Raw genomic sequence first — 48105 nt, 5'->3', positions numbered from 1 at the left:
TTTTTTACAAAAGCTATTTTATACACTCTTTAGGAGGGAGCTAGATGATTATCAGCTCTTTACATGACCCAAGTTTTTTCTGATGAACTTGAAGAAGATGAGTCATGTAAAGACCATATCATTATCCACAAGTCACAGGTATTTCCATTTTAAACTTGGTGATTCCGCTCAGGAGTCCAGGCGCGCTTTTAGCGCACAGCGCGCACGTAGTGCGCTGTGTCCCCCGCCTGCGTGGGGACGATGAGGGAGCAGGGATGACGGGTTTAAGTTTTTAGTTTTTACCACTTCTGGGTAATAGATATGGTAAAGACATAACTCCTTGTTCTGCGTCATTAGAAAATAACTCACGGCGTCATGGCTACCGGAGTATAGGCGAAGGGTAATTCAGAGGAATCTTTGAAAGTCACAATTTCCCAAGCGCTTTTAGTTACGAGCAATTGTTTTAATAACTTGCTATTCAACGTATGACCAGATTTAACGCCGCTGAAAGAACCAATTAAACTACGGCCTAATAAATAAAGATCGCCAATCACATCAAGAATTTTATGTTTAACAAATTCATCTGGATAACGCAATCCATCTTGATTTAAAATTTTGTATTCATCCAACACTAAAGCGTTGTCTAAGCTAGCACCCAAGGCTAAATTATTTTTTCGGATAAATTCATAATCGGATAAAAAACCAAACGTACGCGCCCGCGATATTTCTTTTACATAGGATGTGCTCGAAAAATCAAGCGTCGCATTTTTATTATTTTCGTTAAATAAAGGATGATCGAAAGCAATATCGAAACTAATTTTAAACCCGTTATAGGGTTCGACCATGACACTTTTATCCCTCTCTTCGATTTTGACTTTTTGTTTGATGCGGATAAATTCTTTGGGTGCGTTTTGTTCTTCGATACCGGCAGACTGAATTAAAAATACAAAAGGACCCGCGCTGCCATCCATGATGGGTAATTCAGGTGAGGTTAGATCAACATATAAATTGTCAACGCCAACGCCCGCTAATGCCGACAATAAATGTTCGACCGTGGCAACACGCACATCCCCTTTCGTTAAACACGTCGATAAACTAGTATCACCAATGTAATTAACCTGAGCTGGAATTTGAACCACCGGGTCTAAATCGGTCCGGCAAAAAATAATGCCGGTGTTGGGGGGGGCGGGACGCAATATTAGATAAACTTTTTCTCCAGTGTGAACACCAACACCCGTAGCTCTCACGACATTTTTTAGAGTTCTCTGTTTAATCATTGTGTTATCAATCCTTTACTGGAAAACAGGAGGCGTATTTTAGCACATCCTTGCTAGTAACGGTTAATATATTTTAGTGTTAATCATCTCCACTGAATTCCCGCGCTGAGGAACTCAGCTGCCCGACATAATCGATGGTTCAGTCATTGAATGACGGCTCAATCTTCCTCCTGGCGACGTAAAAACGCGGGAATATCTAAATATTCAAAATCCCGGTCGCGTTGCTCTTCGAGATCTACCGTGCGTTTAGAGGGCTCTTGATTTCGCATATAAGTCGGCCGATCCAATTGATGATAATAATCCAATGTGCCATCGTTTTTCGTGTTTTTTACAGGTTTTAAGGGGACACCGGCGCCGCTACTACCAGCGTGCGAACCCAATCCGGTCACCACCACCGTTACGCGCAGTTCATCGCTCATATCGGGATCGATAACAGTACCGATGACAACCGTCGCTGTTTCAGAAGCAAATGCCTTCACAGCTTCGCCAACCTGTTCGAATTCGCCAATCGATAAATCCATCCCAGCACTGATATTGACTAACACGCCTCGAGCACCCGTGAAATCCACGTCTTCCAACAGAGGGCTTGCGATAGCAGCTTCCGCGGCTTCACGAGCTCTGGTTTCGCCGCTGCTAACGCCAGTTCCCATCATAGCCATCCCCATTTCTGACATGACGGTGCGTACATCGGCAAAATCGACGTTTATCAATCCAGGACGAGTAATTAAATCAGCAATCCCTTGAACGGCGCCTAATAAGACATTGTTCGCTGCTTTAAAAGCATTTAAAAGGGTTATGTTTTTGCCCAGCACATTCAGTAATTTATTATTCGGGATGGTAATTAATGAGTCCACATAGTTACCTAGCGCTTTGATCCCTTCTTCCGCCACATCCATCCGTTTTTTACCTTCAAATACGAATGGCTTCGTCACAACAGCGACTGTCAAAATACCCAACTCTTTGGCCACTTCCGCGAAAATCGGTGCAGCACCAGTTCCCGTGCCCCCGCCCATTCCCGCGGTTAGGAAAACCATGTCTGTTCCTTCGAGAATTTCACGAATGCAATCGCGTGCCTCTTCAGCCGCTTGACGACCGACGCTTGGATCGGCACCCGCCCCAAGCCCTTTGGTGATTTCATCACCGAGCTGTAAAACGACTCGTGCCTTAGACCGCCCTAAGGCTTGAGAATCGGTATTCGCACAAACAAACTCTACACCATCGATATTCTCAGCGATCATATGCTCGATAGCGTTTCCCCCACCACCACCGATACCGATGACTTTTATTTGGGCATTTTGCGGTGAGGTTTCACCCAATTCAAACATGTTATTGCCTCCTAATGCCAATCAAAAATTTCCTTGGAACCAACTTTTCATCCGTTGCCATAAGCTCATGCCGTGTTGCAAATCAAAAACAGGCCGATTATTGAGCTGACTTTGATAGCCATGAATGAGTAATCCCACTGCCGTAGCATAAATAGGATTGTCACGAACATCCGCCAAACCATTGACATACTGAGGCAGCCCTAACCGCACCGGCATTTGGAAAATGCGCTCAGCCAATTCAATACAACCAGTTATATGCGAAGCACCACCCGTCAGCACAATGCCGGCAGCAATTAAATCTTCAAATCCACTACGACGCAATTCGGCCAGCACAAGCTCAAATAATTCTTCATAACGCGATGCAACCACCTGAGCCAATGCCCGTTTTTCCACCTGTTTAGGCAGGCGCTTAGCCACGCTGGGGACTTGAATGGCTTCTTCAGGGTTGACCTCCTCTGGCAATACGGAGGCGTATTTAATTTTAATTTGTTCGGCATATTGAGTCGGCGTACGTAAGGCTACCGCCACGTCATTTGTGACGTGATCGCCGGCGATGGGGATAACGTGGGTATGGCGGATGGCTCCTTCAGTGAAGATAGCAATGTCCGTTGTCCCTCCTCCTATGTCCACCATACAGACACCCAATTCTTTTTCATCGTCTGTTAAAACGGCATGGCTGGAGGCCAATTGCTCTAATACGATATCGCCCACTTGCAGTCCGCAACGGCGGACACACTTGTTAATATTTTGAGCGGCGCTCACCGCACCAGTCACAATATGCACCTTGGCTTCCAAGCGTACGCCCGACATGCCGACCGGCTCCCGAACGCCTTCTTGATTATCGATGATAAATTCTTGTGGCAGAATATGCAGTATTTTTTGATCGGCGGGAATGGCCACCGCTTTAGCGGCGTCAATAACGCGGTCCACATCCGATTGGTTCACTTCGCAGTCGCGAATGGCCACAATCCCGTGAGAATTTAGGCTGCGAATATGGTTGCCCGCGATCCCAGTATAAGCAGAATGAATATCACATCCTGCCATTAATTCTGCTTCTTCAACCGCTCTCTGAATCGATTGGACTGTTGATTCAATATTAACCACAACACCGCGCTTTAAACCGCGTGACGGATGCGTGCCAAAACCAATAACTTGAATCTGGTTATCTTGGGCAACTTCTCCGACAAGAGCCGCGATTTTACTCGTACCGATATCTAAGGCAACAATGAGATTTTTATCTGGATTTTTCGGCATAGCCGCCAAAATCTCCCTGTGAAAACACTGACATTGACTATTAAATCATTAGTATAAGCGATATACTTCAAAATCACTATTAAAAAATAAATGTTGTTTCATATGATTAGTCAGATTTCCATGGATATTTACAATATATTACTTAGATACTAGTTAATTATATTTAAATATCAAAGTAGTTTAAGAGATTAGATGGAAAAAGCATTTAAAAAAATTATTCGAGGCTACCGTGATTTTCGAAAAAATACGCAACCGGCAATAATGCAAAAATGCGATCCGGGCGATTTATTTGTTTTCCGAAATGTGGCCAACATTGTTCCACCTTACAAAGCCGACGAAAGTCATCATAGCATGAGCGCGGGGCTCGAATTTAGCATTTGCTATTTAAACGTAAAACACCTTATCATTTTAGGACACAGTCAGTACGGCGGCATAAACTTTACTCAACAGTGAAAACTTAAAACAAAACGATTTTATACCCTCTGGGTTCTCTGATTAAAACAAATTCTTCAATGGTTCAAGATGCTAATCAATTTACTAAAGAGGGTTTAACGCACTCTTATCAAAATTGCCTAACCTTTACTTGGATTAAAGAACGCATTCAACAAAAAAATTGTCTATCCATTTATGGTTTTTTGATATTAAAGAAGAGGAGATCTTTGCTTATTCATTTAAAAATAAAAAATATCAGAAAATTAATTCTTCCATTGAATGGCCAACCCATTCGAATATCGAAGATCAACATGTTCAATTCGATTAATGTTCGCGCCAATAATTTTAGGGTAAAGATGCACGAATTGTTCAAATCGGTGATCGATGTTTTCACGGCCTAAAAAAATTTGAGTATGCCCATTTAAAATCAGAGACCAAGCGCCCCGTTTTGTTAATGATAAAGCCGTGACGACGGCGTGAAAATGGATGAGCAACTGACTAAATTGTTGAAACCGGTTTAATACATTTTCTTCGCTATTATTAGGCCCGCTGAGTTGTGGAATATTTTGAGGAATGGTTGCAAGCGGCGGGGAAAAAATTTCACCCTTTTGCATGATTAATTCATTTTGATTCCAGCGGGCAATCGGTCGCTGTTCTTCTACCTGAATTTCTAATTCATTGGGCCATATTCGTCGCACCGACACATCGTGCACCCATGGCAGCGACATTAATGCTGTTTGCAACGTCGAGGCGTTAAAAGAAAAAAAACCACCCTGAATGTGATGGACAACAATGTCTTTTAATTCAGCCATTTTGATATGATCGCTACTCACTGTAATTTTAATTTGACGAAAAGGCAGTGTCTTTGGATTATGCAAAGTTATAATTCCCGCTAAAAGGCTTACAAAAGCAAGCAACAGTAATGCAGTCGGAATTAATTTTTTTATATTTTTTAAATTTCGGTGGGTTTTTCTTTTTACATTATACCTCTTCATCAGGATCGTCCAATAATATGCACTTCTTTAACAAGTTGAATGCCATGCATTTGATTAACGTGCTGAGCCACATAATGGATTAAAGCTTCAATATCGGCAGCACTGGCATTACCTTTATTTAAAATAAAATTAGCGTGCTTTTCTGAAACTTCAGCGTTTCCAATGGATTTGCCCTTTAAACCAGCCGATTCAATTAACCGTGCGGCGTAATCACCCGGCGGGTTACGAAATACCGAGCCACAGCTATATTTTCCGATGGGCTGTGATAGATTGCGTTTTTTAAGTAGCATATTAATAGCAGTTTTTACTTTGTCCGTATCGCCGCGATTAAAAAAAAATAACCAGCAATAAAAAATTGATTTTCTAATCCTTCCACTTGACGGTAGTGAATTTTAAATTCACCCGGCGTACGCTTTAATATTTCGCCCTGATGACCAATGGTTTCCACACCAATTACATTGCGCCACGTTTCACTGCCGAAAGCGCCCGCATTCATCGCTAAAGCACCGCCGACAGTTCCTGGAATGCCGGCGAAAAAAGCACCGTCCTCTAAGCCTTGGCTCACACAAAATTTTGCTAATTTAGCGCAAGTGACGCCGGCTTCTGCTCGGATGATGGTTTTGCCATTCCCAGATAAAAAATCCTGTGTTCCGCTTTGCTCTGCGAAAACTAATTGACTATTAATAACAGAGAGTTCTTTCAGTCGGTTTAATGTTAGAATAACGGCTCCTTTAATTCCACCGTCTCGAATTAATACATTACTCCCTAAACCAAGCCAGGTTAAAGGTTCATCGGAAGGCAATTGAGTCAGAAAATCTTGTAAATCAGATAAATCGGCCGGACGATAAAGTCGTTCTGCTTTTCCGCCCACGCGCCAAGAAGTGTAACGCGCTAATGGTTGATCACAGAATAATTCGCCACGCAAACGAGTAAAATTCTCTTTATCCATGAGTCTGCACCAAGGCAGTAACGACACTGCCTATATTTCCGGCCCCTTGTAAAATAATAATGTCATTGGGTTGGCTTAATTTTTGCAATGTTTCAGGCAAATTTTGCAGTAACGGCACAAAAGTTGTTTTTTGCACCATCCCATTGCACATCATTTTAATTAGCGCCATTCCATCAGCACCAGGGATTGGCATCTCGCCAGCACTATAAACTTCAAGCAAAATCAACCAATCAGTTTCTGCTAAAACAGAAACGAATTCCGTCATTAAATCCCGAGTGCGGCTATAACGGTGTGGCTGAAATACCAATACCATTCGCCGTTCTGGCCACGCGGCCCGTGCTGCGGCTAAAGTAGCTTTGATCTCGTTGGGGTGATGGCCATAATCCTCGATAATTAACGCATTTCCCTTAGGCAAAATCATTTCGCCACGAATAGTAAATCGACGATCCACACCAGGAAAGCCTGCCAATGATTTAAGTAATGTAGGTTCATTCATTTGAACCACATCAGCGATTGCCGTTACTGCCGTCGCATTTAAAGCATTATGCTGCCCGGGCATACTTAATTTAATGTTTAAAGGCGCCTTACGGTAAGGGGAATGGATTTGAAAATGGCTTTGGATACCTTGTTGACAGTAATCAACCACACGATACTGAGCATCAGAAGAAAAACCATAGGTGATTACCCGGCGAGACAACGCCGGTGCTATTTCGCGAAGTATAAGATCATCCAAACACAAAACCACAAGGCCATCTCGCGCTGTTTGTTCTAAGAATTGTATGTACGTTTGTTTTAAACGATTAAAATCGCCATCATATGTACTTAAGTGATCCGCATCGATATTAGTCACAACGGCAATATCGGGATGCATAAATAAAAACGAAGCGTCACTTTCATCCGCTTCAGCAATAAAATAATAGCCGTTACCAACCCGTGCTGGCGTTTGAGAATTGTTTAATACACCCCCGACCATAAACGTAGGGTCTAAATTCGCCTCAACGAACGCATGGCTTAACATCCCCGACGTGGTGGTTTTTCCATGGGCGCCGGCAACGGCAATGGATTGATACTCTTTCATTAAGTTAGCGAGCATTTGGCCGCGTTTTAGAAGCGGTATTTTCGCTTGCTTTGCTGCCATCAATTCAGGATTTGTCGCCCCGATGGCACTCGAGTAAACGGCACAATCCGCCTGAGTGATGGCCATATCTTCGTGATTGAATATAATTTCAGCGCCTAATCGTTGTAATCGTTCGGTATTCTTATTGGGAGAAACATCCGATCCTGTCACACGACAGCCTTTTTTTAATAAAATTTCGGCGAGCGCACTGACACCAATACCGCCAATCCCTAAACAGTGAACATGATTAATGATTTTTTTATCGAGCTGCATAAAATTTCTTACATTGAGCAATGACACGCTGAACGGCTTCGGGCTTTGCTAATTTTCGCGCATTTTCGGCCATGGTTAACAGCCGGTCGCGATTCTGCGCAAATTGTTCAAACAAACGCATCAAATCCGTTTCCGTTAATAATCCCACTGAAATAATAATAGCAGCTCCTGCTTGTTCCAAAAAGCGGGCGTTATGGAATTGATGGTTGTCCACGGCATGAGGGTAAGGGATAAAAATACTCGCCACCCCAACTGAGGCGATTTCGCAAACAGTCAAAGCGCCTGCCCGGCAAACAACTAAGTCAGCCCAACTATAGGCATCTGCCATGCCGCTAATAAAATCATCGACCTTAGCTTCTATCTTTATCTTTTCGTACTCTTTTTTGATGAATTCAAAATCTCGTTCTCCGGTTTGATGCCAAACAGCAATTTCTTCAGAGCAGGGATAACTACTCAATGCGGCCAGCATTTTTTGATTAATAGACTGAGCCCCTTGACTGCCGCCTAAAACTAAAATACGTAACGGCCCGCGACGACCAGCCAAACGAATTTGTGGCAATGGCATCTTAACCAGTTCCGCACGAACCGGATTGCCCGTTGTAACTACTTTACGATTTTGAGGGAATGTGTCGGGAAAACCTTGCAAGATAGATTTAGCCATTTTCGCCAATACACGATTCGTTAGACCGGGAATCGAGTTTTGTTCATGAATGATTAAAGGTGTGCGAGTTATCCAAGCCGCTAGCCCCCCGGGACCCGCCACATAACCGCCCATACCTAAGATGACATCGGGTTTAAACTGACAAATAATTTGGTAAGCTTGAAAAACCGCCCTTACTAAACGCAAAGGCATAAGAAGCTGTTGCAGTCCTCTTTTCCCACGAAAAGCTTTAATTTGAATGAGGTGCAAAGGAAAGCTATCAGGAACTAGCTTTTCTTCAAGCCCTCCTTTCACACCCAGCCATTGGACGTCAACCTCCTGTTCACGCAACCCTCGCGCTACCACGAGTGCCGGAAAAATATGGCCGCCAGTGCCGCCGGCTATAATTAATATTCGATTCATAACAGGATGATAGCACTCTCGGGCCTTTAGGGTAAGGCTAAACAGCTGCTAAGATTTTCTTATCTCAGAAGGAATAAATGCGCTGTATTTTTCATCTTCTATAATCTTTTCCAATGTTTTGTCATGCAAAGCCCACATCTCCTTTTTAAAAAATGTGACTTTTTCTCCTTTTAGAAAATTTAAAACTTTATCGACAGCATTAATTTTGTCGGTTTTAGATACTCCATTTAACAAAAAAATATTCCCTCGAATTAGAAACTCTTTTTTTTCAATAGGTTTTCACTTTTTCTTCTAACCCTATTTTTGATATTTTTTCATATAATTTCTGTTTATTTATAAATACTCGATTGCAATGAATTACACATTTCAAAACTTCAGCTAAGGATTCCTAAATCACCCTCTAATAACTTGTCAATTGTTAAATACGTTATTCATGTAAGCCTGCCTCTTGAAGCTCTTCCACAAAAACCCTAATATGAAGGGGAGCAATAAACTCATATAAGCTATAACCGCCCATAAAATAAATCGAGTTAACACAAGATATTGGATAATTTTTAAAAATCTCTTTCCCGTCGGAGCAGAAGCCTTTAATTGCCTAATTCTCCCGCAAATTACTAAAATTGTTCTAATTTAAACAAATCTCATGCCTGAAATAGATTTTACGAACAGACAAACATTTAATTCAAAAAGATGCTTTGGGAAACTGACTTTAGGGTCGAAGGTGGAATGTTCTGGGTAGCGGTCTTTTTGCGGCGGTCTACTTAAAACCATCACCTTATCATAGAAAGAAACTGGATGTATTGAACATAATATCCCAGGTGCGTGTAGGTGACATCTTCTTGGGATTGATCGCGATTAATCCGCCCTCTGTGCTCCTCCGAATAAAGCCCAGCTTCGTAGAGCCCTTCTAATGGAAGGATGGGGTAATGGTTAATTATTTTTTCTTGGAAGTCAGCAATAACGGTGGCAATGCTATAGAGCGTCAAAAAATAAACATATTTATTAAATTTCATAAGACTTTCACGTTAGCGCTCATTAAAATATTCGGCCATCTCATCTGAAACAGAAATTAATTTAATGGCAATCGTAGTTTCGTCATGCATTCCATTCCACCCATATTCATAGCCATCATTGATGTCTTTCTTGATTGCTGAGCTGGATTCTAAAAATGGCAAGTTATCACGTTCTGCAAATTTATCTGCCAGTTCTTTATCTACTACTCACGCGTAATAAGTTATGCCGCTTTTTAGATAATCGGTAAATCCTTTTACTATAGAAATGACAGGATGCCTAGATAAAGATTGTAAACCGTTGAGTGCTAAATGGGACTCAAAATAACGGCGAACCAGAGAGTTAGAAATTGCTTTAGGAGAAAAATCAATACGAAATTCCTTAAAGCTCTCTGCTTTTTTAAAAAGGTTATTTAATTTGGATTTATTTTCACCGCGAAGATAAATTTTAATCAATTTTACTTGTCTTTGAACATCATTTTTATATTCATCGATTAGCATTAATAATGCCTCATTGGGTGTAATAGATAATATTTTTCAGTACCTGCAAACGAAAAAATAAATACTCCTTGTGTATTATAAGTTTTAATTCTCAGTTTCATAAGCGATCCGCAAGATAACACTGATCGCTAAGCAATTCATTAACAAACTGCTACCACCATAACTGATAAAAGGCAGCGTTAATCCTTTGGTTGGCAAAACGCCAGCCGTAACGCTGATATTGATAATCACTTGTAATCCTAACCAGAGCGCAATTCCATACGCAAGATAAGCGGAATAAAGTTGATTACTATTTTCAGCACGTCGGCCAATTAAAATAATACGACCGATTAATAAAACAAATAAACTCATCAACAAAATTTCTCCGATTAATCCTAACTCTTCGGCAAGCACAGCAAAAAGAAAATCCGTGTGTGCTTCGGGCAAATAAAACAATTTTTGCACGCTATTTCCCAAACCAACGCCGAAAACTCCACCACGTCCAAAAGCAATGAGTGATTGCGTTAATTGATAGCCCGACCCAAATTGATGTGCCCATGGATTGAGGAAACTCGTTAATCGTTGTAAACGGTAAGGAGACAATATAGCTAATAAAATTAAGGAGCCCGCGACTAAAATGAATAACACAAAAAAGGGCCATAACCGTACTCCCGCTAAAAATAGCAATCCCAGGCAAGTCATTGTAATCACTACCGCGGCACCAAAATCGGGTTCTAACAGTAACAGCCCCGATAAAATTCCTACGAGCAACATGGGCTTTAAAAATCCTTTCAATTCTTTTTGCACTTCACTTTGATAACGCTGCAAAAAACTAGCGAGGTATAGAATAGTTATAAATTTTACGACTTCAGAAACTTGTAAAGAGATAAACCCCAGTTGAATCCACCGCCGACTACCGTTGACAGTTTTGCCAATGACAGGGGCCAAAATCAGTATTAATAATAAAAAACCTACCAAGAACAAATAACCGCTATATGTTTTCCAAACTTTAATAGGAACCCGACTCGCCACCCACGCAAACGTTAAACCTAAGCTTAAATAAATGAGATGGCGAATAAAATAATGAAAAGGATACCCAAACTGACGATCAGAAATCACCATCGAAGCAGAAGCAACCATTAATAACCCTAACGCCAATAACGACAAAGTACAGATGACAATCCAAGCATCGTATGACCAAAAAATAGTTGATTTTTTTCGCATTAAAGTGCTTCCACCGTTTCTATAAAAACATCACCGCGGTGTTCGTAGTTGGTAAACATATCAAAACTCGCGCAAGCGGGGGACAATAAAATAATATCGCCGGCTTTGGCTGCTTGAGTGGATTGTTTGACCGCTTCTCTCATTGAATCAGCGTGTTTAATAAGGGTTATTTCTTTTAAGGTTTTTTCTAACAGCGGAGCATCCTCGCCGATTAAAATCACTTGTTTAACGTAACGTTTAACGACGTCTTTTAACAGAGAAAAATCGGCGCCCTTGCCTTGTCCGCCAGCGATAAGGATTAATTGCCCTTTTACCGCTTGCCCTAAGCTTTCAATAGCAGCGAGGGTAGCGCCAACGTTTGTGCCTTTTGAATCATTATAATAATCAATTTCCTTATACTTGCGTACCCATTGACAACGGTGGGGGATGCCGGAAAATTCATGTAATACATGAAGCATATTTTCTATGGGGATTTTAGCTGCTGTTCCCAATGCTAATGCAGCAAGTGCATTTTGGAGATGATGACGAGTGTTTAATTTTAATTCTTGGACGGGCATTAAAATCTTACCCCGATAGGCAATAGACGTTTTTTGATTATGTTCTGCCAACGAAAAATCAGCAGCGTTATTTAACCCGAAAGACAAAGGTTTTTTATTAAACGGAAGATGGCGCCAAATTTCTGGTTCGTCCGTGTTCACAATAGGAATAAAACAATCAGTATAAATGCGTTGTTTAGCTCGGAGATAATCTTGCAAAGTTGCATAGCGATTCATATGGTCTTCGCTAATATTTAATATGGTTGCCGCTTGAGATCGTAAAGAAAAAGTTGTTTCAAGTTGGAAGCTCGATAATTCCAGTACGTAATAACCCGGGTCAGGTGTAATTTGTTCTAAGACCGGCTCGCCAATATTACCGCAAACTGAAACGTTTCGGCCGGCGGCTTTCATCATTAATCCCACTACCGTCGCCACGGTGGTTTTGCCATTGGAGCCGGTAATAGCAATAATTGGTTTATTCACATTACGTGCGAATAATTCAATATCGCTAATAATCGATTTGCCTTGCGCTGCTTGTTTGGCAATTAACGGCTCTTGCAGCGAAACACCAGGACTTAAAATAATTTCTTGCGCTTTGTTCAACAATTTTTCCGAAAATTGGCCGCGGATCAATTCGACGCGAGGGTAAGTTTTGATAAAATTTTCCCACTCTGGGGGTTTTTCACGACTGTCCATCACCGCAAACGGCTGGTTCTTTACTGCTAAAAACTGCGCACAAGATAATCCCGTTTTACCTAAACCAACGATAACCGTTAATGATTCGCTACTCATAAGCGTGGCCTGTTTTCCAATGGGGAATTAAAATGATTGATAGGATTATAGGAACTAAATCCGAAGAGAACAACAAGTCGTAAAAAGGGTGTGATTAAGGCTGGTGCTCTATTTACCAAGACCACCCTTTCTACCCTCTCCCGCAAGGGGGAGTAGACAAATTACTAAATCAAAAAAGAGTTCGGATCAAATTTCTCTTCGTCAGTATTTGTTTTGGCTTTTTTGGCGTCCCTCTTCCCCCAAGAATCGTCGACTTTCTGTTCCTGAGTATCAAAAAAACAGGGAGAGTAGGAGCAGCATAGCGGTTATTTTTCTTCAAGGCACTGCTACTGGACAGCATGGGCGTCGAGTCTAGGCTACATTTTTTAGGGGATAAAGCGTATTTCGTACCCTCTTGATCCAGGCATACATCAACATCGATTCCAGAAAAAAGCCCAGGCGAGGGCTCATAAGAGGCATTCATTTTTTCCTTTAACTCCCCTAAATCCATTTCTTCTATTTCTAACGTTTTTAGCTGCTACACTGTTTGAAGAACTTCCAAGGATGGTTATAAAACTTAGTATATATTTCAGACCGTAATCGGATTAGAAATTGCATGAAAGATCGATGTTCGTCAACAAATGACTTCTACTCCTTTGTAGGCGTAGCGTTTAACCAGTCTTGCCAAATTAATTTAATTGATGTGGTCAACCTGGCTGATTTTTGAAGTTCGTCCATCATCATTCTAAAATTATCTGAAATACCTTCCTTAATTGTTTTATAGCCCTCAGACGTAATAATAATTTTTTCATTTTCCCGTGTTTTTTAAAAGTAGATAGCATATTGATTAGCAAGATAAGGAAACGTTGATAATTAGTTTTTAAAATTAAATCAAATCCATGCTGAATGGCCATTTGTTCGGCTTTACGAATTTTGCTGCCGAATGAAAAGAGCGTAAGTTTAATTCCTTGATGACTTTTTTTGATCGTATTCGTCAAATCTCTTTAATTGCTTTAATACACCAGCCGCAGAAGATGCTACGTTAAAATACAGGAGACTATCAGTTTTGCTTTGGCTCGCTACCTCATTTCTCATCAAATTTTCTCGCTTATGAAATCACTTTTGTTTTTAGATGGTTGCTCTCCTTGAGGTTGATCTGACTTCTCTTTTTGCTCTTGACAGGGGAAAAATTGTAAGGCGAATAGCCTGCGCTGGATTGGAAATAATGGGGATATGAAAAATAGGGGCCGTATTCCCCCCCATGTTCCGCTGCTGTAGTTCAAATACAGCTCTTTGCGGCTGTGCCTTCAAAGATTGATTTTCATAAGGTTCTGATTTCTACTTTCTAAATCATTAACTCGTTGCGAAAGTTCTCGATTTTGGAGTCCCAAGTCGCTGAGCTTCTCATACCCGATCGCTATATCCCCTTCTACTACTCTTAAATTATTTTCAGCTATTTCAATTTTGAGATTTACTATTGCGGAGTTGGAATATGCTTTTGCATTCTTAAAAGAATTTTTGACTGCTTCCATTACCCCCTTCAATTTATCCTGCGAATTATTTCCAATAATCGGGGCATCAGGAGTTGCTTGTTTCTCTTCAAAATAAGGTTGGCTCCGAGAATGACTTCGATTATTCCAGACATTAGAGCTGCTTGAACTACTTGAACTGCTAGGATGACTACTGAATTGACAACTACTAAACTGTACTCTTCTCCATTTAGGTGGGCATAAACATTCCTTTTATTAAATAAGGTCAGGACTGACTGTATAAAAAATATGCATCCGACTCTTAAAAAGATTAGTAAAAGTAATCCCTTCTATTTCGAGTAGCGGAGACTCCTTTTTTTTTGGGCAATTTCTATAATTTTCATTACTACATGCTAATACACTGCCGATTGACAAAAAAAAGTTCTGAAAGAAACACAAAGCCTCTTCATTTTGATTTAAATAATTACTGAAATGTTCATTCATAACCATGAATGATAATCTTAAATGCGTGATTGAAGAGTTTTTAACATTAACTCCATCTTTTATTAAATTCATTTTGGTATCGACAATCCCAGAAATTACATCCTTCATCTTCAATTTATACCGCCACCGCAGCTCCATATATTGGTTTAACGAATTGTTATTCATTTCCATGAATCAAATAAAGAAAGACTTACACCCTTGATTTTGTATCATTGCAAAAGTGTGCTCAATTACTCTCTTTTCTATTGCCAATTTGTCTCATCATTCTTCTCCAAATACCCAATCTAGAAAATTTAACCTAAGTGTGCCGGATGAAGGTTAAATTAACCTTAATGCGAAGAGGTATTTTTCCAAGGCTTTAGGAGTAGAATAATTTTTTGATTTTAAAATATTTTTTAACACACCTTTCAGAAAGCTGGGCTTGCTTTTTCACCATTATCTGAGTTTTAGCGTTGCCAAGCCGCATAAGACGAGGATAAAAGTGATGATCCAAAATCTTACGATGACTTTTGGTTCAGGCCAGCCTTTGAGTTCAAAATGGTGGTGCAGGGGAGCCATGCGGAAAATGCGTTTGCCACCAGATAATTTAAAATAACCCACTTGGAGAATGACGGATAACGTCTCGGCAACGAAGATGCCGCCTATTAAGAAATAAACCAATTCTTCTCTCACGACAACGGCAGTGACACCCAACGCTGCACCCAAGCCCAAAGAACCGACATCACCCATAAATACTTGAGCGGGATACGTATTATACCAAAGAAATCCTAGTCCCGCCCCCACTAAGGCGCTGCAAAAAACTACGACTTCACCCGTTCCGGGAATGTAAGGAATTGCCAAATATTGGGCAAAGAAATGATTACCCGTTGTATAAGCAAAAACACCCAAAGCGGCGCCAATCATCACCGTCGGCATGAGTGCCAAACCATCCAATCCATCGGTTAAATTCACGGCGTTGCTGCTGCCCACGATAACAAAATACACCAGCACAATATAAAACAATCCTAAATTCGGCAGTACATTTTTCAAAAAAGGAATAACCAGTGCTGTCTCTGCACCGGCCGTGGCAGAGAAATATAAATAAACCGCCGCCAAAACGCCAATGATGGATTCCAATAAATATTTTGAGCGGGCCGACAGGCCTTTGCTATTTTTTCTAATGATCTTTCTATAGTCATCCATCCAGCCAATGGCGCTGAAAGCCACTGTTGCCAATAAAATTACCCATATAAAACGATTCGACAAATCACCCCACAAAAGCACACTAATCACAATCGCAACAATAATCAGCACGCCACCCATCGTAGCGGTGCCCGATTTTTTTAAATGCGTTTGTGGACCATCGTTTCGCACCATTTGCCCGACTTGCAAGGAAACTAAATATTTAATTAAACGCGGGCTCAAGGATAAAACGAAAATTAAAGCCGTTAAAGCGCTAACGATGGATCGGAAAGTCAGATAATTAAAAACACGAAAAGCATGAAAATGCTGACTTAAAAAATTGGTCAGCCATAGAAGCATTGAATTATTCCTCTAATAAAGCGTGGGCAATGTTGCCCATTCTCATAGAAAGCGACCCTTTAACTAACACAACGGCATTGGCATTGAGATCGTTTTTTAAAGCAGTTAATAATTTTTCTTGATTATCAAAATGATGGGCATTTTTACCAAAGGCGTTGGCAGTGTGTTTGGTTAAAGTGCCATAGCAATACAGTTGTTTCACGCCTGCTTCAAAAGCGCGTTTTCCAATTTCTTGGTGAAATTGCTCAGCACCTTCGCCTAACTCCAACATATCACCCAATACCAAAACGGAATGCCCGGGTCGTTTTGTCAACACCGCAATAGCGGCGGATACTGAGAGAGGGTTGGCGTTATAGGTGTCATCAATAATGATCGCATCGCGATAACCTTTTTGTTCGACGAGTCGCCTTTTAACAGCAACCACGCTTTCCAATCCTGCTTTGATAGCGTCCGTGGACAATTGTTGAGCGTAGGCCGCCGCGCCCGCCGCGAGTGCGTTAGCGACATTATGTACACCAATTAAGGACAATTGAATTTCAAGTTGGCCAGTGGGCAAAACGAGTTGGAACGCGGGCCGTCCATCTGAATTTAGAGTGATATTTTTAGCCATGACATCCGCCGGCTGGTTTATTCCAAAACCAATAACCCGTCTCGAATCGGCTAAACGTCGCCAAAATTCAGCAAAATGATCGTCGTTATTAATAACCGCGGTTCCATCCGATAACAATCCTTCAAAAATTTCACCTTTGGCTTTGGCCACACCTTCGAGGCTATGAAAACCTTCCAAATGGACGGGTCCAGCGTTGGTGATAATGGCTACACAGGGTTTGGCGAGCCCTGTCAAATAAGCAATTTCACCCGGATGATTAGCGCCCAGTTCGAGCACAGCGTAATGGTGATCAGGACGCAATCGTAATAATGTTAACGGCACACCAATATTATTGTTAAAACTTTTTTCGCTCGCCAATACATTGCTGCATTGACGAAAGACGCTCACCAAGAGCGTACGTGTTGTCGTCTTGCCACAGCTACCCGTCACTACAATTGCCGGAATGGGGATTTGCTCACGTTGATAACGAGCTAATCGCCCCAGGGCTTCTAAGGTATCACTGACACAAATCAGGGGCAAAGTGGTTTTTACTACCCGATTCACAACGGCTCCCACAGCGCCTTGTTCTTCCGCTTTAGCAATAAAATCATTCGCATCGAAATTGGGGCCGCGCAAAGCAATAAAAAGGCTATCGGGTTGAACCGTGCGAGTGTCCGTACTCACGTTCTCAAACACCGTATCTTCCCCTGTCAAATCGGCATTAACAATTTTTGCAGCTTCAGATAATTTCATCATAACGCTTTTTTAGCTTCCTCGACGTCATTAAAAGGCAGCACCTGATCTCCCATGGTTTGCGTAGTTTCATGCCCTTTGCCAGCAATCAGAACGATATCATTAACCGCCGCCATTTGCACGGCATAGCGGATCGCTTCGGCACGATCCAATTTTACAAGCACTGCATTTTTATTTTTAAAACCCGCTTGTATATTTTGAATAATGGTTAAAGGCGATTCTGTACGTGGATTATCGTTCGTTAAAATAATTTGATCGGCATGTTGCTCGGCAACGGCAGCCATTTGTGGTCGTTTGCCGCGGTCACGATCGCCCCCACAACCAAAAACACAAATTAATCGGCCCTGACAATGTTCGCGTAAAGTAGTTAACGCTTTTTCCAGTGCATCGGGGGTATGGGCGTAATCGACAATAATCTGGGGTTGACGCTGACTATCCACCACCTGCATTCGCCCAGGTACATTACGCAATTGAGATAATTCCGGCAGCGCTTTGTCGAAGGGAATTTCACACAGACACAACACGCTTAAAACCGCTAACAAATTGCTGATATTAAACCGACCGAGCAAAGGCATGGTGAAAGTGCCTTTCCCCCAAGGAGTTTGAACCTCCACCGAAAATCCTTGTGCTAAAGATTGAATAGCGCTGGCAATCACGGAAGAAACCCGGTCGTCTTTCACTCCGTTAGCGGAATAACCCACTAAAGTTAATTGATGATGATAATGAGCGATGATGCGTTTTCCTAAAGCGTCATCACAATTCACTACGCCAGCATGCAATCCCGGCTGCTGGAATAATAATTCTTTCGCACACGCGTAATTTTCCATGTCACCGTGGTAATCCAAATGGTCGCGCGATAATTGGGTAAATACAGCGATGTCAAACTGCACGCCTTCCACCCGCCGCTGATGCAGGGCGTGCGAGGAAACTTCCATTGCAATTGCCTTTACACCTTGTTTTCGCATTTCATCAAAGGCTTGTTGCAATTGGATGGGTTCGGGGGTGGTGTGAGAGGTTTTGTGTAAATTCCCCAAAAAGCCGTAACCCAAGGTTCCTATAACGCCACAACGGATTCCTTGAGATTGCAAGGCTTGCGCAATGAATTGGGCGCAGGAAGTTTTCCCATTGGTGCCCGTGATACCGATGATTTCCATTTTACGTGAAGGATCGTCATAAAATCGGGCGGCAATTTCGCCAATACGATGCTGTAAATCTTCAAAGGGAATTAAGGGGACTTTGGTTTGAATCGAAGGGTTATATTGATTAGCCTCATAAAACACGGCCGCCGCTTTTTTATCCAGCGCTTCTTTAATATAATCCCGCCCATCCACCTCCAATCCTGGATAAGCGATAAAAAGATCACCGGGCTGTATTTTCCGGCTATCTGTTTGAAGGGCTTTGATTAATACATCGGCCGTTAGCGCCTTATTTTTAGCGTCTAATAACTGACTCAGGTATTTTCCATTCATCTAAAGGATTATACCTGCTTAGTTCGATAGCAAAAGCTAATGACGAAAATCTATTTTTGGTAGTAGAACAGCTCGGGCAAATCTTCTCCCCGCGTCGGCAGCGACTTCTCCTCTTCTTCCGGTTGTCGACAGTGTTTCCAAATGGAATAATCCGTCCCTCCTGCAAATACAAACCCACCCACAATAGTATTTGCCTATCAAAAAGCCGGGAGCGCTCTACTGGCACTACTAGCATTAACGCGCAACAGGCAACGGCCACACCACAATCGCAACCCAGTATGCTCCCCCGTAAAAAATGGCCGATATAATCAACACAATTATTAGCCGTACTCATACTCATTCCAGTCTCCTTTGTTTTATAAAGTCTTAAAAACCCATAATAACCTTACCAATCATCTTTTGGTAAGCGCTTTACAGAAGTCGAAAAACAACTGGAAAGAAACCCCAATGACAGAATATTACAAAAATTTATCGCTACTTTTTCTATCTACCAAGGAGAAAACATTATTTTATTTTTTAAAAAACCGATTATTCTTCGTTGCTAGAGGCGCATCCTGCTTTTCCTTGCATTAAAGACGGTTTTTATTATTGGAGCGATAAACAAGTTTATAAAGTCGCGCGCGTTGTGGAAGTAGGAGAGCAAATAAAACTGGCTATGCACTATTAGCCTTATTATAGCAAACCCAATGATAAAACGCGAGGATGGCACGCTTTCCATTTATGACACACATCCCCAGATTGAAACATTACTAAGCAGTCAGGGGTATGGATTTTCTTTTTTTGCTCAAGATCAAGATGCCATTATCCACGTTCATGATGAATTTTTTAGTTACTTAATTACTCTGCCTCGAAAAACGCTACGTTTGATGGCTCCTGAATTTTGCGATTATATGGCTGAATACAGGGGAAGACCGGACGACAGTGCCGATAATTCATTGAGGGCGTCGGTTTAAACGTCTACGAATTATCCGGTCGCACATCTAATATGCGCAAAGCGCCACTCATGACTTTTGAAAATAAAGGAGCGGCTACAATTCCGCCGAAATGCTGGCCTTGCGGATCGCGAATTACGACGGCGGCAACTAAGCGTGGATTATTCGCTGGCGCGATACCGACGAATGAAGCTACGTAGCGGTATTTGAAATAACCATTCGGTCCGGCAATATAAGCGGTCCCTGTTTTTCCTGCCACACTATAACCATAGACTTGTGCACGCGTACCCGTTCCTCCCTTTTGAACAACGGTTTCAAGCATTTTTATTACGGTTTTTGCGACGTTTTCTGGCAAAAACCGAACGCCTTGTGTGGACTTGTTTACTTTAACAAATGTAACCGGTTTTCTTATGCCGCCGGCGGCTAAAACTGCGTAACCTTGAGCGAGTTGCAACGTGGTTACCGCAAGACCGTATCCATAAGCCAAAGTGGCAACGACGCTCGGAACCCATGTTTCATAAGGGATCAAAGCACCGTTAGATTCACCAGGGAATCCGCTTGTGGTTCTTTCGCCAAAACCAAATGCCTGTAATAAAGTGTAATAATGCTGGGGGGTCAAAGATAACAAAATCTTAGCTGCGGCGATATTACTTGATTTTTGCAGTAATTGCGTCAGCGTGACAACGCCGTAATTTAAATCATCGTGAATGTGATAACCGCCGATTTTCATCCATCCGGGGTTGGCATCAATTTGGGTATCAGGTTTGTATCGGCCGCTTTCCAAAGCGAGCGCGATCGTGAAAGGCTTATTGACGGAGCCTGGTTCAAACATATCCGTCACCGCTCGGTTACGATACCGTCCGTCGTGATCAGTCGGGCGGTTATTTGGGTTGTAACTTGGTTGGTTTACCATCGCTAAAATTTCACCCGTTTTTACATCGAGCACGACTACAGAACCCGATTGTGCGTGATAAGTGGAAACCGTTTCCTCCAACGCTTTATACGCCAAATATTGAATTCGATGATCTATACTTAAATTTAAATCATGTCCTTGGGCGGGTTTTTGCAACACGGCCACATCAGCAATCACATAGCCTAGACGGTCTTTTAACACTTCCATTTTACCCGGCGTTCCCCCAAGCCATCGATTATAGGCGAGCTCTAGCCCTTCCTGTCCTTGATCATCGATATTCGTCAACCCAACCACATGAGCAGTCACTTCACCTTCCGGATAATACCGCCGATATTCACGCTGAAAAAAAACTCCCGAAATATTTAGCCCACGAATTTGTTTTGCTACGAAAGGAGGATTACCGCGCTTTAAATAAACGAACTGACGATCCACCGTTTTTTTGGCTCGCTTTTTAATAAACGAAAGAGGGAGATGTAAAAGGTGAGCAAGCTGTTTTAATTGAATCGGCGTCGCTTGAAATAATTGCGGATTTATCCATACGGAATCCACCGGCGTACTAATGCCTAACGGTACCCCCAATCGGTCGGTAATCATACCGCGATAAGCCGGAATATTGACGACACGAAGAATCCTCGCCTTACTTTGCCTTAGTAGAAAAGATCGATCCAAGACGTTTAAGTCGATCAATCGCCATAATAATCCGGCCACCGCGACACTCAGTAAAAACCATAACGCGTAAAATCGCCAAGCGCGTTGCACGGGGTTACTCAATCATCGCATCGGCATTAACTAAAATGACCTCCTTTGCACTCGGCAGTTGCATTCCTAATTGCTGCTCAGCGATTCGTTGAACTCGGGATTGGGTTGACCATGTGGTTTGTTCTAATAACAATTTTCCCCATTGAATAAGCTCTTCAGCTTTTTCACGCTGCAGGGTTTGATATTGAATGAACAACCGGCGGTTTAAGTCCTTAAAATAAACCATACCAAAAGCAGAGCACAACAATGCGATGACCAGCGCCACAATCACCACTCCTTGTTTAGTTACCAGGAAGCTGCGGTTCCGCGTCCTCACATTTTGTGCGACGATGACACGGGTTGCTGTGTTCATGTGAGTTTCTCCATGATGCGTAGGCGAGCACTACGCGCCCGCGGGTTTTTTTTAATTTCGGCCTCTGTTGGTCTGATCAGAGAACCGAGGGTTTTTAATCGGTACTTTATATCTTTTGCCAAAATCGGGATCTCACGCGGCAAATGATTGCCCGACTCTTTTTGGATAAACCGTTTAACGAGACGGTCTTCCAGCGAGTGAAAACTAATCACGCACAATCGACCGCCGATTGCTAACACTTCCAAACACTGCGGTAAACATTCGCGCAATTCATCCAATTCTCGATTGATAAAAATCCGAATGGCTTGGAAAGTTCGCGTTGCTGGGTGTTTTTTAATCTCTCGTTGAGGATAAGCTTTTATGACAATGTCGCTTAATTCTTGGGTTCGGGTAATGCGTTTTTCTTCGCGCACCTTAACAATCGCTTGGGCGATGCGCTTAGCAAAGCGTTCTTCGCCGTAATTCCAAAGCACGCCACGAATCTCTTCCATTGCGGCCTGATTAATCCAACTAGCTGCATCCATACTTTGTTTCGGATTCATTCGCATATCTAATGGCCCATCCTTTGAAAAGCTAAATCCACGTTTAGCATCCTCCAATTGGGGTGACGAAACCCCGATATCCAGCAATATTCCATTCACTCTTCCTTCCCATCTGTGATCCCTGATAGCTTTTTGCAACTTCGCAAACGTTTCATGGATGATGCTGAATCGCGTATCCTCAAAAAGGGCTTTATTTGCAACGCCAACAGCATCTGGGTCTTTATCCATCGCCATCAAGCGGCCCTTTGGCGCCAACCGCTGTAATATGCCAAAGCTATGCCCTCCTCTTCCAAATGTTCCATCGACATAAATTCCATCCGGTCGAATCGCAAGCCCTTTCATCACTTCATCAAATAAAACCGGTTTATGTGCCTCCATCGCCATTACAATGAAAGAGACCTTAACTCCGGCGGCAAATCGTCTTCTTTCAGAAGCTGTTCCGCCAACCAATCTTCGCGAGCCGTCTCCCATTGCGACTTGCCCCATAATTCAAATTTTTTGCCTTGCCCTACCAGCATCGCCATTGACCCTAAGCCCGCATATTCTCGTAATACAGGCGGAACTAAAATTCGACCGCTGCGATCTAATTCCACTTCTGTAGCGTGACCAATTAACAACCGCTGAACCCGACGGCTTGCAGGATGATAACTCGGTAAGCTTTCCAATTTTTGCTCAATTTGTTCCCAGTGTGGGTGGGTGTAAATTAAAAGGCAGCGCTCTTCGGTATCAATGGTAACTACTAAGATAGCGTCCGCTTCGCTTTGGATCGGTTCGCGATAGCGTGCCGGTATGGCGATTCGACCTTTGACATCAACTGCAATGGGATTTAACCCCCGAAACATCTAAAATTCCCCACATTTTTCTACATTATACCACTTTTTGACACAGACAGTCTAACTATATGCTATTGTTGAAAAAACAAGAGGAAAGCCATTCCAAACTCCTATCGTTGCCGGGCGGGCGCCTAGGCGTCAACTTAAGCATAAACCCCTAATGGCTGTAAAGTTGATGCTTCTCTTTCATTCACCTTGTTCCTTTCAAAGCTTCTTAACACAAGGGGCCTCTATCATTACCCACCCGTGGTGAAGCGTGAAAAACTTAAAAACCCGTCGTCCTCCCGCGGGGGCATCTGCTGTATTAATTGAAGCATACAAAACCTTCACGGCCGAGTCGGGAGGATCCTGGCTAAAAGGCTAAGAAAAACACCGATGGTGTTTTTCTTAGCCTTTTAGCCAGGACTCCCCCATGGACGGAGTGACAAAGCCCAAAATTAAAATGGCTGCAACTTATCTTATCCCCTCTTCCCCGTAGGAGAGGGTTGTTAATCCCGAAAGTTGTCAAATTGAAGAGGAAGGCCGATTTCTTGCTCTTTGAGCAGACCGATTACAGACTGTAAGTCATCGCGCTTTTTGCCAGTCACACGGACTTTTTCGCCCTGGATAGCGACTTGGACTTTGAGTTTTTGGTCTTTGATGAGTTTGATGATCTTTTTGGCGGTGATTTGATCGATGCCGTCGAGCAACATCACAATTTGTTGAGCGCTTTTATGCTGGATGATGGGATCTTCTAATTTCATATGGGCGACGTCGATATGACGTTTAGCAAATTTGTTTTTCAAAATATCAATCATTTGCTTAAGCTGAAAATTGGTTTCCGCTTGTAAAATAATGCTGTTTCCTTCGTATTTATACGCGACACCAGATCCTTTAAAATCAAAGCGGGTTCTGACCTCCCGATTGGCTTGATCCACAGCATTACTCACTTCGTGTTTGTTCAATTCAGACTGAATGTCAAATGACGGGGACGGCATGGTTTCACTCCATTAGGTGATTGAAGGTAGGATTTTAGCATCAACTGGGTTTCTTCAAAAACATTAAAGTACCTTTAAATGTCAAGAAGGTAATACAAAAGTGCGTGAGCCCAAACCCATCTACTATATTCACCACTTCTAAAGCTAAACCTGTTTCTTCTAAATCGAAGGAAGAGGAGCGTTCTTCTCCAGCTCTAAGGAGCTAGAATAATAAGGAAGATATTTCTAAATCTTCCCTATTTCATTCCTCCCAATTCAAAATCACTTTACCTGTTTTACCTGATATAATTACATCAAATCCTTGTTGAAAATCCTTCATCGGAAACTCATGCGTGATGATAGGTGAAATGTCTAACCCGCTTAGTAATAAATTAGTCATTTTATACCACGTCTCAAACATACGGCGTCCATAAATCCCTTTTATCAATAAGCTTTTAAAAACGACTTGATTCCAATCAATTGCAAACGGTTCCGCTGGGATACCCAAAAAGGCGATTTTTCCGCCATTATTCATTACCGTTAACATGCTGCGAAAAGCCTCAGCGTTTCCTGACATTTCAAGACCGACGTTAAAACCCTCTACCATCCTAAGATTTTCCATCGTCTCCGTTAAGGGGATTTTTTTCGAGTTAACGGCGGCGCTTACGCCCACTTTTTCAGCTAAGGCTAAGCGGTAATCATTGACATCCGTTATCACTACATGCCGCGCCCCGACGTGGCGCGCAATGGCTGCTGACATCAATCCGACGGGACCTGCACCGGTAATTAATACATCTTCGCCCACTAAATCAAACTCCAACGCAGAATGTGCAGCGTTGCCAAAAGGATCTAAAATGGCAGCAATATTATCGCTAATTTTAGTCGGAATTTTATACACATTTTTAGCGGGGATAACTAGATATTCCGCAAACGCGCCAGGACGATTTACGCCAACGCCAACGGTGTAGCGACACAAATGGCGCTTACCGGCGCGGCAATTACGACAATCCCCACACGTGATGTGCCCTTCCCCTGAAACCCGATCTCCAACCACCAACCCACTAGCGGCCTCACCTACCTCCACGATTTCACCAACAAATTCATGCCCCACGTGCATGGGGACAGGAATGATTTTTTGCGCCCATTCATCCCATTTATAAATATGCAAATCCGTGCCGCAAATGGCGGTTTTTTTAATTTTAATTAATACTTCGTCCCGGCCGGGTTTAGGCTTTGGCACCTCGTGAAGCCAGAGGCCAGAGGCTGGTTTTAGTTTGGAAAGTACTTTCATAAGTTTTTTTAGATCCACTCCCGCAAATGGAAAGAGGAGTTTAAATAGCTCCTAATTTCTTACCCACCTGCCCAAACGCTTCAATCGCTCGATCCAATTGTTGTTGCGTATGAATCGCTGACATTTGAACACGGATGCGAGCTTTACCCATTGGCACAACTGGATATGAAAACCCAACCACATAAATCCCTTCCCGCAATAATTGATCTGCCATATTCGTTGCCAATTGAGCATCTCCAAACATCACCGGAATAATAGGATGATTGCCCGGCACCAATTGGAAGCCCAATTTTTCCATGCCGGCACGGAAATAGCGACTGTTTTCTTGTATTTTTTTGCGTAATTGCGGGCCTTCGGTTTTTAATAATTCAAGGACTTTTAGCGAAGTCGCAACAATGATAGGCGCGACCGTGTTTGAAAATAAATACGGCCGTGAACGGTTGCGCAGCCACTCAATAATTTCTTTATGCCCCGAGGTGTAACCACCGGATGCGCCCCCTAATGCTTTACCTAAAGTGCCGGTAAGAATATCCATGCGATCAGCAACGCCGCAATATTCCGGTGTGCCTCGGCCGTTTTCACCTATAAATCCAACCGCGTGTGAATCATCCACCATGACTAAAGCGTTATATTTATCAGCTAAATTAGAAATTGATTTTAAATCAGCGATGATGCCATCCATCGAAAAAACGCCATCCGTTGCGATTAATTTAAATCGTGCGCCTTTTTCATCGGCTTCTTTTAATTTCGCTTCCAAATCATCCATGGCGTTATTTTTATAGCGATACCGTTTTGCTTTACATAATCGAATACCATCGATAATACTCGCGTGATTCAATTCATCACTAATGATAGCGTCTTCAGGGCCTAATAAGGTTTCAAATAAACCACCATTTGCATCAAAACAAGAGGAATAAAGAATGGTATCGTCGGCACCCAAAAATTCGCTGATATTTTTTTCAAGTTCTTTATGAATGGTTTGTGTCCCACAAATAAAGCGCACTGATGCCATACCAAATCCATACTGTTCAACGGCTGTTTGTGCGGCTTTAATTAACGCTGGATGACCAGCCAACCCTAAATAATTATTAGCGCAAAAATTAAGAACTTCTTTCTCACCTACTTTAATTTCTGCGTTCTGGGATGAGGTGATAATTCGTTCGGATTTGTAAAGGCCTGCTTTTTTCAATCCTTCGATTTCTTTATTTAATTGGGACAATATTTCCTGCATTCTAATCTCCAAAGATTTTAATAAAAGGACTCGCTTTCTAGTCTCTTCTAAGCAGAGCTATTCCCCTCCCTGGGGAAGGGGTTTTAAAAACTAACTACTAGGTTCTTTGCCCTCCCCTAGCCTCCCACGCAAGTGGGAGAAGGATTGTGGAAGGGGCACTGTTGCTTTTAATTGATTTTTTACTTGATTTGACCTCGATATTTTTCTTCGCGCTTGTAATTTTGGAGAGCCAGCCGATAAGCCGGGTTCTGTCATGAACAGTCATCTATCTGGGATACATGTCACCACGTACCTCAAGCAGCCTACCCGAATCCACTGTGTGGGCCACATAATCAGGATTCCTATTTGGCCTTGCTCCGAGTGGGGTTTACCATCGCCGTTAATGTTACCACCAACGCGGTGTGCTCTTACCACACCATTTCACCCTTACTGCCTGACAACAGCGGTATTCTTTCTGTTGCACTTTCCGTAGGCTCGCGCCTCCCAGGGATTACCTGGCACTCTGCCCGATGGAGCCCGGACTTTCCTCTCAACTGACGTTGAGCGACTGTTTAGCTGGCTCGGAGGAACATTATACAGGTCTGGATTGCGGCTTGCACATTGTATTTCATTATTTCCATGCGGGAATTGCACCGTCGCCGAATATTTTCTCAGCCGCGCTTAAAACTTCTGGTGAATGTAATGCCGAGATTAATTGTTTTAAACGCGGGTCATTTTTATCATCTTCTCGGACAGCCACGATATTGGCATAAGGCGAGTCTGGGCCTTCGCTGAGTAATGCGTCGCGCGAGGACGATAAGCCGGCAGGGATGGCGTATAGTTAGTATTAGATGGCGGCAAGATCGACATCCCCCAGCGAACGAGATAGCTGGGCTGCGTCGAGCTCCACAATTTTTAGCTTTTTGGGATTGGTCGCGATATCCATTGAGCTGGCGTTAATAGTAACGTGAGGCTTTAGTTGAATTAATTGGGCCTTCTCTACTAATAACAGGAGGGCACGCGCTTCGTTGCTAGGGTCGCTTGGGATGGCAATTTTTGCGCCCGTTTTTAACTGGGTAAGCGCGGTGATTTTTTTGGAATATAAAACCCTTGGATAAACAAATTTCTCCGATGGAAACGATTTTATAAGCACGCGCTTCAATTTGGGCTTTTAAATAAGGAAGATGTTAAACATATTCGCATCGATACTGCCATCCGCTAGCGCTTCATTCGGGGTGTTATAATCCGAAAAAGTAATGACATTGACGTGCAATCCGTAACGCTTTAAAGCAACTTGTTTAGCCGCTTCCATCAATTGTGTTTCGGGCCTGGTGATAGTACCCACAGAACTTCATTTTTGCTTCTTTTTGATGACAAGCCGTTAATCCAACAATCATTAACCCTGAAATTAAAAGTCTCATTAATTTTTTTAGCATGGAAATTTCCCTTATTTGTAATAAGAAAGTCGATTTACCGCCCAATCGCCCAAGTACTGCAATAATTGGACGAGAACAATCAAAACAGCAATGGTAATAAGCATAACGCGAATATCAACCGCTCATAACCATACCGAATAGCCAAATCACCCAAACCTACGCCGCCCACCACGCCAGCCATCGCCGAATAGCCTACTAACGTAACCACCGTTAGCGTAATCCCCCGGACCAAGGTCGGTAACGCTTCAGGTATCAATACCTTGCGAATAATCTGCATGGGTGTTGCACCCATCGCCTGAGTGGCTTCGATTAAACCCGCGGGCACTTCCTGCATAGCGGTTTCCGATAAGCGCGCGAAAAAAGTATAGCGCATAAACTTAAGGGCACAATGGCCGCTGTTGTCCCAATCGAGGTGCCCACAATAAATCGCGTTAAGGGTATAATCGCAATCGTTAAAATAATAAATGGAATCGAACGCGCCGCGTTAAAAAGCGACGACAAAACACGATTTAAAAAGGGCCGAGCCAACAGTTGATTTTTTTGCGTTACCAACAAAATCACACCTAACGGCAAGCCAATAATAACCGCAATAATACAGGGAATAATCACCATTTCGATGGTCTCTCCTAAGGAATTAACGATAGCACCAATCACATGTACTGACATAACCCAAAACCTCAACTTGTAAACCTTTCTCATTTAGATATGCTATACCTTGTGGCAAGGCGTCCTTTACGTTGCGAAGAGCAACTAACATCATACCAATAGAGTCGTCGCGCAAAAATTCAAGACGGCCTTGTAAGATATTAACTTGCAAATCGAATTTTCTAATAAACTCATCAATAATTAGCGTTTCGGCATTATGCTCGGTGAAATCAATGCGAAGCAAGGTATATCCCTCATCCACCGTTATTTTTTACAACCGATTTTTTAAAATTTGGGTAATTTTACTTCAATTGATGAACGCGTAAATTTTTTGGCAATTTCTGTTTTGGGACGTTTAAATAAACTGACCACATCGTTCTCTTCCACAATTCGGCCTTGATCTAATACCGCTACTCGATCGGCTACGGTTTTAATAACTTCCGCCTCGTGCGTAATTAATAAAATTGATAAATTCAACTCCCGATTGATATTTTTGAACAGCTGTAAAATAGAATGCGTCGTTTCCGGGTCCAGCGTGGAGGTCATTTCATCGCATAATAAGACGGTCGGATTGGTCACTAAGGGACGTGCGATGGCTACACGTTGCTTTTGACCGCCGCTCAATTGACTGAGATAGGCGTTCATTTTAGCGGTTAAGTTGGTTAATTCCAAAAGCGGCAAAACGACTTTTCTAATTTCGGAAGGATTCTTGCCCAGCAATTGTAAAGGAAAGGCGATATTTTGATAGGCCGTGCGCGCACTTAATAAATTAAAGTGTTGAAACACCATTCCCATCCGGTGACGCGCATGCCACAAAGCTTTGCTGGAAAGTGTTGTGAGGACTTGCCCATCCACAATCACTGACCCTTTGTCAGGCCGTTCTAATAAATTAACGCAACAAATCAAGGTGCTTTTGCCCGCGCCGCTTTTTCCAATGACTCCGAAAATTTATCCGGCGCCCACGCGTAAATTAATATCCGATAACGCGAGAACTTCCCCCTGTTTGGCAGAATAAGTTTTCGTGACGTTTCGTAATTCAATCATAATCAGTAGCTCGTATGAAGCGAAGCGGAATACGGGCTACGCAATCCCACTTTCAATGGTAAATGTTCACAGTTAAAAAAGGGGGAATAGAGAAGATCTGCACTCCCGCTTTAGCTGTATTTCTGTATTTATTAATGCGCCCGCAAGCTGAGGCTCAAATCGGCGCAAAATCTTACAGTAACGAAGTGATCTAAATATGTCAAGTTTGGTTGAGGTTTGCCCGGCGGGGCTTTAAACTAATTTCAATTGCATCTCAGTCATAGTAAATATTGAACTGATTAAGAGACTATCTATAGATCCGGAATTTTCCTATTTTAATACTTGGCGCTCTCATTGGATTATTGCAAGGGGCATTGCTTTATTACCAGTCCGACGCTGTTAGCCTTTATCTCTATTCCTCATTATTACTATTGATTTACACTTTACGCTTCAATCAGAAACACTTGCTTCGAGATCTCATTACTTTTTTTAGCGGCAGGTTTAGCCTTTATTATTATTTATTGGCCTTATACAAGCTCTAACGGCAAGTCTTTAAGTCTCATTAATTTCGATCTCGTGTTTTATGTAATTCATGCTTTCTATATGGCCATGCATGAAGAAAACAAAATTAAAGTCAGTTACTCCAGTTTATTTTACGTATTGTGGGACAGCTTTAGTCTTTTCATTGTCGGCCTGCTGTTTTTGGCGATCGCGTGGGCGTCGGTGGCAATCACCAGTAAGATATTTTCCTTAGTAGACGTTCTTGTCGTTTCTTCCTTTATTTATAATATAAACCGCAGGTTTCTTTATTTTTGAGTATTCTATTTTTCAGCGTCGGTGTTGCTATCGGTCATGACACTCAAAAATTTGTGCGCAGCATTCGATATGTCATTTTATTGATGGTGCGACTGTTACTGCCTTTTATCGTTATCATCGGCATTGTCTTTACTATAGTTGCGATTCTCATGACCTCTCAGCGTCGATTACCAGGAAGCGCGATTGAATCGATTACTTTAACCATAATGGCAATTGCTATTATTTTTCTCAATGCTTTTTATCAAGAAGGAGAATCTTATAAATTATACCCGGTGGTCACTGAACAAACGGTGAATTTTCTCTGATACTAGCAGTGTATACAATTTTTGATTTGTTGTCTTTTTTTCCAGCGTGAAATTTTTTGGCATTTTAATTTCGTTATTAATCGAAATAACTTGAATCCCTTGATTTTGTGATTATTTCTTCTTTTTTATTGTGCGGCCTATGGATTAAGCTTCTCCAGCACTATGGACAGCGCCGTTTAATCAAATCTTTTAACGTTGTTTTAGCTATTAGTTTTTTAATAGCTAAATTGTTAATCAATAATCCGTTCACCGGTGCTAACCATCGCAGTCTCGCGGGATTTTTCTTGCCTGGGCCGGCGATACCTCACCCTGATCATGTTAAGGCAGCTGATTTGTCCGTTACTCGAGTCAAACAGCAAAGAGAAGCTGATGAACGATTAAAAGCAGCAGAGTTGGTTTGGAGCACTGAGCGTCAGCGTTTGATTGTAGCGGTAACCCACAACGGATATGCTCTATCCATTTGCCGCGCTCGCTATCGTGGCGGAATTCATCCGGGAGAATTTTATAAAGGCATTTGTTATTTTACTTTTACAGGAAAAACGCTTCATGCTTCTAATTTTCAAATATTAACAGACGATGCCAAAAAATAATTTGGTAAGGCGATTGGATTATCAGCCCAAAGTGCAGCTGCTCATGGGCGGTAGTGAAATACCTCCACAACAGAACTACGTGCGCCAATTGCGCATATGCCACGTCATTTACCATAATGCGATCTACATCGGCAAAGCCTTTGACGGGGAATGTCACATCCCTTTTACGAATAAAGAAGTTACTATACTCAGGTATCAACGATTAGCCATTCCGAAATCTAAGTAACCCGCAGCCCGTATGCAGCGAAGTGAAATACAGGGTTGCGCCCTGCCACTTGAACTAAAAATTTGGTAACATAACCACCTATGACTACTTCACCATTTAAAAAAATGCCCACGAAATTTATCAAACCATTTCCGCCCTCTGGGATGATAGTATTATTCCCGAATTAGCAAATTACATAAAAATTCGTAATAAATCCGTGCTGTTTGACGCTAACTGGAAAGTATATGGTTACATGGATGAAGCCTTGACACTGATTGTAGAATGGTGCGAAAAGCAGCCCATCAAGGATATGAAACTTGAAGTGGTGGAGTTACCGGGACGAACGCCACTTTTGTTTATTGAAATCCCCGGCCAAACGGACGAAACCGTTTTGCTGTATGGTTACACATGGATAAGCAGCCGGAAATGAAAGGTTGGAACGCAAATTTAGGGCTATGGAAGCCGGTTATTAAAGAAGATAGCCCCCCTTTATATGGATGGGGCGACGCTGACGATGGTTATGCTGCTTTTACTTCCCTCACCACGATTGCAATGCTGCAACATTTTCAAATACATCTCGCCCGCTGCGTTGTTCTTATGGAAGCCTGCGAAGAAAGCGGGAGTGCGGATTTACCTTTTTATTTACAACAATTAAAAACCCGCATAGGAAATCCAAATTTTGTTATCTGCTTAGACAGCGGTTGCGGCAATTACGAGCAACTGTGGTGTACGACATCGCTGCGCGTCGTTATCTGTGGCGAATTGGAAATCGAGGCTTTAAAACCGGGCTTCATTCCGGAACAGGAAGCGACTTGATCCCCGCTCCTTTTTTGATTTTACACCAGCTCTTAAATCGAATTGAAGACAGTCAAATAGGAACAGTCATTGTTGACAAATTAAAAGTCGATATTTCCCCTTAACATATCGACTAAGCTAAAAAAAACGGCTGAGGCTTTGTGGAGCGTTTTCTTTGAAATATATTCCCTTTTTACCTAATACTGAGAGGCGGTATCCTCAAATCTTCCCGAATTGCTCTTAAATCGCACCTGGCGTCCCCCACTCAGTGTTACGGGAATCGACGGATTACCCTCGGTTGAAGCGGTTACCCCCGACGGTTAATGGCGAAAAAACCTCAACCGCTTTGAAAGCTATCTTAGAAAAAGGTCCTCCTTATAACGCAAAAATTTCTTTTCAGTCCGACACTAAAGCAAGCGGTTGGGTGACCCTCCGTTAAGTGAGTGGCTGCCCAAAGCTAATGAGACCGCTTCTAAGCAATTTTTTAGAAAGCCTGGCGCTTATATAGGCGACGGGGGCACTATCCCCTTTATGAGAATGCTCGGTAAAATGTTCCCGAAAGCCCAGTTTATGATTACCGGCCTTTTAGGCACCAAATCAAACACTCACGGTCCAAATAAATTTTTACACATCCCAAATTAACAGCTTACGCGGCATCAGTATTAGCTTCGCACTATGAAAATTGCCCAGTTAAAAGCTAGGGTCTGTTTACTTTTCTCCGTTAAACAGCGCATAATGACAGCTGTGCTTGACGAGGGATTGCTTTTTTCTAGTTCTTCCAATTTTTCTCTAGTCACCGTGTTTTTAACCCGAGACCGCCGCAAGAAAGTGAAAATTTCATTCTCCTTTCTTTCAATATGAATTTTTTGAAATAGATGGACAAAAATGGATCTCTCTAAATCATCAATATCCTTATTTAATAATTCTTGATAAAAGGAAATGCATATTTTTAAAGCCTGTACATAATACCCGTCCGTGAGAGTCGGATTCTCCATAGTAATAGACTTTTCTTTTTCACACCCTGCTAATGCCTGATAAATTCTATTGAAATTGCTATCGAGACAACAAGGTCCCAAATTAATTAATTTTTGAAAATAAGAAGAAATACAATAATACCCCTTTTCAGTGAGTTGAGATATCTTCAATAAAGCTTCACCCGAGAGAGAGCCGAAACCCTTTTTTGAGAAAAACGCCCAGCGCTTCTAAAACGGATAACTCAAAAGGAGAATTATTCACTCCATCCCATCCATGTATCCCGGCCAGCGGGTACCAACGGAGGTCCTCCATGAGTTAGCCGCCCTTCCCATTGAATTAATATGATGGCTATTTCTTCGTTATCTCTTATCACCACCTCTTTAAGAAGCCATTGTAATTTTTCATTCGGCGCAACGTCCGTTTTTGCTTCGTATGGCTGTAGCTGAGCAAAAAAGGATACCGATGAGGGAAAAGCATTTAGCTTAACTTGAAGCAATAATTTTTGTAACCACGGCTCCAATTTATTTACCCGCAATCTCTCTTCTTCTAATCGGAGCATGCATTTTAAATAGGCAACATTTTTTCTATAAAAATATTGTTAATCCCAAAAGGAATGCTTGGATCCCGGGAAATGATCTCAGTTTGAAATTCTGGATCAAATTCGTTAAAATCCTGGCTACACTTTTCCCCAAGTTTATCAAGCTTAAAGAGGCATTTATATTTAAATAAAAAAGGAAATGTAATTTATTTCTTTCATGCAACGCATAGAGCACTGATTTTCTAATCTTATTCGATGAACTAAAAATATGGCTTACTAGATATATAGTAATTTTCTACAATTGACTGCCATCTACAATGGCTCTCACTTCCTCGAAGCTAAACCTCCCTCTGTGCTTAATTAAAGCAAAAGCAATCACGGAGGGCTCTTTTTCAAGAGCCAGTTTTAATATCGACTCGGATTGATAAGTCGCATTAAGGTTTGCGCCTAATTTTAACACTTCTTTTACCATAAGAATCGAATCCGACTGAACCGCATAATACAATAACGCGCTGAGTTCGTTTTCTAGTTTCTTAATTAATTCACGAAATCCAAGTTCATCCGGCAAAAACGGAAACTGTTTTCTTAAATTTTCATAACCGGTACTCGATGAAAGAATGTTTACTACAACAGCTAAGCTAGGGAGGTCTACTTGCTTTTTTTCTTTCCGATGATTGTTCATGAGCATTGCATACACTATCGCCATTCCGTCAGTGTCGATAAGTTTACAAATTCCATAGATAAGTAAATAATCTTTCTCCAATTCTAATAGATCCCAACTTTCTCTCATTAATACTAAATTATTATTAAGAAAGTATGTGATTACGAAATAGTAATTGAATCGCGCGGTGATATGTTATAAATAAATCGTCAAAAGCATCAAAAAAATAAATGAAATCGCATTTTTCCACTTTATTTTCCGACGATTTTATCTCTTTACAGCAATAGTTTTCGTATTGTTTTTGGTCCATTAATTCAATGATGAGTTTTGATGTATTAGGTCCAGTTCGATGTTAGAGAGGTGTGTAAATGCAAAACCATCCTTTTCCTTAAGGGTTTTCTGAATTTCTTCGGAGTTTAAAATGGGATTTAGCTTATCACTTCCTGACACTTGAACTCAATACTAGGGCTCAAGTTCCCCGTCTCGACCCTTTTTTTCTCACAGGAGAGTACAGCAAACCCAACACCGCACCAATGGTATGGCCGTTAACGCCCAAAATTCGAATGGCATTTTTCGTTTCTTCTTTAAGATCCTTCCAGCATTCGAAAAACTTAATTTGCGCCAGCTAAGCGGGCTATCCTATCCCTCCTCATATTCACTTGCGCCAACCTTTTTATGGTTTTTGTCTACTTGCTCCAACCCATGGCTTAAATGAAGAAATTTACCCAAACAAGAAGTACGTTCTTCCTACTCTTTATTAAGCCTTTTGGTATAAGTCAGTAATTTCCCAATAGATGGCATTCGAGCCCAGAGGAACGGTTCCACTTGAGCCAAGAAGCTTAATCCCTTCGTTTCAAATCGATCGTCGACAGATTTCCAGAGCTGACGGGGGTTGGGTTCGCCCTTTTTTAGTGCAGCGATAACAGAATCAATAATACTTTCGTAACATTGTATGGATCCGTCGGGAAGACGAAAATAATAAAGTTGCCCACGCCTTCGGGATTGATACGGTTTTCCCCGTTGCGGGATCCTTCCACTCATTATTAGGCTCTTCTTTTTTCTTCTCTTCAAGCTAAAAGACAGGATTTAAATCTGTTCAGGTGAGATTGCCGTCTAACAAAAGATTATAGGGTTCAACGCCACCAAAAAAATTCCCCATAGATTTCGACGCAAAATTGGTTAAGCGCATAATACGACGCATTTAAGTAATCAAAATTCGTGGCGATTAGAAAACGTTCCCGTTGGGCAAACAGTTCGATAAGATTCTTTTTTAGTTGGCCGATAGTCTCGAGTTGGAGAACCGCTTTATCGAATTCTGAAAAAACAAAAAAACTGTCGATGTCTATAAAAGACAAATGAGCAACCTTCTTTATTGCTTCAAGCGCTATATTGCGTTTTAGAATTAATTCATTCCATGTTATTTCTACCCCATCAACCACTCGCTCTATTTTCTTTAAAAGATGAAAATTAAATTCGTTTTGCGCACTACTTAAAATGTCGCATACTTTCAAATAAATTTTACAACTGGCAATGATTAATGCTGTTTGCCCAGCGATATTTAAGGGCTCATTGATAAGCCAGGAGTAGCACTTGAAAAAAGCAATGGTGCCTTTTTTATCGTTTTGCTCAATCAAAGAAACTAATTGTTTTTTATATTTTTTTCGTATATACGTTTCACTTCACTTTCGGCTACGGTCATTATTTTAACATCAGAGAATTATTTGCTTCAAACCTAAGAGAAAGGATTCTGTGGTATAGTCTGATTCCTTGAAATAAAAGCCCTTGGGCAAGCTCGGGAAATAAAAAATGAATTTATGAAAAGATATACCACCTATGATGTCCTAGTTATCGGCAGCGGCGCGGCAGGGCTGGGCCTAGCTTTGAGCCTTGCTAGCGAAATGCGCGTGGCTGTTTTAAGCAAAGATGATCTTACCGCCGGCTCTTCTCCGCATGCGCAGGGGGGAATTGCGGCGGTGATGAACGCGGCAGATGACAGTGTGGAATTGCACGTTCAGGACACCTTAAACGCGGGCGGCGGACTTTGCGATCCTGAGGCGGTTAGAGCAACAGTGACGCAAGGCAAATCCGCCGTCGAATGGCTGATTCAACAAGGCGTTCAATTTACAACAGATGGTAAAAATAATTATCACCTCACTCAAGAAGGCGGCCATAGTCGGCGACGGATCTTGCATGCTGCTGATAAAACTGGCGCTGTTATTGTCAAGACACTTGCCGAACAAGTGCTCTCTCATCCTAGCATCGATTGTTTTACGGATCATATTGCCATTGATTTATTGATCGAAAATAACCTCTGTAGGGGTGCGCAGGTTTATGACGGCGAGCAACAGCGTTCTTTACAATTCCATGCCACCTATACAGTTCTCGCCACTGGAGGCGCCAGTTTTGCATATCTACACACCAGTAATCCTAATCGAACAAGCGGCGATGGTATTGCAATGGCGTGGCGTGCCGGCTGTCGGGTAGCAAATTTGGAATTTAATCAATTCCACCCGACTTGCCTTTATCATCCGCTGGCGAATCATTATTTAATTACCGAGGTTGTTCGCGGTGAAGGCGGCTATTTGCTGTTGCCGAATGGAAAGCGTTTTATGCCCAATTACGATGACCGAGCGGAGATGGCCCCTCGAGACATTATCGCTCGAGCGATTGATACGGAGTTAAAGAAAAATAATTGGGATCACGTTTATTTGGATATTAGTCATCGTCCGGCTGACTTTATTAAAAAAGCTTTTCCGACGATTTATGGGACTTGTTTGAATTTCGGTTTTGATATGACTGAAGGACCCTTACCGGTTGTGCCAGCGGCTCATTATACGTGCGGCGGAGTGATGACCGATTTACAAGGTCAAACGGATATTGCTCGCTTATATGCAATTGGCGAAGTGGCTTATACTGGGATGCACGGTGCGAACCGGATGGCGAGTAATTCATTATTAGAATGCTTAGTTTTCGCCGCGAGTTGCGCACGAGCGATTAAAAGCTCAGTGACCCTCATCCCACGACTTGCCGAGGAAGCCGCCAATCCATTTTTTTCTCTGGGCCCCGCGGACAAGCAGCGAGAGGACACCAGAACTGTGGATGGCTTCATACATCAAGTTCGTAAAATTATGTGGGATCATGTCGGCATTGTTCGCAACGATATCCGGCTACTTAAGGCGAAAAATGATTTACAAAAGCTCCTTCAGCAAATAAACGTCGTTTTCCCTCTCCAAATTCTAAGTAAATCCCTTATTGAACTACGAAATCTAATGACAGTGGCACAGCTCGTCGTAGAAAGTGCTTTAATGAGAAAAGAAAGCCGAGGTTTGCATTATAATGTGGATTATCCTCATCCCTTGGCTCAGGCAAAAAACACTATTTTACATCTTAATCCATCACCAACAATGTCCCCAATCGGCAAAAAGCAATTTTAAAAATAGAGTCGGTAAATAACATTAATTGATAGCGATTTCCATCGAAAATGCTCGCGAAATTTAATAAAATTAAATAACGGCTCTTTAGAGTTTCCTTTAACTCTGTTACATCGGTTTTTTCGTTTTTCATTTTAAGATACCAATGCTCGCCATCAAAACGAAAAGCTGAAATTGAATTGGGCGCACTCAACCAGAAATATTTTCTCAATAGAAAAAAGAAATGGATACTCACGATGAAGGTAAGAATAAATTTTATTTCCAGATAAAGGGCTGTCATCCAAACACACGTTAATCCGACTAAATTCATGATCAATGAAACAAATAAAAATAGCAAGAAAACCGCAGCTCAAACAAATCAATCCCCTTGATCAGGGACCAAGTCCGGACGCAATACCCAATTCAGAATCCAACGGTTCTCAAATTGTTCCAAACAGACGATCGTGCCTGGGGGGAAACGCACCATATCGTGGCTGTCGTCCCCTAATACCAACGCACTCACCAGTCGTGACATAAACGGCATGTGCCCAACCAACATTGTGTCATCATGCCACTCTTGAATTAAGTCTATAAGCGGGGCTATCAAATGATCCTCTCCCAGCAACGGACACTCTTCCAAAGCGTGCTCATCAGCCACAGCAGAGGCTAAAATCCCGGCGCTTTGACGGGCTCGCAGTTTCTTACTGTGCTTAATGTGAACGACGTAGACACCGCGCCGCTTAAGGTAAGCGGCCTCTTTGTTAATTTCTTCTATCCCCTCTGCACTCAGAGGCCTTTCACGCTGATTTGTAAACTGTTCCGCATGCCCGTGACGAACACAATAAAGTTTCATCGACACTCCCTGAGAATGGATAGGAAATCGATTTTATACCCTTCTCGAAGGAAGATAAATCCCGACTTTATAATCGGGAAAATTACCATCCTTGGAATTTGGATTTCCGCCTCTTACTGGAATGACGCAATTTGTGCTTTTAAAAATACTAGTTTTAAATCTCACCTATTCAAAATAGATCATTCAGCATACCGATCAAATTAGGGTATGATTCATTCGGTATACCGAATGAAAGGTGCATATGATTCCCGTACTCAAGCAATGGAACCGTTGGGGTGGAGCGACTTTGGCCTCTTGGTTTCCACGGGACATAGTGGAAAAAGTTGGCTCGTTTTTAGATACTAAAGAGAGGGTCACTTTTGTTGGGTTGCGACAAGCAGGGAAAACCAGCATTTTGTACTAAATCATAGAATTGCTTGAATCGCAAGGCTTACCTCCAGAAGCTATGTTTCATATGAATTTTGAAGAACCTGCTATTGCACTGGATCTAAGCTCCCACACATTAGATGAAATTTATCAGATCTATCGAGAAGAAGTTTATCCCACCGGCAAGGCTTATCTTTTTTTCGACGAAATTCAAAACCTTCCAGGATGGGAAAGATGAGCGCGGGCTCGAAATGAAAAAGAGAATATTAAAATTTTTATTACTGGATCCTCAGCGAATTTGATGTCTCGGGAGCTAGGCATATTGCTGACGGGAAGACATGTAGAATTTCATGTACCGTCTTTAAATTTTTTTGAATTTCTACGATTTAAACATATTGAAGCTCCAAAAAAATTGCTTAAGCAGACCATAGACCGATCATTCAAAACGCACTAAGACAATAATACATGACATGTGGCGGGCTGCCTGAAATCGTATTAAGCAAACAGGTTGATCGAAAACGTATGTTGTTAAAACAATATCTCGATGATGTTCTTTTCAAAGATGTGGCAATGCGCCATCAAATACGCGACGTCACTCTGTTACGAAATATTGCTATTCATTTGTTAACACAAATGGTGTGCTTGTTTTCAGCCAATCGAATCGGAAAAATATTTGAAATTTCACTCGAGACCGCCTCTAATTACTGCAATTTTTTCCGCGAATCATTTTCAGTAGATTTTTTATATTATTTTAGTTTAAAAACAGCTGAGCGAAATAGAAATCCGAAAAAATACATGTTAATGATCTGGGACTTAGGCAAGTGGTGCATGTATCAAATTCTCCTGAATACGGAAAAATTAGCTGAAACTGTAGTTTATTAGCAATTGCAACGCCAATACCGGAGTGATATCTTTTATTAGAAAGGACAGTAAGAAATTGATTTCGTCATACGCCAAAGAAATGAAATTAGCAAAGTTATCCAAATCGCCTACGATAATTTAGATAAATCCCACACATTTTCTCAAGAAATTTCTCCACTTGAGGAAGCTGAAAAACACTTCAAATGCTCTCAAGGTATATTGATTGCTGGGAAATTACCTAAAGCAAAAGATAAACGTATTCTTCCCCTTTGGAACATGTTATTAGAAGAAATCTAATTTTGAGCCCCATGATCGAACACTTACGATTCATGAAAAAATTTTTACGTATTTTTGATCTGCTTTTATTGTTACAGAATCCCGTATTCCGCTTCGCTCCATACTAGGCTACAGATAAATTGATTGTTTAACACCAGAGCGAGGCCCATGGAGGGATTGACAGTGGTTAAGAACCCTCCTACAATGCCCAATTCTTATGGGGGGCTATAGCTCAGCATGGGAGAGCGCTTGCATGGCATGCAAGAGGTCAGCGGTTCAATCCCGCTTAGCTCCATTCTGCTAAAAGCTCGGCAGAAACAACCCCTTCAGCGAAGCAAGGTCCCCATCGTCTAGAGGCCTAGGACATCGCCCTTTCACGGCGGTAACAGGGGTTCGAATCCCCTTGGGGACGCCAGTTTAATCAATGGCCGGCACTGTTTAGCGTGTAAGGTTGAGCTGAGCTTGCAAAGCCCAACAGCATCACTCCAAAACAATCATCCTTATTAAGTTAGCAGCCCAGTTGGGGGGGTAAAATGCCTCTAGCAATCTAACAATGCAAGCTTGAGTAGGATTCTGCGATATTGTATTGTTTCTCTTTCTTTTTGCTGGGCTGCGCAAACTCAGCACAACCTACGGCTTTGTCTTAATAAATTCGCATCGAAAGGTCGATGGCGCGGAGGTGTTTTGTTAGTGCGCCGACCGAAATATAGTCGACGCCGGTTTTTGCGATTTCGTGAATGGTTTCTAAATTTACGTTACCAGAAATTTCGAGTTTTGCTTGGCTGTTATTAATTTTTACCGCTTTTTTAATTGTATCAATATCAAAATTGTCTAACAAAATAATATTGACTTTGGCGGTGAGTGCTTCTTGCAATTCATTGAGATTTTCAACTTCAATTTCGAGCGTTTTTTCAGGATGAGAAGTGCGTGCTTTTTGGATCGCTTGGGTAAGCGAGCCGCAGCTTAAAATGTGATTTTCTTTTATTAAAAAAGCATCATACAAGCCCATGCGGTGATTCTTACCACCACCGCAACGTACAGCGTATTTTTGGGCGTAGCGCAAACCGGGAATGGTTTTTCGTGTATCCAATAAATAGGCGGGAGTTCCTTTCAATTTTTCCACATAACGACTGACTGTTGTCGCCGTGCCGGATAAAGTTTGCAGCCAATTAAGTGCGGTCCGCTCACCAGTGACAAGGGAACGGGCCTTTCCTCTTAACAGGGCAAGAGTTTGATTGGAGGAAACGAAATCGCCATCTTTTACCTTCCACTGGATTTTAACGCTAGAATCCACCGCTTGGTAAACTTCATCAACCCAGGGAATGCCACAAATAATCGCATTTTCTCGCGAAATAATGGATGCTTGCGATACCGTCTCGGCAGAAATTAATTCGGCTGTAATATCACCGCTTCCAATATCTTCAACGAACGCTGCATGGACGGCGGTTCGAATAGCTTTTTTATTCATTAATGTTTTTGACGACGTAATCTCTTTTTTGTCGTCGACGTTTATGTAACGACCACAGCGTCCCGATCGGGCCCGAAATAACATACAAAAAGAAAATGAAGAGTAGAATATCCGGAGGATCAAAAGCAATCAGCGCTATAATCAATACGACTCCCAGAATCACTACAAAAGGCACTCTATCTTGAAGTTGAAAATCTTTAAAGCTTCGATAACGAATCGTGCTCACTTTCAATAAGCCTAACAATATTGCCAGCATGCTAAGGGGTAAAGCGATGCTCTCGCCGGCAACGTCAAAGACATTACAAACCCAAATAATACTCGCTACCAATCCGGCAGCGGACGGCGTGGGAAGCCCCTGAAAATAGCGTTTATCGGCTTTTCTAACCTGAACGTTGAAACGGGCTAACCGCAGGGCGGTACAAGCAGCGTAAATAAAAGCCGCGATCCAGGCAGTTTTTCCGAGAACCGCTAACGACCAGCTATACATCACCAACGCCGGTGCAATCCCAAAGCTCAACATATCGGATAAGCTATCCAGTTGGACCCCAAATTCACTTTGAGCATGGAGTAGCCGGGCGATTCGGCCATCTAGGGTATCCATCACCATTGCAATAAAAATAGCGATGGCAGCCGATTCGTAATAACCATTCATGCCAGCGACAACGGCGTAGAAGCCCGCAAACATGGCACCAAGAGTGAACAAATTGGGTAAAAGGTAGATGCCGCGAACTCGCGGATGCTTAGTCTCAGTCATTGCTGCCCCTGGCAGAATTAATTAAAGTGCTATAATATGTGCCACCTATACATAGATGCAACATCTCATTCATTTTGCCCTCCCCCAACCGCCGAGGTGCTCCGTTGGTATGTAAACAGAGGACAAAACTTAATGAGATCCTACTACTATCATATCATAAGGTGCTACTCAATAGGTTATATAATGAAAAATAAGAACTCTAAGATTATTATCGAAGGAGTAACAGAATCAGGAGAGACCTTTCGTCCCAGCGATTGGGCAGAACGCATGAGCGGCAATCTATCTACTTTCCATAAGCAGCGTATTCATTATTCTCCCATGTTGCAGCCTTCAATGAAAAGCGGGCACAAATGTGTTGTCATCGACCCTCATCTCAAACAATCCAATCCCAAACTCTACGATTCTATTATAAAATTTGCTAAAGCTAACAAATTGCGTATTTGCAAGGAAGACAGTGATGGTGAATAGTGATTGAAAAAAGGGTATTATATGGAAAGTCGTCCGCTGCCGACAAACTATTGCGAACGCCTCTTCACAGATGGACAGAAGCACTTCGATGAGTTGGTATCGGATATCGAACAAGCGAAATATTCCATCGATTTGGAAACCTATTTATTCCACAATGATGCGTTGGGACAACGAGTGGCGATTAAACTCACTGAAGCCGCCCAGCGTGGCGTTAAAGTTCGAATCATGGTGGATGGCGCTGGCAGTCCTTTGTGGAGCACCAATTTCGCCCGTCTTCTTGAAAGTGCTGGCGCACGAACTAAGGTTTTTCATCCCTTTCCGTGGCAGCTTTGGGATTGGAGCCGCTCTATCGTTAAATTACCCTTTCTAATAAGGTGGATTTACCTTATTTTAAAAATAAATTTCCGCAACCATCGAAAAGTCTGCATTATCGATAAAAAGATCGCTTATATTGGCAGTCTTAACATTAGCAAACACCATATTTCTAAAGCCGAAGGGGGCGACGCATGGCGAGATACGTCGGTGCGTCTTTCTGGAATTAACTTGGACGAACTTGTCAAAGCGTTTGATGCAGCTTGGTACCACCGTACCATTAAAGAGCGTTTACGGGAAATTTTTCGTCAAATTCGCAAAGACCCCTTGATTCGTCTGAACTATTCACGGCACCGTCGACGCATTCTCCACAAAGACCTGTTGCGCAAAATGGCGAATTGCCACCGCCGAATCTGGATCACCAACGCTTACTTTGTGCCAGATAATTTTTTATTAAAAAGGCTGCAAGAAGCGGCTCACGCCGGTATCGATGTACGTATTTTACTGCCACGTAAATCGGATGTTCCCATAATGCCTTTGGCCTCCTCGACGTTTTATTATAACCTCTTAAATGCCAGTGTTAGGATTTTTGAATATTTACCCAGCATGCTGCATGCAAAATCGCTAATTATTGATGATTGGATGCTGGTTGGCTCCAGTAATTTAAATCATCGCAGCCTCATTCATGATTTAGAGGCTGATGTTAACATTACCTCTCCTGAAGTCAAAAAAATATTGGAACAGCAATTTCTCGAAGACCTTAAAAATTCTCGAGAAGTTTCTTTAGACAGTTGGCAAACGCTGCGCCCTCGACGTCAACGCATTTTAGGTCGTTTGGTTCTTTATATTAAGTACTGGATATAAAAAGTAAAACAAAATAACTGATGTATCCTAATAAAAATATTATCCCGAAAACCCGTCCTATCCCTCCACCGGAGCGGGAGGTTAAAATGGTGAAAAGCCAAAGACCAATCGTAAAGATCATCATCGCCGGATAATCACGCCGCATCACGCTCGAGGGAAACCTTCCCGGAGCGATCAACGCGGGCATAGCCAGTACGGCGAGAGAATTAAAAATATTTGAACCAATAATATGTCCAATAGCGATATCGTGCTCTTTTTTCAAAACCCCCATCAAAGTAGCTGCAAATTCGGGCAACTAGGTGCACACCGTAACGATAGTCAAACCAATCACTAAGTCACTGATACCAAGCAATTGCGCCGCACCCACGGCGCCATCAACCAATAACTCGGAACTGATGAATAACAATGCCAACCCAAACAACCACCAAATCACGCTTTTTTTCACAGGCATCTGTAATTTTTCTTAGGATAATTCTTGCAACGAGGCAACTTGTTTCTTCAATGAAGTTATCGACAATCAATACAAATGCAGTATTAATAACAGTATTAAAATAATTCCTTCAGGCCAAGATAAATAGCCATTCCATAAAAAAGCTCCGATCACAAAAGAAATTACTATTAGCGCCGGCAATTCCCACTTCACCAGTCGCGAATGAACTTCAATAGGTATGATCAATGCGACTACGCCCAGAATTAATCCGATATTAGCAACATTGGAACCCGCGACGTTGCCAATCGCAATTTGTATTTTTCCGTGGAAAGCAGCGACAGCGGCAACGATTAATTCAGGAAAGGAAGTGCCAAAACCTACTAAAATTATCCCAATGACGAGAGAAGGAATTTTTAAATGTCAAGCTAATACAACAGAAGCCGAAATAAAACGTTCCGCTCCGAAATCCAACAAGCCTGCGCCGACAATGAGTTCGACAACGATTTTAAAAATCACGCTCATGTTTCCTTAAATTCTAATTGTTCGCTATTTTTCTCAACGTTAATTAATGAGCCAGGCACAAATTTCCCTTCCAAAATTTTCTGGGACAGTGGATTTTCGAGTTGTTGTTGCAGGACTCGTTTTAGCGGTCGTGCGCCATAAACCGGATCGTAACCTAATTCTGATAAATAATCGAGCGCATCATCGCTGATCGTGAACTGATAATCTTTTTCTTTCAAGCGTTTTTTAATTCGATCAATTTGAATAATCGCAATATTGCGAATTTGTTCTTTTTTCAAAGAATGAAAAACAACAGCTTCATCAATGCGATTAATAAACTCAGGTCGGAAATGTTGTGCGACAACTTCCATCACGGCGTCTTTCATTTTATAGTAGTTTTCACCCGAGAATTCCCGAATCAAATCAGACCCGAGATTAGAAGTCATTACAATGACTGCGTTGCGAAAATCCACCGTTCGACCCTGACCGTCCGTTAATCGAGCGTCATCCAACACTTGCAGCAAAACGTTAAATACGTCGTTATGTGCTTTTTCAATTTCATCTAATAAAATAACCGAATAAGGCCGACGGCGGACAGCTTCTGTTAAATAGCCCCCCTCTTCGTAACCCACGTATCCTGGCGGTGCGCCGATTAATCGAGCGACTGAATGCTTTTCCATAAATTCAGACATATCAATCCGAACCATCGCATCTTCTGTATCAAACAAAAAGGCGGCCAATGCTTTGCATAGCTCAGTTTTCCCCACCCCTGTCGGACCTAAGAATAAAAACGAACCTACAGGGCAATTAGGATCGGACAATCCCGCCCGAGAACGACGAATGGCATTTGCCACGGCGTTCACGGCTTCGTCCTGACCAATGACGCGTTTATGAAGTTCAGTTTCCATATGCAATAATTTCTCGCGCTCGCCTTCCAACATTTTCGACACAGGAATATGTGTCCATTTCGAGACGACTTCGGCGACCTCTTCTTCGGTCACTCGACTGCGTAATAATTTATGATCACAGAATTGCTCTTCTTTCTGGGAAGCCACTTTTAATTTTTTATCAAGCTCTGGGATGATTCCATATTGCAACTCGGACATTCGCGCCAAATCACCAGCGCGTCCAGCGGCTTCCAATTCAATCCGCGCCTGTTCCAATTCCTCTTTAATTTGTTGAGTACCGTGCAATGAAGCTTTTTCACTTTTCCACACTTCTTCGAGATCAGAATATTCTTTTTCAACGTTTTTAATTTCGGTTTCAAGATCGGACAACCGTTTTTTTGAGGCTTCATCGGTTTCTTTTTTTAATGCTTCACGCTCAATTTTTAGCTGAATTAACCGTCGCTCCAAACGATCCAGTTCGACAGGTTTGGAATCCATTTCCATACGAATTTGACTGGCTGCTTCATCAATTAAATCAATCGCTTTGTCGGGGAGATTTCGATCAGTAATATAGCGTTGAGATAGCGTGGCTGCTGCAATAATCGCGGGATCAGTAATTTCAACGCCATGATGCACTTCGTAACGTTCCTTCAAACCTCTTAAAATAGCGATGGCATCTTCTGTTGAAGGTTCCTCAACCAATATTTTTTGAAACCGCCGTTCTAATGCGGCATCTTTTTCAACGTATTTGCGGTATTCATCCAAGGTGGTTGCACCCACACAATGAAGCTCACCGCGGGCCAACGCAGGTTTTAACATATTGCCGGCATCCATTGCACCTTCCGCCTTGCCCGCTCCCACCATGGTGTGCAATTCATCGATAAATAAAATAACCCGACCTTCCTCCTTAGCGATATCCTTTAATACGGCTTTTAAACGTTCTTCAAATTCTCCTCGGAATTTAGCTCCGGCGATTAATGCGCCCATGTCCAGAGCCAGTAATCGTTTCTGTTTCAAACCCTCTGGCACCTCACCATTGACGATGCGTTGCGCTAATCCTTCCACAATCGCTGTTTTACCCACGCCCGGTTCACCGATGAGAACAGGATTATTTTTGGTACGCCGCTGTAGCACTTGTATCGTTCGGCGAATTTCTTCGTCACGCCCAATGACAGGATCCAGTTTTCCAGTTTCAGCTTTTTCGGTGAAATCAATAGTGTATTTCTCCAATGCCTGCCGTTGACTTTCAGCGCTTTGCTCAGTCACTCGTTCACCCTTGCGCAATTTCATGATATTTTTTTCAATGACTTTTTTATCAGCGCCGGCCTCTATTAACACATCTCGTAATTGACCTTTGGCTTCGAGCGCGGCGGGAATGAACCATTCCGAGGAAATGTATTGATCCTTATTTTGCTGAGCAAATTTATCCATCAGCGTTAAAATTTTGCTTAATTCGCGGGACACATGAACTTCTCCGCCGGTTCCTTCTACTTGAGGATAGCTGTCGATGGCCTTGTTAGCGCCATCAATCAAACGTGATAAATTGACTTTTGATTGCTCTAACAATGGCGCCACGGTACCTTGAGTTTGTTCTAGCAATACTTTCATCACATGCGCAGGTTCTATAAATTGATGATCGCGACCAACGGCCAAAGATTGCGCGTCTGCTAACGCCGTTTGGAATGCTGTGGTGAATTTATCAATTCGCATGTTTGTCTCCTATATCATTCCTCACAAGTCACAGTCATTTCAATTTTAGCCTTCGTCATTCTCGCTCAGGCGGGATCCAGGCACGCTGCGCAACGTGTGCACTGGATTCCCGCCTGCAGAATGCCTAGGCGTCAACTTAAGCATAAACCCCTAATGGCTGTAAAGTTGATGCTTCTCT

General features: G+C 42.3%; 41 protein-coding genes, 2 tRNA genes, 1 other RNA gene and 13 pseudogenes. 15 read left to right on the top strand and 42 right to left on the bottom strand.

The window, feature by feature from the left end; genetic code table 11:
• Positions 1 to 344: 344 nt before the first annotated feature.
• The 3 genes from lpxC to ftsA form a co-directional block, all read right to left on the bottom strand.
• Positions 345 to 1256 (bottom strand): UDP-3-O-acyl-N-acetylglucosamine deacetylase, encoded by a 912-nt coding sequence (lpxC, locus tag OWO34_RS00680; protein WP_267256198.1) that lies wholly within the window; start codon positions 1254 to 1256, stop codon positions 345 to 347.
• 158 nt (positions 1257 to 1414) lie between these two features.
• Positions 1415 to 2581 (bottom strand): cell division protein FtsZ, encoded by a 1167-nt coding sequence (gene ftsZ / locus OWO34_RS00675; protein ID WP_267256197.1) that lies wholly within the window; start codon positions 2579 to 2581, stop codon positions 1415 to 1417.
• A 21-nt stretch (positions 2582 to 2602) separates the two neighbouring features.
• The gene (gene ftsA / locus OWO34_RS00670) at positions 2603 to 3844 is read right to left on the bottom strand and encodes a cell division protein FtsA (protein ID WP_267256196.1); all 1242 of its coding nucleotides are present in this window, start codon (positions 3842 to 3844) and stop codon (positions 2603 to 2605) included.
• A 183-nt stretch (positions 3845 to 4027) separates the two neighbouring features.
• Between ftsA and OWO34_RS00665 the strand changes: the two are divergent.
• A pseudogene (locus tag OWO34_RS00665) lies at positions 4028 to 4595 on the top strand (carbonic anhydrase).
• On the opposite strand, the gene OWO34_RS00660 reads toward OWO34_RS00665, so the two are convergent.
• From OWO34_RS00660 to OWO34_RS00585, 16 genes and pseudogenes are all read right to left on the bottom strand, one after another.
• Entirely contained in the window at positions 4531 to 5262 is a 732-nt protein-coding gene (locus OWO34_RS00660; RefSeq protein WP_267256195.1) for a cell division protein FtsQ/DivIB, read from the bottom strand. The pseudogene OWO34_RS00665 and the gene OWO34_RS00660 overlap by 65 nt on opposite strands.
• Positions 5262 to 6211: pseudogene (gene murB, locus OWO34_RS00655) on the bottom strand (UDP-N-acetylmuramate dehydrogenase). The gene OWO34_RS00660 and the pseudogene murB overlap by 1 nt, the downstream one beginning before the upstream one ends.
• Positions 6204 to 7601: a UDP-N-acetylmuramate--L-alanine ligase gene (gene murC, locus OWO34_RS00650; protein ID WP_267256194.1), complete on the bottom strand. Its 1398-nt coding sequence runs from the start codon at positions 7599 to 7601 to the stop codon at positions 6204 to 6206. Before murC ends, murB begins: the two are co-directional and overlap by 8 nt.
• On the bottom strand, positions 7588 to 8664 hold the full coding sequence (murG, locus tag OWO34_RS00645; RefSeq protein WP_267256193.1) for an undecaprenyldiphospho-muramoylpentapeptide beta-N-acetylglucosaminyltransferase: 1077 nt from the start codon (positions 8662 to 8664) through the stop codon (positions 7588 to 7590). Before murG ends, murC begins: the two co-directional genes overlap by 14 nt.
• Positions 8665 to 8712: 48 nt before the next feature.
• Complete coding sequence (locus OWO34_RS00640) at positions 8713 to 8898, bottom strand: hypothetical protein (protein ID WP_267256192.1); 186 nt, start codon at positions 8896 to 8898, stop codon at positions 8713 to 8715.
• Positions 8899 to 9434: 536 nt separating this feature from the next.
• Positions 9435 to 9677, bottom strand: coding sequence for a hypothetical protein (locus tag OWO34_RS00635; protein WP_267256191.1), 243 nt, complete (start codon positions 9675 to 9677; stop codon positions 9435 to 9437).
• Between the two features lie 12 nt (positions 9678 to 9689).
• Positions 9690 to 9839 (bottom strand): hypothetical protein, encoded by a 150-nt coding sequence (locus OWO34_RS00630; protein ID WP_267256190.1) that lies wholly within the window; start codon positions 9837 to 9839, stop codon positions 9690 to 9692.
• Positions 9840 to 9884: 45 nt separating this feature from the next.
• Positions 9885 to 10175: a hypothetical protein gene (locus tag OWO34_RS00625; protein WP_267256189.1), complete on the bottom strand. Its 291-nt coding sequence runs from the start codon at positions 10173 to 10175 to the stop codon at positions 9885 to 9887.
• Positions 10176 to 10259: 84 nt separating this feature from the next.
• Entirely contained in the window at positions 10260 to 11378 is a 1119-nt protein-coding gene (gene ftsW / locus OWO34_RS00620) for a putative lipid II flippase FtsW (RefSeq protein ID WP_267256188.1), read from the bottom strand.
• On the bottom strand, positions 11378 to 12706 hold the full coding sequence (murD, locus tag OWO34_RS00615; RefSeq protein WP_267256187.1) for a UDP-N-acetylmuramoyl-L-alanine--D-glutamate ligase: 1329 nt from the start codon (positions 12704 to 12706) through the stop codon (positions 11378 to 11380). The genes ftsW and murD overlap by 1 nt, the downstream gene beginning before the upstream one ends.
• Before the next feature lie 719 nt (positions 12707 to 13425).
• A complete protein-coding gene (locus OWO34_RS00610) occupies positions 13426 to 13683 on the bottom strand; it encodes a hypothetical protein (protein ID WP_267256186.1) in 258 nt (85 codons plus the stop codon).
• 309 nt (positions 13684 to 13992) lie between these two features.
• Positions 13993 to 14217 (bottom strand): hypothetical protein, encoded by a 225-nt coding sequence (locus OWO34_RS00605; RefSeq protein ID WP_267256185.1) that lies wholly within the window; start codon positions 14215 to 14217, stop codon positions 13993 to 13995.
• 876 nt (positions 14218 to 15093) lie between these two features.
• Positions 15094 to 16179, bottom strand: coding sequence for a phospho-N-acetylmuramoyl-pentapeptide-transferase (gene mraY / locus OWO34_RS00600; RefSeq protein WP_267256184.1), 1086 nt, complete (start codon positions 16177 to 16179; stop codon positions 15094 to 15096).
• A gap of 4 nt (positions 16180 to 16183) precedes the next feature.
• A complete protein-coding gene (locus OWO34_RS00595) occupies positions 16184 to 17524 on the bottom strand; it encodes a UDP-N-acetylmuramoyl-tripeptide--D-alanyl-D-alanine ligase (protein WP_267256183.1) in 1341 nt (446 codons plus the stop codon).
• Entirely contained in the window at positions 17521 to 18990 is a 1470-nt protein-coding gene (locus tag OWO34_RS00590; RefSeq protein WP_267256182.1) for a UDP-N-acetylmuramoyl-L-alanyl-D-glutamate--2,6-diaminopimelate ligase, read from the bottom strand. The genes OWO34_RS00595 and OWO34_RS00590 overlap by 4 nt, the downstream gene beginning before the upstream one ends.
• Before the next feature lie 50 nt (positions 18991 to 19040).
• Positions 19041 to 19324: pseudogene (locus tag OWO34_RS00585) on the bottom strand (hypothetical protein).
• Positions 19325 to 19385: 61 nt separating this feature from the next.
• Between OWO34_RS00585 and OWO34_RS00580 the strand changes: the two are divergent.
• Positions 19386 to 19943, top strand: a pseudogene (locus OWO34_RS00580) (hypothetical protein); the annotation flags it as partial.
• Positions 19944 to 19947: 4 nt separating this feature from the next.
• On the opposite strand, the gene OWO34_RS00575 reads toward OWO34_RS00580, so the two are convergent.
• The 11 genes and pseudogenes from OWO34_RS00575 to OWO34_RS00520 form a co-directional block, all read right to left on the bottom strand.
• Complete coding sequence (locus OWO34_RS00575; RefSeq protein ID WP_267256181.1) at positions 19948 to 21606, bottom strand: peptidoglycan D,D-transpeptidase FtsI family protein; 1659 nt, start codon at positions 21604 to 21606, stop codon at positions 19948 to 19950.
• Positions 21599 to 21946, bottom strand: a complete 348-nt coding sequence (ftsL, locus tag OWO34_RS00570; RefSeq protein ID WP_267256180.1) for a cell division protein FtsL — start codon at positions 21944 to 21946, stop codon at positions 21599 to 21601. Before ftsL ends, OWO34_RS00575 begins: the two co-directional genes overlap by 8 nt.
• Positions 21943 to 22866: a 16S rRNA (cytosine(1402)-N(4))-methyltransferase RsmH gene (rsmH, locus tag OWO34_RS00565; protein WP_267256200.1), complete on the bottom strand. Its 924-nt coding sequence runs from the start codon at positions 22864 to 22866 to the stop codon at positions 21943 to 21945. The genes ftsL and rsmH overlap by 4 nt, the downstream gene beginning before the upstream one ends.
• Positions 22867 to 22871: 5 nt before the next feature.
• Positions 22872 to 23330: a division/cell wall cluster transcriptional repressor MraZ gene (gene mraZ / locus OWO34_RS00560; protein WP_267256179.1), complete on the bottom strand. Its 459-nt coding sequence runs from the start codon at positions 23328 to 23330 to the stop codon at positions 22872 to 22874.
• A 479-nt stretch (positions 23331 to 23809) separates the two neighbouring features.
• The gene (locus tag OWO34_RS00555; protein WP_267256178.1) at positions 23810 to 24298 is read right to left on the bottom strand and encodes a YajQ family cyclic di-GMP-binding protein; all 489 of its coding nucleotides are present in this window, start codon (positions 24296 to 24298) and stop codon (positions 23810 to 23812) included.
• A gap of 241 nt (positions 24299 to 24539) precedes the next feature.
• Positions 24540 to 25568 (bottom strand): L-threonine 3-dehydrogenase, encoded by a 1029-nt coding sequence (gene tdh, locus OWO34_RS00545; protein WP_267256177.1) that lies wholly within the window; start codon positions 25566 to 25568, stop codon positions 24540 to 24542.
• 40 nt (positions 25569 to 25608) lie between these two features.
• Positions 25609 to 26799, bottom strand: coding sequence for a glycine C-acetyltransferase (locus OWO34_RS00540; protein WP_267256176.1), 1191 nt, complete (start codon positions 26797 to 26799; stop codon positions 25609 to 25611).
• Between the two features lie 221 nt (positions 26800 to 27020).
• Positions 27021 to 27362, bottom strand: an RNA gene (gene rnpB / locus OWO34_RS00535) — RNase P RNA component class A.
• Between the two features lie 47 nt (positions 27363 to 27409).
• Positions 27410 to 28090, bottom strand: a pseudogene (locus OWO34_RS00530) (MetQ/NlpA family ABC transporter substrate-binding protein).
• 135 nt (positions 28091 to 28225) lie between these two features.
• Positions 28226 to 28880, bottom strand: a pseudogene (locus OWO34_RS00525) (methionine ABC transporter permease).
• Positions 28849 to 29903 (bottom strand): annotated as a pseudogene (locus tag OWO34_RS00520) (methionine ABC transporter ATP-binding protein). Before OWO34_RS00520 ends, OWO34_RS00525 begins: the two co-directional pseudogenes overlap by 32 nt.
• A 791-nt stretch (positions 29904 to 30694) precedes the next feature.
• On the opposite strand from OWO34_RS00520, the gene OWO34_RS00515 reads away from it, so the two are divergent.
• The 6 genes from OWO34_RS00515 (at position 30695) to OWO34_RS00490 (ending at position 33032) form a co-directional block, all read left to right on the top strand.
• Positions 30695 to 31003, top strand: coding sequence for a hypothetical protein (locus OWO34_RS00515; protein ID WP_267256175.1), 309 nt, complete (start codon positions 30695 to 30697; stop codon positions 31001 to 31003).
• A 107-nt stretch (positions 31004 to 31110) separates the two neighbouring features.
• Positions 31111 to 31593 carry a hypothetical protein gene (locus tag OWO34_RS00510; RefSeq protein ID WP_267256174.1) on the top strand — a complete coding sequence of 161 codons (483 nt, stop codon included), beginning with the start codon at positions 31111 to 31113 and terminating at the stop codon, positions 31591 to 31593.
• On the top strand, positions 31580 to 31819 hold the full coding sequence (locus OWO34_RS00505) for a hypothetical protein (protein ID WP_267256173.1): 240 nt from the start codon (positions 31580 to 31582) through the stop codon (positions 31817 to 31819). Before OWO34_RS00510 ends, OWO34_RS00505 begins: the two co-directional genes overlap by 14 nt.
• Before the next feature lie 196 nt (positions 31820 to 32015).
• Positions 32016 to 32228, top strand: a complete 213-nt coding sequence (locus OWO34_RS00500) for a hypothetical protein (protein WP_267256172.1) — start codon at positions 32016 to 32018, stop codon at positions 32226 to 32228.
• Positions 32207 to 32614 carry a zinc-binding metallopeptidase family protein gene (locus OWO34_RS00495; RefSeq protein ID WP_267256171.1) on the top strand — a complete coding sequence of 136 codons (408 nt, stop codon included), beginning with the start codon at positions 32207 to 32209 and terminating at the stop codon, positions 32612 to 32614. Before OWO34_RS00500 ends, OWO34_RS00495 begins: the two co-directional genes overlap by 22 nt.
• A 247-nt stretch (positions 32615 to 32861) precedes the next feature.
• The gene (locus OWO34_RS00490; protein WP_267256170.1) at positions 32862 to 33032 is read left to right on the top strand and encodes a hypothetical protein; all 171 of its coding nucleotides are present in this window, start codon (positions 32862 to 32864) and stop codon (positions 33030 to 33032) included.
• Positions 33033 to 33255: 223 nt separating this feature from the next.
• Here OWO34_RS00490 and OWO34_RS00485 read toward each other — a convergent pair whose 3' ends face one another.
• From OWO34_RS00485 to OWO34_RS00470, 4 genes are all read right to left on the bottom strand, one after another.
• Positions 33256 to 33738 (bottom strand): hypothetical protein, encoded by a 483-nt coding sequence (locus OWO34_RS00485; protein ID WP_267256169.1) that lies wholly within the window; start codon positions 33736 to 33738, stop codon positions 33256 to 33258.
• A gap of 83 nt (positions 33739 to 33821) precedes the next feature.
• The gene (locus OWO34_RS00480) at positions 33822 to 34127 is read right to left on the bottom strand and encodes a hypothetical protein (RefSeq protein ID WP_267256168.1); all 306 of its coding nucleotides are present in this window, start codon (positions 34125 to 34127) and stop codon (positions 33822 to 33824) included.
• Between the two features lie 274 nt (positions 34128 to 34401).
• Positions 34402 to 34896 carry a hypothetical protein gene (locus tag OWO34_RS00475; protein WP_267256167.1) on the bottom strand — a complete coding sequence of 165 codons (495 nt, stop codon included), beginning with the start codon at positions 34894 to 34896 and terminating at the stop codon, positions 34402 to 34404.
• A 1004-nt stretch (positions 34897 to 35900) separates the two neighbouring features.
• The gene (locus OWO34_RS00470; protein WP_267256166.1) at positions 35901 to 36401 is read right to left on the bottom strand and encodes a nucleoside/nucleotide kinase family protein; all 501 of its coding nucleotides are present in this window, start codon (positions 36399 to 36401) and stop codon (positions 35901 to 35903) included.
• Positions 36402 to 36581: 180 nt separating this feature from the next.
• On the opposite strand from OWO34_RS00470, the gene nadB reads away from it, so the two are divergent.
• The gene (gene nadB, locus OWO34_RS00465) at positions 36582 to 38201 is read left to right on the top strand and encodes an L-aspartate oxidase (RefSeq protein ID WP_267256165.1); all 1620 of its coding nucleotides are present in this window, start codon (positions 36582 to 36584) and stop codon (positions 38199 to 38201) included.
• Here the strand turns inward: nadB and OWO34_RS00460 are convergent.
• From OWO34_RS00460 to OWO34_RS00450, 3 genes and pseudogenes are all read right to left on the bottom strand, one after another.
• Positions 38155 to 38555: pseudogene (locus tag OWO34_RS00460) on the bottom strand (hypothetical protein). The gene nadB and the pseudogene OWO34_RS00460 sit on opposite strands and share 47 nt — an antisense overlap.
• Before the next feature lies 1 nt (position 38556).
• Entirely contained in the window at positions 38557 to 39036 is a 480-nt protein-coding gene (gene sixA, locus OWO34_RS00455; protein WP_267256164.1) for a phosphohistidine phosphatase SixA, read from the bottom strand.
• A pseudogene (locus OWO34_RS00450) lies at positions 39027 to 39191 on the bottom strand (hypothetical protein); the annotation flags it as partial. The gene sixA and the pseudogene OWO34_RS00450, both read right to left, overlap by 10 nt.
• 251 nt (positions 39192 to 39442) lie before the next feature.
• Between OWO34_RS00450 and OWO34_RS00445 the strand changes: the two are divergent.
• From OWO34_RS00445 to OWO34_RS00430, 4 genes and pseudogenes are all read left to right on the top strand, one after another.
• A pseudogene (locus OWO34_RS00445) lies at positions 39443 to 39850 on the top strand (ATP-binding protein).
• An 11-nt stretch (positions 39851 to 39861) separates the two neighbouring features.
• Entirely contained in the window at positions 39862 to 40278 is a 417-nt protein-coding gene (locus OWO34_RS00440) for a DUF4143 domain-containing protein (RefSeq protein WP_267256163.1), read from the top strand.
• A gap of 476 nt (positions 40279 to 40754) precedes the next feature.
• Positions 40755 to 40828, top strand: a tRNA-Ala gene (locus tag OWO34_RS00435).
• 44 nt (positions 40829 to 40872) lie between these two features.
• A tRNA-Glu gene (locus OWO34_RS00430) sits at positions 40873 to 40948 on the top strand.
• Between the two features lie 6 nt (positions 40949 to 40954).
• Here the strand turns inward: OWO34_RS00430 and OWO34_RS09640 are convergent.
• The 3 genes and pseudogenes from OWO34_RS09640 to pssA form a co-directional block, all read right to left on the bottom strand.
• A pseudogene (locus tag OWO34_RS09640) lies at positions 40955 to 41120 on the bottom strand (hypothetical protein).
• 56 nt (positions 41121 to 41176) lie between these two features.
• Entirely contained in the window at positions 41177 to 42001 is an 825-nt protein-coding gene (gene nadC, locus OWO34_RS00425) for a carboxylating nicotinate-nucleotide diphosphorylase (protein WP_267256162.1), read from the bottom strand.
• Positions 42001 to 42755, bottom strand: a pseudogene (pssA, locus tag OWO34_RS00420) (CDP-diacylglycerol--serine O-phosphatidyltransferase). Before pssA ends, nadC begins: the two are co-directional and overlap by 1 nt.
• A 183-nt stretch (positions 42756 to 42938) precedes the next feature.
• On the opposite strand from pssA, the gene OWO34_RS00415 reads away from it, so the two are divergent.
• Both OWO34_RS00415 and OWO34_RS00410 read left to right on the top strand, forming a co-directional pair.
• Positions 42939 to 43223, top strand: a complete 285-nt coding sequence (locus OWO34_RS00415; protein WP_267256160.1) for a DUF3579 domain-containing protein — start codon at positions 42939 to 42941, stop codon at positions 43221 to 43223.
• Between the two features lie 21 nt (positions 43224 to 43244).
• Positions 43245 to 44399, top strand: a complete 1155-nt coding sequence (locus OWO34_RS00410) for a phospholipase D-like domain-containing protein (RefSeq protein WP_267256199.1) — start codon at positions 43245 to 43247, stop codon at positions 44397 to 44399.
• Here OWO34_RS00410 and OWO34_RS00405 read toward each other — a convergent pair.
• Together OWO34_RS00405 and clpB are read right to left on the bottom strand one after the other, a co-directional pair.
• A pseudogene (locus tag OWO34_RS00405) lies at positions 44383 to 45351 on the bottom strand (calcium/sodium antiporter). The gene OWO34_RS00410 and the pseudogene OWO34_RS00405 sit on opposite strands and share 17 nt — an antisense overlap.
• Complete coding sequence (gene clpB / locus OWO34_RS00400; protein ID WP_267256159.1) at positions 45348 to 47927, bottom strand: ATP-dependent chaperone ClpB; 2580 nt, start codon at positions 47925 to 47927, stop codon at positions 45348 to 45350. Before clpB ends, OWO34_RS00405 begins: the two are co-directional and overlap by 4 nt.
• Positions 47928 to 48105: the final 178 nt, after the last annotated feature.

It is taken from the genome of Coxiella endosymbiont of Ornithodoros maritimus (assembly GCF_907164965.1).
GTDB lineage: Bacteria > Pseudomonadota > Gammaproteobacteria > Coxiellales > Coxiellaceae > Coxiella.
This window is presented reverse-complemented; position numbering and strand designations above follow the sequence as displayed.

Excerpts from the sequence above, each read along its gene's own strand:
- rsmH (WP_267256200.1), bottom strand. The coding sequence starts at position 22,866 with ATGGAGGCACATAAACCGGTTTTATTTGATGAAGTGATGAAAGGGCTT.
- murG (WP_267256193.1), bottom strand. The coding sequence starts at position 8,664 with ATGAATCGAATATTAATTATAGCCGGCGGCACTGGCGGCCATATTTTT.
- OWO34_RS00415 (WP_267256160.1), top strand. The coding sequence starts at position 42,939 with ATGAAAAATAAGAACTCTAAGATTATTATCGAAGGAGTAACAGAATCA.
- OWO34_RS00595 (WP_267256183.1), bottom strand. The coding sequence starts at position 17,524 with ATGATGAAATTATCTGAAGCTGCAAAAATTGTTAATGCCGATTTGACA.
- OWO34_RS00660 (WP_267256195.1), bottom strand. The coding sequence starts at position 5,262 with ATGAAGAGGTATAATGTAAAAAGAAAAACCCACCGAAATTTAAAAAAT.
- OWO34_RS00410 (WP_267256199.1), top strand. The coding sequence starts at position 43,245 with ATGGAAAGTCGTCCGCTGCCGACAAACTATTGCGAACGCCTCTTCACA.
- OWO34_RS00625 (WP_267256189.1), bottom strand. The coding sequence starts at position 10,175 with ATGCTAATCGATGAATATAAAAATGATGTTCAAAGACAAGTAAAATTG.
- mraY (WP_267256184.1), bottom strand. The coding sequence starts at position 16,179 with ATGCTTCTATGGCTGACCAATTTTTTAAGTCAGCATTTTCATGCTTTT.
- ftsZ (WP_267256197.1), bottom strand. The coding sequence starts at position 2,581 with ATGTTTGAATTGGGTGAAACCTCACCGCAAAATGCCCAAATAAAAGTC.
- OWO34_RS00480 (WP_267256168.1), bottom strand. The coding sequence starts at position 34,127 with ATGCTCCGATTAGAAGAAGAGAGATTGCGGGTAAATAAATTGGAGCCG.
- OWO34_RS00495 (WP_267256171.1), top strand. The coding sequence starts at position 32,207 with ATGGATAAGCAGCCGGAAATGAAAGGTTGGAACGCAAATTTAGGGCTA.
- ftsW (WP_267256188.1), bottom strand. The coding sequence starts at position 11,378 with ATGCGAAAAAAATCAACTATTTTTTGGTCATACGATGCTTGGATTGTC.
- murD (WP_267256187.1), bottom strand. The coding sequence starts at position 12,706 with ATGAGTAGCGAATCATTAACGGTTATCGTTGGTTTAGGTAAAACGGGA.
- OWO34_RS00590 (WP_267256182.1), bottom strand. The coding sequence starts at position 18,990 with ATGAATGGAAAATACCTGAGTCAGTTATTAGACGCTAAAAATAAGGCG.
- OWO34_RS00440 (WP_267256163.1), top strand. The coding sequence starts at position 39,862 with ATGACATGTGGCGGGCTGCCTGAAATCGTATTAAGCAAACAGGTTGAT.
- OWO34_RS00635 (WP_267256191.1), bottom strand. The coding sequence starts at position 9,677 with ATGAAATTTAATAAATATGTTTATTTTTTGACGCTCTATAGCATTGCC.
- OWO34_RS00605 (WP_267256185.1), bottom strand. The coding sequence starts at position 14,217 with ATGGAAGCAGTCAAAAATTCTTTTAAGAATGCAAAAGCATATTCCAAC.
- tdh (WP_267256177.1), bottom strand. The coding sequence starts at position 25,568 with ATGAAAGTACTTTCCAAACTAAAACCAGCCTCTGGCCTCTGGCTTCAC.
- nadB (WP_267256165.1), top strand. The coding sequence starts at position 36,582 with ATGAAAAGATATACCACCTATGATGTCCTAGTTATCGGCAGCGGCGCG.
- ftsL (WP_267256180.1), bottom strand. The coding sequence starts at position 21,946 with ATGAACACAGCAACCCGTGTCATCGTCGCACAAAATGTGAGGACGCGG.
- murC (WP_267256194.1), bottom strand. The coding sequence starts at position 7,601 with ATGCAGCTCGATAAAAAAATCATTAATCATGTTCACTGTTTAGGGATT.
- OWO34_RS00540 (WP_267256176.1), bottom strand. The coding sequence starts at position 26,799 with ATGCAGGAAATATTGTCCCAATTAAATAAAGAAATCGAAGGATTGAAA.
- nadC (WP_267256162.1), bottom strand. The coding sequence starts at position 42,001 with ATGAATAAAAAAGCTATTCGAACCGCCGTCCATGCAGCGTTCGTTGAA.
- clpB (WP_267256159.1), bottom strand. The coding sequence starts at position 47,927 with ATGCGAATTGATAAATTCACCACAGCATTCCAAACGGCGTTAGCAGAC.
- OWO34_RS00475 (WP_267256167.1), bottom strand. The coding sequence starts at position 34,896 with ATGAGAGAAAGTTGGGATCTATTAGAATTGGAGAAAGATTATTTACTT.
- lpxC (WP_267256198.1), bottom strand. The coding sequence starts at position 1,256 with ATGATTAAACAGAGAACTCTAAAAAATGTCGTGAGAGCTACGGGTGTT.
- OWO34_RS00555 (WP_267256178.1), bottom strand. The coding sequence starts at position 24,298 with ATGCCGTCCCCGTCATTTGACATTCAGTCTGAATTGAACAAACACGAA.
- OWO34_RS00505 (WP_267256173.1), top strand. The coding sequence starts at position 31,580 with ATGCCAAAAAATAATTTGGTAAGGCGATTGGATTATCAGCCCAAAGTG.
- mraZ (WP_267256179.1), bottom strand. The coding sequence starts at position 23,330 with ATGTTTCGGGGGTTAAATCCCATTGCAGTTGATGTCAAAGGTCGAATC.